The 57,671-nt window shown below is 60.3% G+C and carries 40 protein-coding genes, 3 tRNA genes, 3 rRNA genes, 5 pseudogenes and 1 CRISPR repeat array (2 of these 52 cut by a window edge); of the genes and pseudogenes, 17 read left to right on the plus strand and 34 right to left on the minus strand.

From position 1 onward, the window contains the following. Together WDB86_RS15050 and WDB86_RS15055 are read right to left on the minus strand one after the other, a co-directional pair. Positions 1 to 1,131 carry the 5' portion of a PhnD/SsuA/transferrin family substrate-binding protein gene (locus WDB86_RS15050; protein WP_341485868.1) on the minus strand. Its footprint begins 687 nt before the window's first position, so 1,131 of the gene's 1,818 nt are visible here — the first part of the coding sequence; the start codon lies at positions 1,129 to 1,131; its stop codon lies off the left edge, out of view. Between the two features lie 157 nt (positions 1,132 to 1,288). Next, on the minus strand, positions 1,289 to 3,376 hold the full coding sequence (locus tag WDB86_RS15055) for a c-type cytochrome (RefSeq protein WP_341485869.1): 2,088 nt from the start codon (positions 3,374 to 3,376) through the stop codon (positions 1,289 to 1,291). A 269-nt stretch (positions 3,377 to 3,645) separates the two neighbouring features. On the opposite strand from WDB86_RS15055, the gene WDB86_RS15060 reads away from it, so the two are divergent. Continuing rightward, complete coding sequence (locus WDB86_RS15060; RefSeq protein ID WP_341485870.1) at positions 3,646 to 5,100, plus strand: alpha/beta hydrolase-fold protein; 1,455 nt, start codon at positions 3,646 to 3,648, stop codon at positions 5,098 to 5,100. 273 nt (positions 5,101 to 5,373) lie between these two features. On the opposite strand, the gene WDB86_RS15065 is transcribed toward WDB86_RS15060, so the two are convergent. Continuing rightward, positions 5,374 to 6,720 (minus strand): dicarboxylate/amino acid:cation symporter, encoded by a 1,347-nt coding sequence (locus WDB86_RS15065; RefSeq protein WP_330647273.1) that lies wholly within the window; start codon positions 6,718 to 6,720, stop codon positions 5,374 to 5,376. A gap of 198 nt (positions 6,721 to 6,918) precedes the next feature. Between WDB86_RS15065 and WDB86_RS15070 the strand changes: the two genes are divergently transcribed. The 3 genes from WDB86_RS15070 (at position 6,919) to WDB86_RS15080 (ending at position 10,332) form a co-directional block, all read left to right on the plus strand. Then, entirely contained in the window at positions 6,919 to 8,565 is a 1,647-nt protein-coding gene (locus tag WDB86_RS15070) for an ATP-binding protein (RefSeq protein WP_330646868.1), read from the plus strand. Further along, positions 8,562 to 9,881, plus strand: coding sequence for a sigma-54 dependent transcriptional regulator (locus WDB86_RS15075; RefSeq protein ID WP_330646867.1), 1,320 nt, complete (start codon positions 8,562 to 8,564; stop codon positions 9,879 to 9,881). Before WDB86_RS15070 ends, WDB86_RS15075 begins: the two co-directional genes overlap by 4 nt. A 139-nt stretch (positions 9,882 to 10,020) precedes the next feature. Further along, positions 10,021 to 10,332: an ETC complex I subunit gene (locus WDB86_RS15080; RefSeq protein ID WP_330646866.1), complete on the plus strand. Its 312-nt coding sequence runs from the start codon at positions 10,021 to 10,023 to the stop codon at positions 10,330 to 10,332. Between the two features lie 157 nt (positions 10,333 to 10,489). Here WDB86_RS15080 and WDB86_RS15085 read toward each other — a convergent pair whose 3' ends face one another. The 9 genes and pseudogenes from WDB86_RS15085 to WDB86_RS15125 form a co-directional block, all read right to left on the minus strand. Continuing rightward, entirely contained in the window at positions 10,490 to 11,443 is a 954-nt protein-coding gene (locus WDB86_RS15085) for a GIY-YIG nuclease family protein (RefSeq protein WP_341485871.1), read from the minus strand. Between the two features lie 60 nt (positions 11,444 to 11,503). Then, positions 11,504 to 11,860 (minus strand): M48 family metallopeptidase, encoded by a 357-nt coding sequence (locus WDB86_RS15090; RefSeq protein ID WP_341485872.1) that lies wholly within the window; start codon positions 11,858 to 11,860, stop codon positions 11,504 to 11,506. Positions 11,861 to 11,879: 19 nt separating this feature from the next. Beyond that, positions 11,880 to 12,266: pseudogene (locus WDB86_RS15095) on the minus strand (type I restriction endonuclease); the annotation flags it as partial. Positions 12,267 to 12,281: 15 nt separating this feature from the next. Continuing rightward, positions 12,282 to 13,571, minus strand: a complete 1,290-nt coding sequence (locus tag WDB86_RS15100) for a restriction endonuclease subunit S (protein WP_341485873.1) — start codon at positions 13,569 to 13,571, stop codon at positions 12,282 to 12,284. Between the two features lie 82 nt (positions 13,572 to 13,653). Then, positions 13,654 to 15,438 (minus strand): annotated as a pseudogene (locus WDB86_RS15105) (class I SAM-dependent DNA methyltransferase); the annotation flags it as partial. Between the two features lie 443 nt (positions 15,439 to 15,881). Then, the gene (locus WDB86_RS15110; protein WP_341485874.1) at positions 15,882 to 16,220 is read right to left on the minus strand and encodes a transposase; all 339 of its coding nucleotides are present in this window, start codon (positions 16,218 to 16,220) and stop codon (positions 15,882 to 15,884) included. A 174-nt stretch (positions 16,221 to 16,394) separates the two neighbouring features. After that, positions 16,395 to 16,661 carry a hypothetical protein gene (locus tag WDB86_RS15115; protein WP_341485875.1) on the minus strand — a complete coding sequence of 89 codons (267 nt, stop codon included), beginning with the start codon at positions 16,659 to 16,661 and terminating at the stop codon, positions 16,395 to 16,397. Continuing rightward, positions 16,658 to 17,803 carry a metallophosphoesterase gene (locus tag WDB86_RS15120; RefSeq protein ID WP_341485876.1) on the minus strand — a complete coding sequence of 382 codons (1,146 nt, stop codon included), beginning with the start codon at positions 17,801 to 17,803 and terminating at the stop codon, positions 16,658 to 16,660. Before WDB86_RS15120 ends, WDB86_RS15115 begins: the two co-directional genes overlap by 4 nt. A 520-nt stretch (positions 17,804 to 18,323) precedes the next feature. Continuing rightward, positions 18,324 to 18,926: a plasmid pRiA4b ORF-3 family protein gene (locus tag WDB86_RS15125; RefSeq protein ID WP_341485877.1), complete on the minus strand. Its 603-nt coding sequence runs from the start codon at positions 18,924 to 18,926 to the stop codon at positions 18,324 to 18,326. 728 nt (positions 18,927 to 19,654) lie between these two features. On the opposite strand from WDB86_RS15125, the gene WDB86_RS15130 reads away from it, so the two are divergent. Continuing rightward, positions 19,655 to 19,837: a hypothetical protein gene (locus WDB86_RS15130; protein ID WP_341485878.1), complete on the plus strand. Its 183-nt coding sequence runs from the start codon at positions 19,655 to 19,657 to the stop codon at positions 19,835 to 19,837. Between the two features lie 201 nt (positions 19,838 to 20,038). On the opposite strand, the gene WDB86_RS15135 is transcribed toward WDB86_RS15130, so the two are convergent. Both WDB86_RS15135 and WDB86_RS15140 read right to left on the minus strand, forming a co-directional pair. Further along, positions 20,039 to 20,389, minus strand: a complete 351-nt coding sequence (locus tag WDB86_RS15135) for an EthD domain-containing protein (RefSeq protein WP_339108567.1) — start codon at positions 20,387 to 20,389, stop codon at positions 20,039 to 20,041. 12 nt (positions 20,390 to 20,401) lie between these two features. Further along, entirely contained in the window at positions 20,402 to 21,223 is an 822-nt protein-coding gene (locus tag WDB86_RS15140; protein ID WP_341485879.1) for an antibiotic biosynthesis monooxygenase, read from the minus strand. Between the two features lie 88 nt (positions 21,224 to 21,311). Between WDB86_RS15140 and WDB86_RS15145 the strand changes: the two genes are divergently transcribed. Further along, on the plus strand, positions 21,312 to 22,082 hold the full coding sequence (locus tag WDB86_RS15145) for an IclR family transcriptional regulator (RefSeq protein WP_339108565.1): 771 nt from the start codon (positions 21,312 to 21,314) through the stop codon (positions 22,080 to 22,082). A 94-nt stretch (positions 22,083 to 22,176) separates the two neighbouring features. On the opposite strand, the pseudogene WDB86_RS15150 reads toward WDB86_RS15145, so the two are convergent. Then, a pseudogene (locus WDB86_RS15150) lies at positions 22,177 to 23,121 on the minus strand (type I restriction endonuclease); the annotation flags it as partial. Between the two features lie 20 nt (positions 23,122 to 23,141). Here WDB86_RS15150 and WDB86_RS15155 point away from each other — a divergent pair. After that, on the plus strand, positions 23,142 to 24,404 hold the full coding sequence (locus WDB86_RS15155; RefSeq protein WP_341485880.1) for a hypothetical protein: 1,263 nt from the start codon (positions 23,142 to 23,144) through the stop codon (positions 24,402 to 24,404). Between the two features lie 2 nt (positions 24,405 to 24,406). Beyond that, positions 24,407 to 25,534 (plus strand): TniQ family protein, encoded by a 1,128-nt coding sequence (locus tag WDB86_RS15160; protein ID WP_341485881.1) that lies wholly within the window; start codon positions 24,407 to 24,409, stop codon positions 25,532 to 25,534. On the opposite strand, the pseudogene WDB86_RS15165 reads toward WDB86_RS15160, so the two are convergent. The 9 genes and pseudogenes from WDB86_RS15165 to cas3 all read right to left on the minus strand — a co-directional run. Beyond that, positions 25,489 to 25,671 (minus strand): annotated as a pseudogene (locus WDB86_RS15165) (hypothetical protein); the annotation flags it as partial. The gene WDB86_RS15160 and the pseudogene WDB86_RS15165 sit on opposite strands and share 46 nt — an antisense overlap. Positions 25,672 to 26,173: 502 nt before the next feature. Further along, a CRISPR array of direct repeats spans positions 26,174 to 28,278; the repeat unit is 29 nt; unit sequence CGGGTGATCCCCGCGTGGGCGGGGAACGG. Positions 28,279 to 28,376: 98 nt separating this feature from the next. Further along, positions 28,377 to 28,658 carry a type I-E CRISPR-associated endoribonuclease Cas2e gene (gene cas2e, locus WDB86_RS15170; RefSeq protein WP_341485882.1) on the minus strand — a complete coding sequence of 94 codons (282 nt, stop codon included), beginning with the start codon at positions 28,656 to 28,658 and terminating at the stop codon, positions 28,377 to 28,379. After that, positions 28,639 to 29,577, minus strand: a complete 939-nt coding sequence (gene cas1e / locus WDB86_RS15175) for a type I-E CRISPR-associated endonuclease Cas1e (protein WP_341485883.1) — start codon at positions 29,575 to 29,577, stop codon at positions 28,639 to 28,641. The genes cas2e and cas1e overlap by 20 nt, the downstream gene beginning before the upstream one ends. Next, the gene (gene cas6e / locus WDB86_RS15180) at positions 29,577 to 30,254 is read right to left on the minus strand and encodes a type I-E CRISPR-associated protein Cas6/Cse3/CasE (protein ID WP_341485884.1); all 678 of its coding nucleotides are present in this window, start codon (positions 30,252 to 30,254) and stop codon (positions 29,577 to 29,579) included. Before cas6e ends, cas1e begins: the two co-directional genes overlap by 1 nt. Further along, positions 30,251 to 30,949 (minus strand): type I-E CRISPR-associated protein Cas5/CasD, encoded by a 699-nt coding sequence (gene cas5e, locus WDB86_RS15185; protein WP_341485885.1) that lies wholly within the window; start codon positions 30,947 to 30,949, stop codon positions 30,251 to 30,253. The genes cas6e and cas5e overlap by 4 nt, the downstream gene beginning before the upstream one ends. Further along, complete coding sequence (gene cas7e / locus WDB86_RS15190; protein ID WP_341485886.1) at positions 30,942 to 32,000, minus strand: type I-E CRISPR-associated protein Cas7/Cse4/CasC; 1,059 nt, start codon at positions 31,998 to 32,000, stop codon at positions 30,942 to 30,944. The genes cas5e and cas7e overlap by 8 nt, the downstream gene beginning before the upstream one ends. Continuing rightward, entirely contained in the window at positions 31,997 to 32,515 is a 519-nt protein-coding gene (gene casB, locus WDB86_RS15195) for a type I-E CRISPR-associated protein Cse2/CasB (RefSeq protein ID WP_341485887.1), read from the minus strand. Before casB ends, cas7e begins: the two co-directional genes overlap by 4 nt. Then, positions 32,512 to 34,101, minus strand: coding sequence for a type I-E CRISPR-associated protein Cse1/CasA (casA, locus tag WDB86_RS15200; protein WP_406737080.1), 1,590 nt, complete (start codon positions 34,099 to 34,101; stop codon positions 32,512 to 32,514). Before casA ends, casB begins: the two co-directional genes overlap by 4 nt. Before the next feature lie 168 nt (positions 34,102 to 34,269). Then, entirely contained in the window at positions 34,270 to 36,771 is a 2,502-nt protein-coding gene (gene cas3, locus WDB86_RS15205; protein ID WP_341485889.1) for a CRISPR-associated helicase Cas3', read from the minus strand. Between the two features lie 1,073 nt (positions 36,772 to 37,844). Here cas3 and WDB86_RS15210 point away from each other — a divergent pair. Beyond that, positions 37,845 to 38,039, plus strand: a pseudogene (locus WDB86_RS15210) (recombinase family protein); the annotation flags it as partial. A gap of 781 nt (positions 38,040 to 38,820) precedes the next feature. On the opposite strand, the gene WDB86_RS15215 reads toward WDB86_RS15210, so the two are convergent. The 7 genes from WDB86_RS15215 to WDB86_RS15245 all read right to left on the minus strand — a co-directional run bounded on the left by WDB86_RS15215 (position 38,821) and on the right by WDB86_RS15245 (position 46,075). Continuing rightward, positions 38,821 to 40,290 (minus strand): hypothetical protein, encoded by a 1,470-nt coding sequence (locus tag WDB86_RS15215; protein ID WP_341485890.1) that lies wholly within the window; start codon positions 40,288 to 40,290, stop codon positions 38,821 to 38,823. Between the two features lie 559 nt (positions 40,291 to 40,849). Beyond that, positions 40,850 to 40,926: transfer RNA gene (locus WDB86_RS15220), tRNA-Met, on the minus strand. A gap of 60 nt (positions 40,927 to 40,986) precedes the next feature. Next, positions 40,987 to 41,101: ribosomal RNA gene (gene rrf / locus WDB86_RS15225) — 5S ribosomal RNA — on the minus strand. A gap of 77 nt (positions 41,102 to 41,178) precedes the next feature. Beyond that, positions 41,179 to 44,009, minus strand: a 23S ribosomal RNA gene (locus WDB86_RS15230). Between the two features lie 286 nt (positions 44,010 to 44,295). Next, positions 44,296 to 44,371: transfer RNA gene (locus tag WDB86_RS15235), tRNA-Ala, on the minus strand. A gap of 15 nt (positions 44,372 to 44,386) precedes the next feature. Then, positions 44,387 to 44,463: transfer RNA gene (locus WDB86_RS15240), tRNA-Ile, on the minus strand. Positions 44,464 to 44,607: 144 nt separating this feature from the next. Beyond that, positions 44,608 to 46,075 (minus strand): 16S ribosomal RNA (locus tag WDB86_RS15245). The 16S, 23S and 5S rRNA genes sit together here with 3 tRNA genes alongside, the layout of an rRNA operon. Positions 46,076 to 46,183: 108 nt before the next feature. Here WDB86_RS15245 and WDB86_RS15250 point away from each other — a divergent pair. The 7 genes from WDB86_RS15250 to WDB86_RS15280 all read left to right on the plus strand — a co-directional run bounded on the left by WDB86_RS15250 (position 46,184) and on the right by WDB86_RS15280 (position 52,329). After that, positions 46,184 to 46,549 (plus strand): hypothetical protein, encoded by a 366-nt coding sequence (locus tag WDB86_RS15250; RefSeq protein ID WP_341485891.1) that lies wholly within the window; start codon positions 46,184 to 46,186, stop codon positions 46,547 to 46,549. A 1,040-nt stretch (positions 46,550 to 47,589) separates the two neighbouring features. Next, positions 47,590 to 48,177: a HupE/UreJ family protein gene (locus tag WDB86_RS15255; protein WP_339109761.1), complete on the plus strand. Its 588-nt coding sequence runs from the start codon at positions 47,590 to 47,592 to the stop codon at positions 48,175 to 48,177. Continuing rightward, complete coding sequence (locus tag WDB86_RS15260) at positions 48,167 to 48,988, plus strand: hypothetical protein (protein ID WP_341485892.1); 822 nt, start codon at positions 48,167 to 48,169, stop codon at positions 48,986 to 48,988. Before WDB86_RS15255 ends, WDB86_RS15260 begins: the two co-directional genes overlap by 11 nt. Further along, positions 48,985 to 49,578: a DUF1007 family protein gene (locus WDB86_RS15265; protein ID WP_339109763.1), complete on the plus strand. Its 594-nt coding sequence runs from the start codon at positions 48,985 to 48,987 to the stop codon at positions 49,576 to 49,578. The genes WDB86_RS15260 and WDB86_RS15265 overlap by 4 nt, the downstream gene beginning before the upstream one ends. A gap of 217 nt (positions 49,579 to 49,795) precedes the next feature. Further along, complete coding sequence (locus WDB86_RS15270; RefSeq protein WP_339109764.1) at positions 49,796 to 50,548, plus strand: metal ABC transporter ATP-binding protein; 753 nt, start codon at positions 49,796 to 49,798, stop codon at positions 50,546 to 50,548. Further along, positions 50,545 to 51,417 (plus strand): metal ABC transporter permease, encoded by an 873-nt coding sequence (locus WDB86_RS15275; protein WP_330647265.1) that lies wholly within the window; start codon positions 50,545 to 50,547, stop codon positions 51,415 to 51,417. Before WDB86_RS15270 ends, WDB86_RS15275 begins: the two co-directional genes overlap by 4 nt. Before the next feature lie 15 nt (positions 51,418 to 51,432). Then, a complete protein-coding gene (locus tag WDB86_RS15280; RefSeq protein WP_341485893.1) occupies positions 51,433 to 52,329 on the plus strand; it encodes a metal ABC transporter substrate-binding protein in 897 nt (298 codons plus the stop codon). Positions 52,330 to 52,422: 93 nt separating this feature from the next. Here WDB86_RS15280 and WDB86_RS15285 read toward each other — a convergent pair whose 3' ends face one another. Then, entirely contained in the window at positions 52,423 to 52,911 is a 489-nt protein-coding gene (locus WDB86_RS15285; RefSeq protein WP_339109766.1) for an Lrp/AsnC ligand binding domain-containing protein, read from the minus strand. Positions 52,912 to 53,036: 125 nt separating this feature from the next. Between WDB86_RS15285 and WDB86_RS15290 the strand changes: the two genes are divergently transcribed. Beyond that, positions 53,037 to 54,056 carry a 1-aminocyclopropane-1-carboxylate deaminase gene (locus WDB86_RS15290; protein WP_330647262.1) on the plus strand — a complete coding sequence of 340 codons (1,020 nt, stop codon included), beginning with the start codon at positions 53,037 to 53,039 and terminating at the stop codon, positions 54,054 to 54,056. A 10-nt stretch (positions 54,057 to 54,066) separates the two neighbouring features. Here WDB86_RS15290 and WDB86_RS15295 read toward each other — a convergent pair whose 3' ends face one another. Both WDB86_RS15295 and hpxO read right to left on the minus strand, forming a co-directional pair. Next, positions 54,067 to 56,598: a glycosyltransferase gene (locus WDB86_RS15295; protein WP_341485894.1), complete on the minus strand. Its 2,532-nt coding sequence runs from the start codon at positions 56,596 to 56,598 to the stop codon at positions 54,067 to 54,069. A gap of 194 nt (positions 56,599 to 56,792) precedes the next feature. Further along, a protein-coding gene (hpxO, locus tag WDB86_RS15300) for an FAD-dependent urate hydroxylase HpxO (protein WP_341485895.1) crosses the window boundary here: on the minus strand, positions 56,793 to 57,671 show its 3' portion. Its footprint extends 315 nt past the window's final position; 879 of the gene's 1,194 nt are visible here — the last part of the coding sequence; its start codon lies off the right edge, out of view — the gene reads right to left on this strand; it ends in the stop codon at positions 56,793 to 56,795.

A 57,671-nucleotide genomic window follows, 5' to 3' on the forward strand; every position in this document is an offset into this window, starting at 1 on the left:
CTCATGCGCGATAGACGAGGCCATTTCGCCCACGATCCCCAGCCGCGCATACTGGTTGCGTTCCTCAAGGTGCTTTTGCGCGCTCCGCTCGGCCTTCTCCCGCTCGGCGCTTTCACGCCGGAGCTCCGCCGTGCGGCGACGCACCAGAATCTCGACCCGTGCCCCGTGTATCGCCCACAGCGCCAGCGCCAGACTAGCCGCAAGCACCCATTGCCAATGGGCCAGAAGATACTGCCGCACCCCCGGCGGATCGAGCGAGGCATAGGGGCCGATATGCAGCGCCCGCAACAGGGTATGGACAGGCGTATAATCCTCCGGTGCCGTCCATGCCTGCCCGGCGGTTTCGGGCATAGCCAGCAAGGCGGTGGCCACGGTCTTGGCAAGACGTTCATCGCTGCCCGCCAGCCGTGCAAAGGGCCAGTCGGGATAAAGGCGCGAGGAAAGCTGACAGGGAAAACCGGCACTCTGGCGCGCGCCCACAACCGCAAACTCCGCCCGACCGATATGCCCCCGCGCGATTTCATCCTCGAGCATACAGGCCCGCAGCACCGCAGCATCTGCGCGCCCCTCGCGCAGGGCCGTGATCACATGGTCCATCGGAAAGCCTGTCTCGACCAACGCGGCAAGACGGTCAGAGGGGACGCCTGCGCGGCGCAGTTCCTGCGCGGCAACCTGCCAGCCGCCAAACGCCTCCGTACTGACCACGGCAAGCCGCGCCGAGGCAAGATCGGACAGACGGGTGGCATGTCCGGGACGGTTTCGCACAATCACCGCAGACCCGACCGTATCGGTAGGATAAGCCCGGTCGAAGCTTTGCAAGGTCGCGATACGGGTGACCCCGAACCGCGCTTCCAGCGTGAGATAATGGCCGGGATTGGTGATGACGAAATCAAGCTGGCCCGCTGCAACCGCCTTGGTCAGCCCCCCCAGATCAAGCGGCACAAGCACGACATCCGCCTGCGGCAAAGCCTTTGCCAGTCTCGCCACGGTCGGCGCGAAATCCTGCCGCGCCCGCGCAGCCCCCTGAAAGGCCAGCACCCCCACACGAATATCCTGCGCCGCCGCAGGCAAAGCCACGACAAGAAAAAGCGCCGCCAGAAGGCCGCGCAGGGCGGAATGCACAGTAAGCATGCCCACAGAATGCCGCAATCGGGCAGATCGCACTTTGCTCTGTGTCAATATCCGGTCGGCAAACCTCTTGCCGTAACGGGGGTGTTACAGCGGTCGTGACCGGAGGCCTGCCGCTCCAAAGCCGCCCCTGCGGACGGCTTTGGACCCGGACATAGCGTCAGTACCGCGCATCGAAGGGCTTGGGATCTTTGAGCCAGTCATTGACCTTACCGGCAAAATCGGGCCGCGGCATGTGGGTGAAATACTCCGCCACATCGACCGCGTCCTGATCGCTCAGCCCCCCTTGCCCCAGCGGGAAACCGTCATGCATCGCAATCGGCATATTATGTTTGACGAAAGCTGCCGCTTTGAAGGTCCGTGCCATGCCCGCCCCGATATTGAAGGATTCCGCCCCCCAGAGCGGCGGATAGACCACCCGCCCCTCGGCATCCTTCACGCCCTCGCCCTGCGCGCCGTGGCAGGCGGCACATTGCGCGGTATAGATCTGCGCGCCGCGTTCGGGATCAGGGGTCAGCGAGGTGTCGATCTTGCCGATCCCGCGCCCCTCGACCTTGTCCTCGGGGCGGGTTTTGCCGCGCATCCAGTCGTAATAGGCAAGGAAGGCCGCCATTTCGGCACTGTCTCTGGCCAGAGGCTTGCCATTCATCGACCGCTGGAAACAGCCATTGATACGCTCCTGCATATCGATCACCTTGCCGGGCCGCGTCATATAGGTGGGAAAGAAGGCGGTGACACCGACATAGGGCGAGCCATCGGCCACGGTCCCCGCATTGAGGTGGCACGATGTACAGTTCAGCTTGTCACCCACATGGTCGGGAAGCAGGTCGCGGGTTTCGGCATTGAGCCGCATCCCATAGACCAGTTCTTCGGCATTGGGCGCATCCAGCAGCCCCCGCAGGCGCGGCGTGACAAAGCTTGACGCATCCACCGACGGGTCCAGCGCCTTGCGGGCTTGCGCCACCTGCGCCGTTGTGACCGGCGGAGCGCCCGCCCCCCAGTTCTCGCGCAGGAAGCTGAGGATCTCGGCAATCTCGTCATCCCCCAGCCGTGCGAAGGACGGCATATGAAAGGCGCGCGGATGGGTCTGGGTCTGTGCGCTGGCTCCGCCGGTCAGGGTGATGTGCAAAAGCGTGGCAGGATCGCGCGCGGCAATGGTGTGATTGCCGGCAAAGGGCGGGAACACGCCGGGCACGCCGGCCCCGTTCGGTCTGTGGCAATCCGAGCAGAACTGCATATAGCCCAACCCCCCCGCCGTGGTATAGGTCGTCAGCGGCACGGGCGCGCCAGTGGGCACCTCATCGGCCTGCCGCACAGCAGCGCCAGAGGGAAGGCTGTCCATATAGACGGCCATCGCTGTCAGATCGGCGTCGCTGATATGCTGGGTCGAATGCGAGATCACATCGACCATGCTGCCCGACACCGTGCCGAAACGGTTCTGCCCCGTTTTCAGTAACTCGACCATATCGGGCACGCTCCACAGGTTGCGCAGCGAGACCGCGTTCCAGTGTTCCACCTCGGCACCGGCCAGAAACCTGTCCCCCTTGGGCCCCGTGCCATCCATAGTGACTTCCTGAAAACCTATGCCACGCGGCGTGTGACAGGCTCCGCAATGCCCCAGCCCCTGCACGAGATAGGCCCCGCGGTTCCATTGCGCACTCTGCGCCGGATCGGCGGCAAAGGGGGTCTTTTGCAGGAAAGCCGTATTCCATAACCCCAAGCCCCAGCGCTGGTTGAACGGAAAGCCGAGCGCGGTGCGCGGCGGAGTGTCCTTCACCGGTTCCAGCCCTTGCCGGAGATAGGCCCACAGCGCCCCCATATCCGCCGCGCTCATTTTCGCATAGGACGGATAAGGCATGGCCGGATAGAGATTATGCCCGTCCTTTGCCACCCCCTTACGCATCGCACGATCGAATTCGGCAAAACTCCATGCCCCGATACCGGCCTCCGGATCGGGGGTGATATTGGTCGAATAGATTGTCCCCATCGGGCTTTCCAAAGCCAGCCCGCCCGCCATTTCGGCCCCGCCTCTGGCCGTGTGACAGGCCACACAATCGCCCAACTCGGCAATGTAGCGCCCCTGCGCGACCAGCGCCGTAGGCGCCTCGCCCGCAAAGCCCGGCGAAAGTTCCGGATCCAGCGCGGGGGGCTGGAGCGCCCAAAGCACCCCTCCCCCGATCACAAGCGCCACTGCACCGGCCCCATATGCGAGCCGTTTCCTGACTGATACCGCTGCCTGCCGTGCCATATGTGTGTCCTCGCGGATATGCTGCTGGGTCCCCAGAGCCTACCGCCCGTCAACCGCTCCGGCAATTTGGGGGTAACCCGCAGGCGGTTAGGGTTTACCCTAAGCCGCACGGGGCCGCAGCACCCCGGCCAGAGCGCCCCACCATTCAAGACCCCTCTTCAAGAATTGGACAGAAACACAGGTCGCGCTGGACCTTTCCAATATAGGAACCATATTGGTTCCAGTAATGGCGGCCAACCGGCACGCGCAATCACAGCACAGGTATCCTCATGGTCTTTCTTTCCAGACGGTCTTTTCTTCTTTCCGGCGTGGCAACGGGTGTTTGCATGACCAGCGGGACACCGCTTCTGGCACAGGATGCCAACGGATTTCAGGCGGCGGCTTCTGCCATGTCGCAAAACACCGCCCCGATGACCCCCGGCCTACAGGGCATCACCGCGATATGCGAGGTGACGGGGGGCGGCGAGAAAGTCTATGCCATCGCCGTCGAATATGACACCGAGATCGACCCCGAAAGCCTGTCGACCAGCAGCTATAGCGCCGCTGTGGTGCCCACAGCCGATGGCTATTACCCCGGCATGCCCGCAGGCCCCAGCAATAACGACACCGAGAAAACGCCTGTCGCCCGCGAGATTATCGCGATCTATACGAACGACACCGCGATGCGGCGGCTGGACCAGAGCTCGGTCAAGGGCCGCTATGTGATTGCCGAATTCGCCCATGCGGACGATCTCAGCCAGCCCACCACCGATAGCGAGAAGGTCCGCCTGACCCAGACGGCAGAGATCCGCACTCTCGCAGGGGCCAGCTATCCGGCAGCGGACAAACAGTGGAGCAATGTCTCCGGTCACGGAACCTCAGTGGCCATTCGTGGCGTGGATGCATGGGAGCAGAACCATTGGTGGTGGGATGACAGCCGCTCGGCGTGGCTGGAATATAGTATCTACCTGCCCAAATCCTTCCTTGCCGAGGGCGGGGAAGAAAAATCCTATCCCCTGATCCTTGCGATCACCCATTCCGGCACAAGCTATGATGGCACCTGCAAGGAGACGCTGACCGAAACCTGCATCGCCAGCATCTGGGGGATGCCGGAACAGCAGGCCAAGGAGGAATGCGTCGTCATCACCCCCCGCTACGAACGGACCACAATGAACGATTACTGGGAGCATACCGCCGATGTGGAAAACACCTATCGGCTGGTGCAGTCGCTTTTGTCCAACACCTGGAATTACGGCAATCCCAACCTGTCCGACCGGCGCGACAAGGTGCTGAAAATCGACCCCGCCCGCGTCTATTGCACGGGCTGGTCAATGGGGGCGATGACCTCGCTCTGGCTGATGGCGCACCATCCCGAAACCTTCGCGGCGGGTCTGATCATTGCCGGTCAGCAACGGCCGCAGGATGTCGTGGGGCTGGCCGATCAGAACCTGCTGATCATCACCGGCACGGAAGACCAGAAATCCACCCCCTGGACCGAAGCCTGCCTGCCGGTCTGGCGTGATGCGGGGGCCAAGATCACCCGCCCCGATACCACGCTCGATCCCGATCTGATCTTCCCTGTCACCGATCAGAAGGCGCTGGACGATCAGGTGAACGGCTATCTGGATGAGGGCGGCAATATCACCTTCCTGACCTTCGAGGGTGTCGATCACATGGCCTCGGCCCGCAAGTTCTTCTATATCTCCGCCGCGCGGGACTGGCTGCTGTCGAAGACCAAAGCCTGAAGAAGACCAAAGCCTGAGCGGGCCAAGGCACGGCCCGAGGCGGCATCATTGCCCGTTCCAGACCCTGCAACCCTTCTGGCGGGAGCGCGGCGCCTCTGGTTGCCCGCCCTGCCAAGTCCTATGGAGCCAGACCAATAGGGCCAGACGGAGGCCGGTCGGGCGCGTCTTCTGCACATGCCAGCAAATGCCGGACCACGAAAAAACCGGAGCGTCAGGGACGCTCCGGTTTTCGTGCTTTGCCGGTTTATGGGAGGACCGGACTTAGGGAAAGGCTCAGGCCTGACTGGGCTCGGCGGCCTCGCTGGAATGGATCGTGCTTTGCGGCAACGGCGGCAACTCTCCATTAAGCGCGCGGTGTAGCTGCTCTTTATCCAGCTTGCCTTCCCAGCGGCTGACCACGATGGTTGCCACGGCATTGCCGATAAAGTTGGTCAGCGAACGGCATTCGGACATGAAACGGTCGACCCCCAGAATCAGCGCCATCCCTGCCACAGGCACAGTCGGCACAACCGAAAGCGTTGCCGCCAGTGTGATGAAGCCCGCCCCCGTCACACCTGCCGCACCTTTCGAGGACAGCATCGCCACGAGCAAGAGCAGGATCTGGTCGCCCAAGGAAATATCGATATTCATCGACTGGGCAATGAACAGCGCCGCCAAGGTCATGTAGATATTGGTGCCATCCAGATTGAAGGAATAGCCGGTCGGGATCACCAGACCCACAACAGGACGGGCACAGCCTGCGCGCTCCATCTTTTCCATCAGGGCCGGCAGGGCCGATTCCGATGAGGACGTGCCCAGCACCAGCAGCAGCTCGGCCTTGAGATAGGCGACCAGCTTGAAGATCGAGAAGCCGCAGAGCCAGCCCACCACTCCCAGCACGCCGAAGATGAAGATCGCGGCGGTCAGATAGAACGTGCCGACCAGCATCGCGAGATTGGCGATGGAGCCGATGCCATATTTGCCGATGGTAAAGGCGAAGGCCCCGAACGCGCCCAAGGGGGCCGCTTTCATTAGGATTGCCACCAGACGGAACACGACAAGCGACAGTTTCTCGCAGAATTTCACAACCGGCTGGGCGGGTTCGCCGACCAGAATGCAGCTTACCCCGAACAGGATCGCAACCAGAAGAACCTGCAGGATATTGCCATCCACAAAGGCCGAAACCAGCGTTGTGGGGATAATGCCCATAAGGAAGCCCTGCAGCGAGGTCTCATGTGCCTTTTCGGCATAGCTGCTGACCTTGCTGGTATCGAGGGTGGCAGGGTCGATATTCATCCCCGCCCCCGGATGCACCACATTGGCCACGATCAGGCCAACGATCAGCGCCAGCGTCGAGAAGAACAGGAAATAGCCAAGCGCCTTGGCGGCAACCGACCCCACATGCTTGAGCGACCCCATGCCGGAGAGACCGGTCACGATGGTCAGGAAGATCACCGGAGCGATGATCATTTTCACCAGTTTGATAAAGGCGTCCCCGATCGGCTTCATCGCCTCGCCGACGCTGGGATAGAAATGGCCAAGAACGGCACCACACGCGATGGCGACCAGAACCTGAAAATAGAGATGACGATAGAACGGAATATGCCGATGGGCGGTCGTGCCGCTGCTCTCGAACTGCATCTGCTCCTCCACATGCTTTGAGATTGCAGCGAGCATATGAAAACCCAGCGGGGAGTCCCATTTTCACGGAAATTTTGTTAACTCTTTATAAATCATAAAAATTCACATTTTTCGGCGCGCAAAACTGTTTCGCTTTCCACACAGTTGAAAATCACATAATGTGGAAAGTGAAACATTCATGACGGATATACGCGCCACATGACACAGACAGACTCGGCTTCATGGTGGCGCTGGGGGCCTGCCCTGCTTGGGGCGGGCTGCACGCTCTGTCTGCTGGCCCTATATCTGGTGGCCGACCACCAGCTTTCCAAGAGGCTTGCCGCAGACGCCGCCACAGATGCCCATATGCGGGTTCTGGCGATTGCCTCGGAACTGGCACGCCAAAAATCTGTCGGCGCGGTGCTGGCAACCGATCAGGGCATTATCGGCACACAGCAGGATGCCACCCCCGCGCAATGGCAACGCCTTTCGGAACGTCTCGAGGAGCTGAATGCCGATATCAACGCCTCCGTCATCTATGTCACCAATGTCCAAGGGGTGGCGGTGGCGGCCTCGAACTGGCGCGACGAGGCGTCTTTTGTGGGCACCTCCTACGGGTATCGCAGCTATATCCGCGACGCCTTGCAGACCGGAGAGGGCCGCGAATATGCGCTTGGCTCGGTCAGTCACCAGCCGGGTCTGTATCTGTCGCGCCGGATCGGCGGGGCACAGGCCCCTTTGGGCGTGGTGGTGGTCAAGCTGACCTTCGATGTGCTCGAAAATGGCTGGCGCGGGTCCGATCATCTGGCGTGGATCACGGACCGCGACGGGCGGGTGACGCTGACCTCCGACCCCGCCCTGCGCTTCGGCCCCTCGCCCGTAAGGGGGCCGGTCACTGTCTCCGAGGCAGTACCCGGCTCGGGGTGGCAGCTGCATCTGCATGTCGCGCCTTGGCCCGCGCATCTGCTGGCAGGCGCGATCACTGCGGGGGGCGCCCTTGTGATGGCCGCGCTGTGGCTCGCGCACCGGACGTTCCGCCGCAGGCAGCGGGTCGCCGCGCAATATCGCGACCGGCTCGAACGCGATGTCGAGACCCGCACGCTGGCGCTGACCCGCCAGATCCGCGAGCGCGAAGAGGCCGAAGCGCAGCTGGCGGGCATGCAGGCGGCGCTGGTACAGGCCAACAAGCTGGCCTCGCTGGGGCAGATCTCGGCCGGGGTGGCACATGAGATCAACCAGCCGCTTTCGACAATCCGGCTGCTGGCGGAATACGGGCAGGATGCGGTTCCCGCAGGCCAGCAGCATGACCCGCTGCGCGACAATCTGCGCCAGATCGTGGAGATGTCGCACCGGATCGGTACCATCACTTCCGACCTGCGGGGCTTTGCGCGCAAATCGCGCGGCAATCGCGAGCCGGTTTCGCTGCGCGCGGCATGGCAGGCCTCGCTCAGGCTGGCGGCCAGCCGCCGCGCCACCGAAGCCGTCGGGATCAGCGCGCCCGAAATCCCGGAAGACCTGCTTATCGATGCGGAATCCGTGCGTCTGGAACAGGTTCTGGTCAACCTTATCCAAAATGCCCAAGAGGCACTTTCGGGGCGGTCGGATGGGCGGATCTGGCTGGAGATCGTCCGCCACGAGACACAGATCTCGCTCTATATCTGCGATAACGGGCCGGGGTTGGCGCCTATGGTGGCACGCGCGCCCTTCACGCCATTCCAGACCACCAAGGCCACAGGACTGGGGCTGGGTCTGGTCATCTGTCAATCCATCCTGCGCGATTTCGGTGGCGATCTCAGCTATGATCCGGCGGCAGACCGGACGGGGGCGCGCTGGCGCATGGATCTTACCCTCTGGGAGGCCCGATGACCCACGGCCTGATACGCCTGATTGAGGATGACGCCCCCCTGCTGGCCGCCCAGCGGCAAGGGCTGCAAATGGCGGGGTTCGAGGTCGAGGGGTTTGCCGACCCCTTCGAGGGGCTGGCGGGCCTGACCGAGGACTGGCCCGGTGTCATCCTGTCGGATGTGCGCATGCCCGGCATGGACGGGATCACACTGGCCCGCAGGCTGCGCGAGATCGACCCCGATCTGCCCGTCATCCTGATCACCGGACATGGCGATGTGGAAATGGCGGTCGGGGCCTTGCGCGACGGGGTCTATGATTTCCTGACCAAGCCGGTCAGCCGCGCGACACTGGAAGCGACGCTGCATCGTGCGCTTGCCGCAAGACGGCTGGTACTGGAAAACCGCGAATTACGCGCCGCCCGCGATGAAAGCGGCCAAGCCCCCGATCTGATTGGCGAAAGTGCCGCCATGCGGCATCTGCGCGATGCCGCCCGACATGTGGCGGCCTCCGGCGTCAACGCCCTGTTTCTGGGGGAGGCCGGTGTGGGCAAAGAGCGACTTGCCCGCCATATCCATGCCCTCAGTACAAGACGGACCCGCCCCTTCGTCTCGGTAAATTGCGCCGCGATCTCGCCCGAACGTTTCGATGCCGAATTTCTGGGGCGCGTGGGTGGCTCCGGCCCCCATATGCGCAGCTTCGGGCGGATCGAAAGCGCCTCGCGCGGGTTGCTCTATCTCAACGGGATCGAGGCGCTCGGCCCCGAGATGCAGGCCCGCATTCTGGAGGTCATCGAAACCGGCCAGCTCTGGCCGGTCGGTGCCACCTCGGCGCGTGCGGTCGATCTTTGGGTCATCGCGGGCACCCGTATCGATCTTGGAGCCGAGGTTGCGGCAGGCCGGTTCCGCGACGACCTCTATTACCGGCTGAGCGGCCTCAGCCTGACGCTCCCCCCTTTGCGGGCGCGCCGCGAGGATATCGGGCCGCTGTTTCGCCATTTCGCCACCAGTGCCGCGGCACGTCGCGGGAAAACGGTGCCCCCCCTGACCGAAGTCGATCAGGCGCATCTGGACGTGCATGACTGGCCCGGCAACCTGCGCGAACTGGAACAGTTTGCCGAAACCTTTTGCCTCGGGCTGGAAAATGGCCCCGCCCCCGAAACCGGCGGCGACATGTCCCTTTCCGAGATGGTCACGCGATACGAGGCCGCTCTTTTGCGCAATGCGCTGCGCGCCGAACGCGGAAATGCCACCGCCGCGATGGCCCGTTTGCAACTTCCCCGTAAGACTTTTTACGATAAACTGGCCAAACACGGCATCCGTAGCAGCGATTTCCGATAGCCCCCGCCCGCCTTTGCGCAAGGCCCCGAAGAACCGGCCTATAGAAATCCTGTGACGGAATGTCGCGATTTATGGCCGGAATCTCTTGCGATTTCGCTGTGATGGGCTAAGACAGGGCAGAGTATTTCGGAGGACGTTCATGCGCGCACGTATCTACCAACCCGCGAAAACCGCGATGCAATCCGGCGTAGCGAAAACCAAGCAATGGGTTTTGGACTTCACGCATGAAGGCGCGCGCGACCTCGATCCGCTGATGGGCTGGACCAGCTCCTCGGACACCCAGTCGCAGGTCCGCCTGCGCTTCGAGACCCGTGCCGAGGCCGAAGCCTATGCCAAGGACAAAGGTCTGGAATACACCGTCACCGAGCCCCACAAACGCGCCGCCAACATCCGCAATCGCGGCTATGGCGAAAACTTCTCCTCCGACCGCCGCGGCAACTGGACACATTGAGGGTGTAAATCGGAGCAAAGTTGTCTCGAAATGGGGGCAAGGATCCCGCGAAGCCAAGCTCCGATCAAGATATAGGGCGCCCATTGGGCGCCTTTTCTATATCTTGGTTCTGAAGATCCTCGTCGACGAAGAGCTTCAGAACTTGCCGACAATGTCGCTATTTGCTCCTGAAACGGGCCATACCGGGAAGTGAGCAGAACATGAGTTCTGCATCCTCGACACGTCCCCAGAAGAATTCTCCTCCCAAGCTCTCCAGTTTTCCACTGGACTTGTTCTTGAACTGCTGCTCGACTTCTTCGGCGCTTTTGATGTCGGGGAATGCTTGCGAGGTCATCTGAATTTCCCACTTCCCCGGAGAAGCCGGAGGAATGCCAGCATTCAACTCTCCGCAACGACGACTGGGAGCATTGGAAATTCCGATTTTGAGAACCCCAGACTTATCCCCTATCGACTTTTTCCTGCCGATAAATGCGTGTCCGTCTCCTTTGTAAACGGCGAGATAAAGGAAGGTCTCACCGTCTTCATAGACTGAGGTCCGCGTTCCGGCGCTACCAGGAAAGGCTCGCGACGGTCGAAAAACTTCAGCAAACGGCAATATCTGCGCATCAGACTCTTCAAGTGGTTCCTCACCGAATACGTTGACTTCGCGGACCCTGATCTTCAACGCTTCGGAAATCTCATCGTCATCAAGCTCAGCACCATGCACGGCCAGTGCCTGACCTGCCTTCGGATCGTATGATTTGAAAGCAATTCGTCCGATCATCATTTTTTCTTCGGCCCGCCATGCGCGACGAATGGGAATGCCATAGCTCCATCGATCAGCCCAGCCATTATCGCGTTTGCGCTGCATACCCACTTCTGAAGACTTATCGCTGTCATGGATTGGCGTCTTTTCAATTTCGACAAACCCCGAAACGTATGAGCGTAACGCCTTTTCCGTTTCGGCCGTGCTTGCACCATATATCATAAGCAAATCGCCGTCGTTTAACTTGCGCAGATAAGCATCTCTGGCTTGTTCTTGAGACCAGCCGACATAGCCATCATCTTCCGGTGAGAAGCCATAAAAAGAACGAATACGGATGCGTTTGCCTGCCGGCAGTTCATTAGTCATTCAACGGTTCCTCAAATGAAATCGAACTTGGCGATTCCGACGTGAAAAGCAAGACGCCCCTTACAACCCTTCAACTTGAATGCCGTTTTCTGCCAACCAAGTCTTCCGCCAGCGCCAATCTGGAAGATGTTGCTCTACCTTGATCCAGAAGTTGGCTGAATGGTCCGGGTAATGCGCATGTGCCAGTTCATGCACCACTACGTACTGGGCAATACGAGGCGGCAAGAGAATAGCTTTCCAATGGAATGAAACGCGTCCATCGGAACCGAAGGACCCCCACCTGAAGCCCAAGTCTTGAACTTTGACCTCTTGCACGGAGACCCCCATGCGATTGGACAGTTCCGCGACCTGCTTTTCGAACCATTGCTGGGCGCGTCTGGAATACCATGAGACGAAGATATCTCGCCCGCGATGCATCGAGCTACGCCGCAAGCAGAAAGCTGTTGGCCCCCACATCGTCCCAGGCGATGTAGCGGATGGTCTGGCCGCGCCCGCCGTCCCATCCTGCCAGTCCTTCAACCGTCAGACCTTTAAGGAGGAGTTCCGTGACCGCCTGATTGGCCTCCATCAACCCGCGATGGCCGTGGCGGGTGAGCGCGCTGACCGCCTCGGACAGCCGCGCCTCATCAAGCCAAGGCTGGCCATCGGGGCCGAGATTGATCGCGCGCAGGCGCTCGCGCAATGTGGCCTCGGCGATGACTTCCTTGAAGCTGGTGCGGCCCGTCAGGGTGGGGTCATCCTTGCTTCCGGTCTGCGCGGTCCAGCCCATGGCGACGCATTGGTCGATGAAGGGCTTTTCGACGTCGTCGTATTCATGTCCCATGGGCAGACCCTTCGGTTACAGCAGCGCGGTGACGGGCGTTCTGCCGGTGAGCAGGTCATCCATCAGGCCGGATTTCTGGGAGATCAACTTCGCCAGCGTTTGGCGTTCCGCTTCTTCCTTTTCATCAGCGGCCGTGAGGCGCTCGGCAATAGCAAGCTGCTCATCGTGAGTAGGCCAATAGCACCAAAACTCCCCCAATTCAGAGCGATTTATTTTGGGGAAACCGCTTCTCATCGAAACCGCCTCAGCGAAGCGCGAAAAGCTTTCACCCAAAATCAGACCAAGAAGAAAACGCGCATCCACCCCCGCTTTTGGCCGAAGCGGATACATGTCGGCGCTACAGAGAGCCTCTTGGTCAGACACAATCGCTTTGCGAAGATAAGGACGAATTTTGCTGTAAACGATATCACCAGGTTCGAGTTTGTACTTGCCAGAAATTGCGGCCTGTTCAGCTGCGGTATGTCTGGCAAGCAGACGTCCAGTTTCGCTTTCGATGTGATCAGGGGCAATCAGAACCCAGTCTCGATACGGAAGCTGCAATGGACTCACCTGCCCCTGAGGGAAGTCAACTTTGCTTACGAACCTCTCGTGCGTCCACTCCTTCGGCAGCCAACCGAGCGGGGTTTGCTTGTAGAGGTGGGGGGCCTCGGGCTGTGGGGGGCGGAGGTCTCCGTTGGCGTCGATGCCGCGGGTCAGCAGGTCATGCAGCAGCCCCTGCTTCATCGCCTTCAACTTGGCCACCACCGCCTCGGTCCCCCGTATCGCCGCATCCAACGTATCGAGGATCTCGGCAATCTTGACGGCTTCCTCTGTTGGCGGCAACGAAAGATCGATATCGCCGAATTCTGATCCGGAAATTTCTAAGAAGGTGGTGCCAGAGGCTCGCCGGACCATCTCAGGTTTGATCTTGTCGACCAGATGATAGAGGAAATCGGTCATTTGCTCATTGAATGGCACCAGCGACTTGAAGCCTTGGTTTGTCGCCATTGGTACGGAGTTTACCGCTCGCGCGCCGAGTGTCGCGCGCGATGTAATGAGCAAGGACTGAGCCGGAAGCAGGTTTGCGCCGCTCCCAGACAGGCCCGCAGCCGAGATTGTCTCTGCCGTCTCGTGAATTTCCTTTGTCGGCAGGGACGTCAGTTCCCCCGGGGTGACCCAAGGAATACCTCCATCCCAGAGTGACGGGACATCGCGAGAGGGAGTGCCCCCGCTCACGATCCTGCCAACTTCCTGCATCTTGACCCTGTTCCAGTGAGCAGGGGTGCTTTCGAGGAATTCCGAATATTCGGTGATGACCTCAGACATACCCCAGCCCCTTCAGGAATCCGGCGAGCTTGTCGGTAGCCTGCGCTCGTGCGCCTTCGATCTCGGTAAGGGTGACGCGATACTTGTCCTCGAGCGCGGTCACGATGGAGGTGCGCCATGCATCGGCCACGCCCTTGGTCCCGCGCGCCATGAGGGTGAGGAAGTCGAAGCGCGACTGGTTCCAGAACTGCGCGATGATCCCGCGTACGGTGAACGGGTCCAGCATGGCGAGGCTTTCGAGCGTGGTCGAGAAGCTGGACAGAAGCTCGTCGCGCAGGGCGATCAGCGCGGTGGCGCTGTCATCCCCTGCCAGCGCGGTGATTTCATCGATGTGGGCGTCCCACCAGGTGTTGAAATTGTCCCAGATCTCGGCCTCGCGCGCCATGAGGCCCGCATTGGTCTCGATGGTCGGTTTGATGTCGGCCTTGGCGGTGATCGTGGCGGCGAAATCGAGATAACGTTCATCGCGCGGGGTCAACAGGTCCATCGGGTTCAAGCCGTGGGACTTGAACAGTTCGGCCTTGGCCTCGACTTCGGGCTTCGGGATGCCGCCGACAAGGTGGGCGCGCACGTCATGCGGTTCGGGCGGCGGCGCGTTGTCGGCGTAGCGACGGATATTGAGGTTCCAGTCGTTCGCTTCCAGCGTGTCGATGTCGACGATGGTCGAGAAGCCGGGGATCTCGCGGTATTCCTCGAAGGTAGTGACGATCTTCTCGATATGCTCGGGCATCAGGTGGTTCTGTGCGCGGCCCTCGAAATACTCGCGGTCGGCATTGATGAAGAGCACTTTGCCCTGACGGTCGGCGGGCTTGCCGGAGACAAGGTTTGCGCCGTCGTGTTTCTGCTGGCGCAGGACGATAACGCAGGCGGGGATGCCGGTGCCGTAGAAGAGCTGCGGGCCGAGGCCGATGACCGCCTCGATCTGGTCGCGTTCGATGATCTTCTGGCGGATCTTCGCCTCGTCGCCGCCGCGGAAAAGGACGCCGTGGGGCATGACGGTCGCGATCATGCCGCCGTCACGGGTGACGTGCAGCATGTGCTGGAGGAACATGAGGTCGGCCTTTTTCGAGCCGCGGGGAACTTCGTGGAAGAAGCGTTCGGGGAACTTGGGCTCCCAGAGGTAGTTGCCGTCCTTGTCTTTGTCCTTCGAGCCCCAGTTGATCGAAAAAGGCGGGTTGGTCAGAATCCGGTCAAAGCGCAAGAGTGAGCCGGTGTTCTCTTCATCAAAATGCTTCGGGTCCCCAAGAGTATCCTCATTTTGGAGGTTCGGGCTCTCCATGCCATGAAGAAGCATGTTCATTTTGGCGATGGACCAGACGGTCCCCGCATATTCCTGACCAAATAATTCGGCCTTTCGGCCATCTTCACCGTTTTCGTCAATGAATTCTTTGGCGGCGATCAACATACCGCCTGAGCCACAGCAGGGATCGTAGATGCGATGTTTGAGGGATGGTTTCAACAGCCGCACCATCATTCGGACGACAGAACGTGGCGTATAGAACTCGCCGCCTTTCTTACCCGCAGAGTCCGCGAATTCCCCGATCAGATATTCATATGCTGCGCCGAGAAGATCAGGAAATTCAAAGTCCTCATTTCGAAGTTGGTGTTTCTGGAAGTGCAGGATGAGCTGCCGCAGCTTAACATCGCTTATCTTGCTCTGGCCGATTGTTCTCGTAAAGCTGATATGATTGACAACGCCTTCAAGCGCGGTGTTCTCGGATTCAAGGCCGCCGAGTGCCTTGTTCAGAAAATCGCCGACATTCACGTGAGCATTATCTACGAGATAGTCAAACCGCGAATGGGGCGGGACCCAGAATTCGCCGGTCTTGCCATACCATGCCTTATTTTCCGCATCTTTAGCCGCCTTCCGTAATGGGGCGTACTCTGTCAAGCGCTTTTCCCACTTATAAATCAGCCCCCTACGCCCTTGGCGTGGTGGTGAGGCGAGGTGTGTTCGGCGCGGAGACCTCGCACATCGGAGCGCCGGACGCACCGGATCTCTGGCCAGCCCACCGCTTGTTCGGTGTTGTCCGCTCAAGGCCGTGCTTTTGCGAGTGTGCCGAGGGGTTTCCCGTACCGGGATGATGCTTCCGTCCGTAGTCAGCGCGGTGGCTGCCACATCATGCCTGGTCCAAATGCGGTGCCCGAGTGCCTATCTGATCAGCGCGCTCAGACAGCAAGTGTCTGGCAACAAGGCGGCTGTCGGCATCATCGGGGACCGCGTCCCGGCAGGGACCTCGGTGAGCATCGCGTATCGGCGCGGCCCTATCCTCCTTTTGCAGGTTGCGCGTATTCGGTGGCCGTCGACGCTTACGCCGACGCGGCCATCGCCTTTTCACGTGTGAATTGGAACTCGGTGCCATCACGCCACATGCGGTGCAGCACGACCCCGATGCGCCGCGCAAGAGCGACCGTCGCACGTTTCTTCCCGCGCCGCCCGGCAACACGCAACGCCCAAGCTGTCAGCCAGTTGGGTCGCGCTCGGTTCAACATCACCGTCGCGGCCAGATAGAGCGCCGTGCGCAAGGAGGCATCTCCTGCCCGGGTGATCTGGCCGACGACGTCGCGCTCCCCGGATTGGTCCCGTCGGGGCGTCAAGCCGACCCATGGGCCGACATCCTTCGATGAGTGAAATCGCTCCGGATCCATGCGTCAGGATGTTCACTCATGATAGGACTCCATTTACCTTGTTAAGATCAGAAACTTCATTGCGCTAGCGTCTCGTCCGGATTTCAAACCCGCCATCATGGCTCCGCGAAGCGACCCCCATGTTTTTCGGGGACCCAGCCGTGGAAATCAGGAAATCCGCGATGAGTGCGGCGGTCAACGCGGTGCCTCATAGGCTTTTGCGGTGTCCGCTCCAGCCTCGCCTTCCTCCACGCGATAGCTGTGCCTCTCGTTGCTGGGATCGCTTGGGGTGCGAGGCAAATGGTTGGGGAGCGGGGGCGCGCTTTCGACAAATCTTCTCACCCGCTCCAGATCCGGTTCAGCCGATCGCGTTGTCTCCCGATAGGCGATGATCACATGGACAAGACCGATCAGGCAGACCAACATTCCCGAGATCGAGAAGAACGCCTCAACCGGCATCATCGTGATCCTGCCAGTCTTCGACCGAGCGCGAGGATGACATCGACTGCATAAAACGCGTCACCCTCCGGCACGATAGGACTGGCGCGTCCCGTCAGATCATGGCGCAGGATGGCGCATATTTCGGGTGACAGCTTATCCAGCAGAACGGGCATGCCGGTTTCGTAGCACCGCAGCGCGTATGCGTAATCCCCTTCAAGCGCCGGGCGGATGTCGTGCTGCTTCCACGGCTCATTTAGGCGCTGCAAGGCCGGTGCTTCGCTGACGATGCAAACCGCCGCCAGATCATCTTCGTTCTGGCCATGATCCTCGTCGGGGTATCCGATCGAAACATTCTGAATGCGTGTACCCGCAACCGTTGAGGACAGCCGCCGATGCGAATGTCCGAAGAACCATGTGTCGATATCTGCCTGTTCTATCACATCGGTCAGATCCGAGTGAAAAGCTGGTGTCAGGCGCTCCAATTGGCCTGCGGCAGACGGGTGCGGGCCGTGATGGGTGACAACGAAGGTCCGCCCTTCGCCTTCGAAATGTGGGGTCGCCAAGCGCTCCTCCAGCCAAGCGCGATGCTCGCCATGCAGCCTGATGGTATCCTCGGGCGTGATCGTGACAAGATGAAGCGGCCGTACCACATCCGGATCGTACTTCTCATGATCTGGGGCTTTGATGGAAATCATATCAAAGTCGCGCATGAACCGGCGCGCGAATTGCATGGCCGCGTTTCTGTCGCCCATGAGGTCGAAGTCGGTCCAGAGAGTGGCACAGAAGTAGCGGTCGCGGCGATGGCGGAGTTCGGTCTTCTGAGCAAACCAGCTCCCGCAGTCACGGACCATGTCGCGCAGCCGTCTATCATCGTCGAGCCTGCTCCTGTAATAGTCGTGGTTCCCCGGAAGGATGCAGATACGATCCGCGGGTACGTAACGGGCCAGATAGGCAAGCGCGTCCTGCAGGGACGGACCGAGAGTATCTGACAGATCTCCGGCAATGATCAGGGCATCGAGGTCATGCTGAAACAGGCGATCCTCCAGCCCGTGGAATTTGAGCGGATTGCCTCCAAGCCAAAAGTAGGACTTGAGATGAAGGTCGGCCAGTACCGCAACGGGCCCGCCGTTATCCGGGATTTCAAGCACAGAGGGGCCTGGCAACTTCGCCTCCTTGACGACCTACGCGCGGGCAGCGAAAGTGCTGGCGCGGTTATGTCCGACGGGTCAATTAAGGGATTGATCCACGCGGAATTTCTATAGGTCTGTGTCAGTCTTTTCGGCGGTGCAACCCCCTCGCGAAGCGCCCCATTTTTTCGCAAAGACCGCAATGCGGCCGATCTCCAGAACCCGCTGGCGGCAACCGACTTGAAAAGATATTTTTCGCAAACTCTCCTGAGGTGGCTTCTCGAAGTTTTTCGCAATTTTTTGGCCGGCAGAACTACGGATCGGCACATTTCACCGGTTTTCGACCGGACCAAGGGGGCCATTCTTCGAATCAATCGAAGTGGTAGGCAGCCGTATCGAGCAAGGTCTTACGCATAATATCTGCACCAACGACCACCACAGAGTGCCCCACGCGCCGCTTACAGACAAATATTGTTTTTTGTCTATAATGCCCGATGCGTTCGGCCTTGGTTCACTTTTAAGCAATGTACTGACCTGAACGCAGGGATGGCTTTAACTATCGCGCTTGGCGGCTCCGCTCGAACGCTAACATCGCCACTTTCCTCTTGGCCGCGATATCGCGAACGGTCGCGGCAACCACTGGCTCGCCGAAATCAACCGGATTGAAGGGTCCCCCGTACCAGCGGCTCAGGTCTTTGTGCGCTGGGTGCCGATTATCAGCCATGGCTTCCACGAAATCCAGGAAACCGGGCGAGCCACCGACGTCTTCTGGGGGCGCAGTGCGCTCGCCATCCAGATATAGAGGGTAATCGACGTCTGCCGCCGCGACCCCGATATGTTCGATGGAGATGCAATGTTGCCAGTTGTCACCGAAATCATAGGTGTATTTAAACTCTGTAAGACCGCGCCCGACGAGGGTTTCCAAGCGCATGCTCTTGGCCTGATAATTTTTTTGGCCCCGTGCCGCGTCCTCGGGATCCCCGTAGACGCGCTCTCCAATGGTGAATTGATAGAGATGAGCGTTTTCCCAAGGCATTATGGCTTGGATGAGTTCGTGGAGGGCACGTAGGTTTGTGGTCAGGTTGACTTCCACCTGACGCCATATTGTCGGCTTGATATGCAAAAGCTCCACGCGCAGCCGAGCGATTTGGTGTTTCATCTGAACTCCTTGCGGCAGGAAGGACGGCCAAGCTACTATCAATTGCGCGCTATGACACCATCGCCCAACTCCACATCATCGAGGAAGGTGGCTATTGAAGATGAAGGTTTAAAACCTTTGAAATTTGTGTCCCTGCGAGATACAAAAAAGCCGTTAGTCAAACCGCTGACAAGCTCGGCTTGACTATCTTGCTCGCGATACGGTCGGGTCGCGTAACCCCATCTTCGTCATAGCCGGCGGCTCCAAGAACCTGAGCAACAAATCTTTCGGGGCAAACAGGAATTTCCAATAGTAAACGCGGCATGTCATCGGCCCTTACGCGACGAAAAGCTCGCCGGTTGGATATAATGAAGCTTCTTGTGTGCTTGCCGGCAGGGGGGGCTCTACGGCATGGTCGACCAGGCATTAGGCATGAAACAGCTGTAGAAGCGCCGCAGTGTGCCCCGCCAGACCATTACAGCGGGCCACATAACGCAACCGGCCCTATCCGGACATTCATCGGGCCGATCTACGCGGTGGTGTCGTTCACTGAACCAGCCATTCGTGGCACTGTGCAGCACGACCCGGTTGCTCGACGTCAGCAATGCGGACAAAGCGGCCTTTCGTCTGACCTAAGCTTTAGGTTTAGTGGCGGGGGGCGCCATGATCGCGCTGACCGCATCCCGGTTCGCTGTGCCCCAATCGCACAGGGGGACCAGCGCCTTGACGAGCGTCTCGCCGATACGGTTGTGGTCGAACTGGCCATCCGCGGCACCCATCGCGGGGCGCTGATGACGCCAACGGGTCCGCTTGCCGCAACTGGAAAGGTCATCGACGTCCCCTGTTGCGACGTCTTCAGGATGAAGGACGGGAAGGTCGCGGCGTTCCACTGCTACAACGCGTTCTCGATCATGCAGCAGCAGCTGTACTGACACTTCCGACCGAGGCTGCCCAAGAGGCAGCTTTGGCTCCGCACCTTCATTCGCCGCGGCTCGCGTATCCGACGGCACAGCGGACAATGCCGCCGTTCGCCGGTCGCCGCTCCAGCTTAGGTCATCCTACCTCCGAGCAGCCATAGGGAAGAAGCGGGCGCTTTCATAACCTCACTCACCACGGCGCTACCACTTTTCCGACTATGCCTTCTCCTCGATGATCTCGGTTTGCTCACCCACGAGGATGAGCGTGTTCTCATGGTCGAGAAAGGTTTGCTCGTCTGGAAAAACCGCTTGTTCGTAGGTTTCTGACCCGAGCACGGCTTTCATCCCTTCAGGGCTATCGAACCAGATTTCGGCGGTGCCATCGAAGTCGGCCTGCGGGACGGGAAACTCGCCTTCCGTCGGGTGGGTCTGGATGTAGCGAAGCACATGGGTCTTTGCCTCCGGGATCGAACGGAACAAGGGCCCGTGTGTCTCACGGTGGTGCCGCACGAAGGCCGCGTGGTCGATATCCGGATTGCGCTTCAGAAGCATTGTCATCTTGATCATGGTCTTGGTCCTTCAGGGATGGGGGGTCCAGCGGGGCGCCGGGGAGTCCGTGGGCAGGTCGATGCCGCCGGGATAGGTCAGCAGCTCAAACAGCGTGCCCCAAGGCGCGCGCCCATAAATGCCTGCATTGCCGTCATTGTCTTCGTTGTTGGCCAGCGGATGTGGCCCCTTCAGCAGCGTGCCTCCGGCGGCCGTGAAAGCAGCGCATGCCGCATCGATGTCGTCGACGTAGAGGCCAAGGTGCGTGAGCCCGAGATCCTGAAGGCGCGCAGGATCGGACTGTGTCCCGTCTTCCATTCGGAAAAGCTCGAGGCTTGGCCCGTTGCCAATCCGCACGAGGCGCATGTGTTCGATCCGTGTTCCTGGCACAAGACCCAGTTCCGCCTCTGGCCCTTCGCCTTCCATGTCGGGCCCTTCCTCTGGCAACACGTCGTAAAGCGTGACGGCTCCGAAAGCGTCGGACAGGAAGCGGGTCGCGGCCTCAATGTCAGGCACGGTGAGGCCCGCATGGTCCACAGCCCGAATTCCCGGAGCCGAGGCTCGTGCGCCAGCAAAGCCGGCGAGGTCGGTCACGGACGATGCGCCTCCGGTGGCAACCTCCTCAAGCGCTGCGTTGAACTCTTGGGTATGGGGTTGGGCAAGATGTGCTTCAAAGGCCGCGTCGTCGCGGTATTCCTCGAGCATCACCACCGCACCGCTGTCTTCGCTGAAGGCCTCGAAGCGGATGTTGCCCGCTTCGCGGCGCACCTGCTGCGCCAGCGTTTCCACTAGTGATGCCAGCCTTTCGGTCTGACCAACCTTGGGCGTTACCCTTGCGATCATCGTGCGTGTCATGGTCGTCTCCGTCTTGGGATACTGCGCTGCGGCAGTCACCAGGCCAACACGTCCCTGAGGACGCCCGTTCCGTTACAAACTGGAATGAGTGAGTGCTTCGGCTATATTTTTTCAAAACTTCATTCATGTGGAAATTTTACCGATGATCCAGTCCGTCACCCGCGCCCTCGAGATGCTCGATACGATCGCCCACGCAGGCGGTGCCGCCTCTCTGGGAGAGATTGCAGAGGGGGCTGGCCTGAAGACGACGACCGCGCACAATATCCTCAGAACCCTTCAGGATGCCGGCTACATCCGACGTCGCCCCGGCGACATGCGCTATCATCTCGGGGATCGCATCCTGAACCTTGCCCGTGTAGTGGGCGATGACGAGGTTCTCCGGCGCCGGTTGCGCCCCGCTCTGGAGGAGATGGCAGCCCAAACCAGTGAAACGGTGTTCCTCGCTGTCCCCTCCGGAGACGAGGTCTACTTTCTTGACGCAATCGAAAGCCCGCGCACTCTACGCGCCTCGAGCCAACGTGGAGAGCGTCAGCCGATGGCAGGCTCAGCTATCGGTCTTCTCTTCCTGGCATTTCTTCCCGCTCTACGCCACCGGATGTTCGAGGTCCACGCGCCCCGCATCGGTCCGGGGATCGCGGCCGAAATCGACGCGATAGCTGAACGCGGCCATGCTCTTGACCAAGAGAACTGGTGCCCAGGCCTCAACTGCGTTGCCGTCCCTTGGCACGACGATGGGGAAGTCCGCGCCGGCTTCGGCCTCGCCGGACCAAGCAGCCGCCTGACTGCGACGCGGCTGGACGAAATGGCGCACATCATGAGCGAACTTGTATCAGACGCGTCCGCTCCGGGTAGGGGCTGATACCTGTCACAAAGGGCTCGGAGCGGACTTGCGGCAATGCGGCAGGTCATTTTCGAGGGCCGCACAACGATATCGACGTGTCCGGCCCTTAGCTGATCACCTTGAACTTCCGCAGCGCCAGATCCGTCCGCATCTTGCGGATCATGAACACCATGGTCAGGCTCTTGCCCGAGCCCTGCGTGTGCCAGACGATGCCGCCACGGCGGTCATATTCACCATCCTGTAGTCGCGTCTTTCCGCTGCGCAGCCGTTCCAGGGCAAGGTTCACGGTACGGTATTGCTGGTATCGGCAGACGGTCTTGATGGTCTGGCCGCCCACATTCATGAACAACAGGTAATGCCGCAGGATATCGAGCAGATGCGCAGGCCGCAGCATCCCCGCGACAAGGCGTTCCTGCTCCGACAGGCTCTTCTTTCCCAGGGCCTTGATCACGTCGTCTTCCGACCCCGTACCATCCGGCCCGACCACCGTCTTCCACTGGCCGTAATGCTCCAGCCCCGCGCCGATGCAGCCCACACGCGCCTGGTCGAAGCTGGTGGCGATCAACAGCTGGACACTGGCAAAAAGCGCGGGCGTGCCCTCGACCTCCTGCGCGGCCTTGCGGGCGTTGTGATAGCGGCGCAGCTGCTTGACCGCCTCGGCCAGCGGTTCGGGGATGGCGGGGCTTTTCGCCTCGACCACCACCAAGGGGATGCCGTTCACCAGCAGCACCACATCGGGAATGATGAAGCCCTTGCCCACGTCATGGCCGGGCGGGCAGTCGACGCGGAACTGGTTCGCGACGGTAAAGCTGTTGGCCGCCACATCGTCCCACGCGATATACCGGATGGTCTGGCCGCGCCCGCCGTCCCAGCCGGGCAGGCCCTCGACCGTCAGGCCCTTGAGCAGCAGTTCCGTCACCGCCTGATTGGCCTCCATCAGCCCGCGATGACCGTGGCGGGTGAGCGCGCTGACCGCCTCGGACAGGCGGGCTTCGTCGAGCCAGGGCTGGCCGTCCGGGCCGGGGTTGATGGCGCGCAAGCGTTCGCGCAGGGTTTCGTAAGCAATTTGTTCTCGCTATGCAGGACATGCTGGACCAGGGTGAGCTTTCCCCTGTTCGTGATGATTTCTGCGCAAAGATCATCAGCATCTGCGCGAATGGCTCCAAACGTCACCGTGAGTACCTCGCAGCGATTTCGATGCGGGAAGCGAAGCGCGGGGGCGCAAAAGTCCGGAAAACCAAAGAAGAACAGGAGCGCGCCCAGGAATTCCATCAGGGTTTCAAAAGCGGCCATACCATGTGGAAGTGGTATTGGGCGTGGAAAGCTGGCGGCGATGACGCGCTCTTTGACGACTACCGGCATTGCGGTCGGTATAAGCGTTATGATGATGCAACTGACAGCTTCATCGAGCGCCAGCTCGATATGCTTTGGGATGCAGAGCGCCCCACGGTCAAATCGTTCATCGAAAGCGTACAGTCCGCAATTGATGCCGAAAATGATCGCCGCGAACGACTTCCGGTTCCGGCCGCGAAATTGAAGCGCCCCGGATACGATTACATCAGGGAAAAGATCCAGGACCTGGCACCAATCGATCACGCGCTGCGCCGGAACAGCCGCGACGCGGCATACAAGGACCTCCATACCTTGGGCATGGGGATCATGACGTCCCGCGTTCTGGAGCGGGTCGAGGTCGACGAGTACACAGTAGACCTGTTCGTTCTTATGCAAGACACGGGGCTCTTCGATCATCTTCCAGCATCGGTCAAGAACCTGATCGGCTTGGACGGAAAGCCCTGTCGCGTTACGCTGTCCGGGGCTGTCGATGTTCATTCGCGCTGCTTTGTGGCTCTGCAAATCGTCCCTCAAGGCGTTGAGAGCCCGCTCGCGCGGACTCTTGAGATGATCTACCTGGACAAATCGCCCATTGCCGATGCGGCTGGTGCCACATTCGGCTGGCCGATGGGTGGTGCGCCTGAAGCCATCGTTTTCGACCGTGGTGACAAGTATATCACCGATGATGCCTATGATATCCTTGCCGATCTCGGGATCACCAATCTCGGTTGTCCCGCGGGTAAGCCTTGGCTAAAGCCGTTCATCGAACGGGTGTTCCGTACCGTTCATAACGACTTGTTGCTGCGCTTTTCCGGTCGAGCCTTCAGCAATGTTGTCGAGCGTGGCGAGAATGATGGCGCGGCCCGCGCTAAGCGTACGGAGCTGTCCCTGTCCCGGGCAGAGGCGGTGTACCGCAAAAGCGCCAAATGCATCGGTATGACGCCGTTTCATTCGGGAAACTGGCAGGACGTTCGGCGCGAGCTTGAGGCCATCGGGTGGGGGCAGTGACTATGCTTTGGCCGACTTTTCCCTTCGATCCGCAGGAAACACTGACCTCCTATGCTGACCGTCTGTCCATGTTCCATACCGGTCGCGGTATGGAGCGGATCTTGCGTGACAACCGGATCCACCACGAACATTTCGTCTCTGGGCGCGAGGAAGCTGTGATGGGGTTCGCGGAGGCCATCGGTCACCCTGTTGAGGAAATCCGGCGCAATGCCATCCGCGTGTTCCAGCGTAGCGGTGAATTCCGTGGCGAAGCGACCTCGAAATCCTTCCTGCTGCCGCAGGCCAAACGCTATTGCCCCGCCTGCCTTGCCGACGATGGCGGGCCGACGGATTGGAGGTTCCGCCTGCTCTGGGGCTTTCGTCACGTTCAGCGCTGCGATCGGCATGGGTTGTGGCTGAGTGCCACGGGCAATGCCGCCGCAAGCTGCCTTCGTGTCGCCATGAATGACACATTTCTCGCCGAACCTGAAGATGCCGCCGCAGAGCAGCCGGCTTACCTCGACTGGCTGCGGCAAAGCGTGGAGAATACCCGCAGCGAAGAGACACCCTGGCTCGCGGACCAGACGCTCGAGCAAATCCTGGCCGCGTCAGAGATGATTGGCGCGGTTTTGCAGCATGGCCACAAGGTCAAGCTGAGCAAACTGTCTCCTGCAGAAACAGAAGAGGCGACCGATATCGGCTTTTCCATCTATAGTGAAGGCTCGGATGCTGTGGTGGAGGCGCTGGACACCATTCGTCAAGCCTCGCCCGCTAGCGCCGTCCAGGCGGGCCCACTGGCGCATTACGGTGCTCTTTTCGACTGGCTTGATCGCCGCAGCAATTCTATTGATCCCGGTCCAATCCGCGACCTCCTGCGCGATCATATCGTCAAGCACTCAGCAGTTGAACCCGGCAGTAAGGTTCTCGGGATCGAAATCAATGAACGCCGGTATCACACGCTTTACAGTCTGTCGGCCGAGGTCGGGGTCGAACGCCCGCGCCTGTCCCGCCTCCTGAGAAAGCTTGGCGAGATCCCTGCTGGCACGACAGAGGTCGCAGGCGCAAACATGGTGTTCGAAGCAGCGAGCACGGTCCCCCTGATCGAAGCGTTCCAGTTGTACTCGACAGGAACGCCGATATCGCGCTTGTAAGGCGGCTTCGAATATTCGTCCGCCATCTTTAGGAAGATCAGGTAGGTGAGCTGTTCAAGGTACGGATGGCTCTGTCCGCCGATGACGGGCCCGAGACGGTCGCGGCCGATATGCGCTGATCGCCGCCTTCGTGCCATGCGAAGATGTATAAATCGGCGAGCCTGCTGCCCGAAGAATTGAGGGTGTAAGTCTTGCCGTCGGGATAGTGGGCTTTGGCGGCGGCGCGCGAGCGCGAGTGTAGTGGGCAAATGCCAACATCCGCGCAGTCATGTGACGCGCGGTTGGAAGGGATTGGATATGTTGGAGAATTAGTGTTGGTTGCGGGAGCAGGCAACCGCCGTTATCTGCCCGACCTTGTTTGCGCCGTATGAATGTTCTTTTGGCAGTCAGCGGCGAATGCCCGCTGTTAAATGATTTGGAACACGTGGCCCAATTCTGAAGCGAAAAGCTCAGGCTCACCGAGTTCATGTTACATTACTTGACGTTTATTGTTCCAGCGGCGGTTTTGGATGGTTTCCACTTTGATAGGTGTCTTTTCAGCGAGAATGGTTGCGCCGCGCTCGAAGTAGACGTCTGCTGGATTCCCTACGAGGACGGGGAACGGACTCCACCGATAGCGACTGCTGCCTGCTGCTGCGCCGGGTGATCCCCGCGTGGGCGGGGAACGGTCCGGAGATTTGACGAATACGCTTCACCATTTCGGGTGATCCCCGCGTGGGCGGGGAACGGTTTCACGATATCACCGCAACCCAGCGACTGAGCGGGTGATCCCCGCGTGGGCGGGGAACGGGTCGTTCACTGGCAGCACAGGTCAGGAAATCAGCGGGTGATCCCCGCGTGGGCGGGGAACGGCATGGATACGCTACAACGGGCACGACAGCCTGCGGGTGATCCCCGCGTGGGCGGGGAACGGGAGTAATCGGTCGATGTGTTCACCCCACCCTTCGGGTGATCCCCGCGTGGGCGGGGAACGGGCCGAGTTCACGCTGGACATTCCAGTGGATAGCGGGTGATCCCCGCGTGGGCGGGGAACGGCTCGAACCGAAATCGACAGAGGCGACGACGCTCGGGTGATCCCCGCGTGGGCGGGGAACGGTCCTCGCTCATGTGAGCTGCGCCGGAGTTGATCGGGTGATCCCCGCGTGGGCGGGGAACGGGTCTGTGTCCTATTCGGAAAATTATGAGGTCACGGGTGATCCCCGCGTGGGCGGGGAACGGGAAGGCCCGCGCGATCAGATCCGCTGCCGTGTCGGGTGATCCCCGCGTGGGCGGGGAACGGCGTCGGTAACGAGATTTACACAATTAGTTTATCGGGTGATCCCCGCGTGGGCGGGGAACGGACACGGATATCGTCGGGATCGAGCACCCATTGCGGGTGATCCCCGCGTGGGCGGGGAACGGTACACCTTGTGCAGCGCATCGCCTTTCAGCCGCGGGTGATCCCCGCGTGGGCGGGGAACGGAGCGCGCCATTTCCGCGCATTTCCTCGCGCATCGGGTGATCCCCGCGTGGGCGGGGAACGGGATCAGATCAGCGTTAAGGAATTAGGTGAGGCCGGGTGATCCCCGCGTGGGCGGGGAACGGCAGCGTCGGTTTCGAGTTCATCGATCAGCCTCCGGGTGATCCCCGCGTGGGCGGGGAACGGGGGGCCTTTGCCCTTCCATATGCATCATGTAACGGGTGATCCCCGCGTGGGCGGGGAACGGATGTCGCCGCCCTGTTAGCTATGGCCTGTCGCCGGGTGATCCCCGCGTGGGCGGGGAACGGTTCGTGACCAGCGACCGCGAATATTCGTCGGTCGGGTGATCCCCGCGTGGGCGGGGAACGGGACAGCGAGCCGCCGCCTCCGAGCGTCTGCCCCGGGTGATCCCCGCGTGGGCGGGGAACGGGAGGGCGCCGATCACTTTAAGCATCTCGTCGGCGGGTGATCCCCGCGTGGGCGGGGAACGGGATGCCGATCCGCTGATGATCAATACCGAGAACGGGTGATCCCCGCGTGGGCGGGGAACGGGTTGGACAAGACCACTCCGACCAACTTGCAGACGGGTGATCCCCGCGTGGGCGGGGAACGGCGAGGTTGCCTTCGAATGGTCCAGCACGGGCGCGGGTGATCCCCGCGTGGGCGGGGAACGGGCGATGGCGATGGCTGGACGGTGCCGATGCCACGGGTGATCCCCGCGTGGGCGGGGAACGGGAGACAAGGCGCACCGATTTCCATCCGCCTGCCGGGTGATCCCCGCGTGGGCGGGGAACGGGATCCAGAGTTGGTCGTTATAACTGATCGTGGCGGGTGATCCCCGCGTGGGCGGGGAACGGTGACGCTTGCATATCCATATACGCTTCCGGCGCGGGTGATCCCCGCGTGGGCGGGGAACGGTCTCGGTTATCTGTTTCTGGCGACGGTGCCACCGGGTGATCCCCGCGTGGGCGGGGAACGGGCCGCCGAGCTGCTGGAGTGCCGCCATGATGGCGGGTGATCCCCGCGTGGGCGGGGAACGGCGGTGTCAGCCGGAAAGGGATTTCGCATAGGTCGGGTGATCCCCGCGTGGGCGGGGAACGGGGGGTGCAATGCGGTGATACAGGCGGAAATCGCGGGTGATCCCCGCGTGGGCGGGGAACGGCGCTGCGCTTTCCACGATAGCGTCAGCAATCCCGGGTGATCCCCGCGTGGGCGGGGAACGGGATATCTCTATGAGTTTTTCCGTGCCCTCATTCCGGGTGATCCCCGCGTGGGCGGGGAACGGTCTTCCTAGAGACCATTGATTACACAGGATTATTCTAATGTCAAAGAGCGCACCGATTTTTTCGGCTTTGAAATGAGGAGATCCGCAGCGTGATCTGGCTACGATCTCGGCAGGAATTTCACAAGCTTCAAGCCGTCGAAATCCTCGGGCATCCGGCGGTTTTTACCTGCTGTCAGGAAGTCGAAACCCTGATCGGTTGGGGCACGCCAGACCATCACGGCATCGCCATCCTCAAGGCCACCCAGCACCTGATCCCAGATCCTCTCGCGGGTGCGCGCCGAATAGTCACCCACATAGACCCCTGCCCTGATTTCGAGAAGCCAAGCTGCCAGCCGTCCGCGCAGCCGCGGTGGCGCGCGGCTAACCACGATGACCATCATCGCCGCCCCCTTCCTCATCCTCGAAAGCAGGGCCAATGGTATCGGGCGGCGGCACGGGACGCGGCAAATCCCCCGCCGCGAGGACCGCCTCGATCTGCGGAATGATCTTTGCCAAGAGGCCCGACCGCCGAAAGGCATCGCGGCAAGCCAGACGGACGGCGCGGTCGGGGGACATATCCAGACGCCCCTGTGCCGCCTGTCCGGCGATCCGGAACGCCTCGGGGACGACGGTTTCCAGTTTCCACAGATCGGCGATGTCGTAGACGAAACTCAGGGGCTTGCCGGTGTGCAGAAAGCCGATTGCTGGTGCGTATCCCGCCGCCAGAACCGCAGCTTCGGTCAGACCGTGCAGACAAGCAGTCGCGGCCGACAGGCAGCGGTTAGGAACATCGCCCGCAGCCCAATCCTTTGGATCGTAGCTGCGCCGTGTCCAGTCGACCCCGAACTTTCGCGCTAAAAGTGCGTAGGACTCACGCACACGGACGCCCTCGATCCCTCGGAGTTGATCGATTGACCGGCGCTCGGGGGCGGGTTCACCAAACCGACGGGCAAACATCGCCCGTACGACGCGGAGGCGGGCAGCGTCATCCAGCGCGAGCTTGGCCTGCCACAAGAGCTTATCCGCCCGCGCACCGCCCGGCTGGCCTGCGGAGTAAAGGCGAACGCCACCTTCGCCCACCCAGGTGATCAACGTGCCAGTGCGCGCGGCGAGCACCACGGCCGCGTGGCTAATGCGAGCACCGGGCTCCAGCATCAGCCCAGCTAGGCCGCCGACCGGGATCTGGGTCACCGTGCCATCGGAATTGACCGCACAAAAGGCACCATCGCGCACGTCCAGCTGCGCGCGCTCGACAAACACCAGCTGCGCCCGATCCTTGAGCGGGATCGGACGGGGCGGCGGCAGGCCAGGCATCTCCATCAGGCGCGCCGGATCAGCATCAAACCACAGCCAAAGCTTTTGGCGCGACCAAACCCCTGCTTGAGCCGCGGCAGGAATAGCGCGGGATCGGTCACGGTGATCTGACCGCCAAGATCAAGGATGCCGAACCGCGGCTCGCCTTTGCGCCGACCACGATAGCCCGGCAGAGTCTGGGTGGAGTAATCACGAACCTCGACCCGATCGACGGTGAAACCCGCCTTTTCGCCCTGCCCTGCCAGCCATTCAGCACCCGCCACCTGCGCCAGATCCATCCGACGTGCATTACGTTCGTGCTTGGGCAAACCATGCAGAAGGTTCATCACCACATCGACCCGCGTGCCGCGCTCGCCCGGACGGCGCAGCGTCTTGGTTGCGTTGACCCGCAGCGAGAATTCCAGCTGATCGCTTGGGCGCAGATCGGGCGCATGGGTGCGGATCTCGGGCGGATCAAACAACGGGCTGGCTTGCGGCGGGCGCGCAGATTGCACCAAGAAACCGCGCGGACCATCCTCGCACCAGAGAAAATCACGCGTGGCCTGCGGATCATCGGCAAACAGCGTCCAGATCAAGCGGTGATGCGCATCGAGCCTTTCGCCCCCCTCGCCGGGGGTCAGTAAGGCATCAAGCGCCAGCGTCTGCGGATCGCGCGACAGGCGCAGCCGAGAAAGATACATCATCTTGGCGCCCCCTGTGTCATGATCGCCGGATGGGCCACCGCGTAACGGCCTTGGGTGAAATGCCACAGCTGTCGATCCAGTGGCCGGTCGTGCCGCGTCTCGATCCGGGCAGTTGCACCCAGGTCCGTGCCTTCGTCGGCAACGATCACCGTCATAGCGCGTGGCCCGATCCATGGCGGCAAACGCAGATGCGCCATCGCCTGCGCGGGCCCGTCGGCGGTCACGATCTGCGGATCGGGGGGCGCGGCAAGCGGACAGGCCTTACGGCCCAGCCATAGAGCAAAGACCGGCCGACGCAACGCCGCGGCCAGAACCGGTAGATCGCCAGCCCAGACCGCCACGCCGAAGACGCAATCGGCGCGGTAATCGCGGCTGGTCAGCGTGGTGTTCACCCGATTGCCCGCCGCCCGCAGGGCCTGCGGACGGGATTGCGGTGCCTTAACGGCGGCTGATGGCACGGTTTGCACCGTATGATAATCGCGCAGATATTGGGTTGGACCAAAGCCCGCAACTGCAACCGAAAGCGCATCCAAATCGCTGAAATCCCCATCACGCCGCCGCCCTAGCGCCGCGCCCAGTAGTCCAAGCAGGGCGCCACGTCCCGGCAGATCCAGCGTGCCACGTCGTTCATGGCCGCCAAATTCGCCCATCGCGCCCAAGGACGCGACCAGCTGAAAGATCAGAAACTCAGGCATCCACACCCGCCTTTGCCGCAGCTGCCGCAAAGGCCGCGATCTCGGCCAACGTGCCCTGCCCCGCCTGAACATCCATCACGGCCATCTCGTCAAAGCCCGCGCCATAAGCGGCATCGATTCTTGTAGCCATATCGGTCAGGGCGGCGATCCCGGCGTTCAGGTCTGCGGCCACCGGACTGAAGAAAGCGCCCGACAAGTCACGGGGTGTCTGCGTGCCACGCTCGGCGCGGATAAACCCTGCGCGCGGATGGTGGGCGTGGCTGTTTTGCTTGCCCTTTGGGGTGGCCGTGGCCAGCGCCCGAGTCAGGCTTTCTAGCCCCTTGGCCGCCAGCGCGCAATCACCGCCTAGATTTGCGATCAGCAAATCAACATTAACGCTGACATAGAGGTAATAAACCCCCGACCCGAACCCATGTTCGCCCAGATGGCTTGCGCCTGCATCCTCCTCGCGGGTCTTGAGGTCATCGACGGCGGTAAAATAGTCATCTTGCACCTGCGCGCGATGGGTGGTGAAGGCATGCGCCACCTGCACCGCTGCATCGCGGTTATATTCAGGGCTATCGGCCAACATCCGGCCAAACATGGCGATATCGACCGCGCCATCCGCCTGCCGCAACACGGCTTTCTTGAGATCTTTATCTTTGGGCAAGGCCTCGCCCGCCATGGCTTTGGCCGCCAGATCCCGCGCAAGCGCCCATTCTTCGGGGGAGATGAAGGCGAGCGTCGTCGCCTCTGTCGATTTCGGTTCGAGCTTGGAAAAGGCTGTGCCGATGGCCGCCGCGATCTCCTGCGCCTGTTTGTCAGACGCGCCCTGGGTGATCAGCTCTTTAGCCAGTTCGGTGGCCAGACGCTTGGTCCGGGTTCCGGTATTGCCGGCCAGATCCTGCGCAAAGTAGCTGCTCTCGCGGATCGCTCGCTTAAGCGATTGCGAGGACATCCGCAGCCGCGGCGCACCGCCGATCAGCGCTTGTTTCGGACGACCCTGATCATCGCGGTTCGGGTTCGAGATCGGGTATGTAGTCAGCAGGTGAAATTGCACAAAGGTCGTCATTGCGAAATATCCTCAGAGATCAGGGTGTCCGGCGCAGGTGCGCCGTAATAATCAAAGCACCAGGTGGTGCGGGTGCGGTCGGACCACATCAGGACAGACTCCCCCAAATGGGCAACATTACAGCTCTGCCCCGCCATGGGTAGCGCACGCCGCAAGGCTGTCTCGAGATCTTCGTCCGAAGACTGAATGAGCCGCTCGAAACGAAGCCGGGACAGTGGCGGTTGCGCATCCTTGCCCGGTTTCTGGCCAAGAATCTGCGGCAGACGACGCGGCACATGTGTGCGCACATGCGCCAGAAGCCGCGCCAATCGTGCCAGCCGGGCGCCATCACGCAAGCCTAGCTCCTGTGCCAGAAGATGTACCTCAGGTTGGCACAGCACGGTGACATCATCGCCGCGCCGCAGCCGTGCCGACAGCGTCTTTTGAGCCGAATTTTCGCGCGCGCCCAGATAGGTGGACCACCAGCCTAGGAGGATCTGTCCCGGGCGCCGTTCGGTCATTGGATCGTCGCTCATACGGTTTCTTTCCTTTTGGTCTCGGGTGGTGTTAATCCAAGCTTAAGCCACAGCTTGGCACCAGGTTTGGACCGCCCATGAATAAGGGCCGACAACAAGCCGCGTTGCCGGATCAGGGCCGCTGCGCGTTCGGCGCGCCCCTCGGACAGGCCCGGCAATGCCAAGGCATCAAATTGCGCCAACGCCTGCCTGCCAAGTGCCACAACGAAGGGCCCTGCAATCGCGGCACGATCCAAGGCTATTTTCGGATCGCGCCCTGCCAGCTTCGCCAAGGCTGCGGTAAAATCATCCGTGGTCGCGGCCCAGAACTGATCGGCTTGCGCCTCGCGCGCCGAGCCTTCCGACAGGATCAGCCCCAGCGCTTTGCCTAGCTCTAACCGGATATCATTGGCAGAAACGATGAGATCTTGAGCCAGTTCCTGCGCCTCCGGGTCAATCGCCAGTAGCGGCAGTTCTGCCCAAAGGAAATCGATTGGCGTGGCTTTGCTCATCGCCCAGCCCGCCACGATCATCCGACGCGGCTGCACGCCATGACGATCGCTATAGCCCTCAATGCAGCGGGCGCGCAGGCGCAAGCTACCTTCGCGTGGGGGCTCTGACAGGACAATCCCTGCCCAGTTGCGCCAAGGTAAGCGCCCGCTTTTAGGATGCTGCGGAAGGGGATCGTCACCGGGTTTCAACCGCGAATATGGCGATAAAGGATGTCGCCATATACCGTAATTTGTGCCGTTAGGTCGCTGGACAACGCCTGTTACTGTATTTTGTCCGACAAGTTTGAGGCGGCGGGGCATACCAAAAAATGCTTCCACAGGAGTGGAATCTGTATGGTGAATCAATAAATTTGTTTCGGAAGTAATGGTTGGACGCATCCAAGGCAAATCCTGCAGTCCAGCTGCCTGCCCGAAAGGAACATTAGCCCAGACCAGCGCCCAGAGCCCTTGCCCAGGATCAGCTAGGGTCACCATCGGCCCACCGCCACGCAACGAAGTTCTGTTGCCTCGGCCTCCAGCTGGCGCAAATTGTTGAAACGCGTAAAGCGCCATCGCTGCCGAGGGCAGATCCAGTATTGCGTAACGATCACGATGGACCATCAGATCGGCATTTTTCCTTTCAGTACTTTCTCCTGCGGAATCGATGAACAGAAGATCCGGACTGGAGGGCTCGCCCGACAATTCCTCCAGATCCTGCAGAAACCGTGGCCCCTCTCCCAGCAGGTTGAAGGCAGAGGCGAAAGGCGCAAAGGCGCGGCGCAGTTGGTCTGCATCGGGCCGCGCATCGACCCAATCATCCAAATCTTCCGGCGGGCAGGCCATGAAGACCAGCCCGATCAGGAATTCGTAGCAGGCAAGGTTCAGATCGGCCCGCGGCCAATCAGGCGCGGCGATATGAGGATCGGCCATCTGCCAAGGCGCGATGACCCGGCGTGTCCCATCCACCATTCGGACAGGGATCCAAGCTTCCTCGATGAGATTCAATGACATTTGGTCTCCGAAACGAAGATTAAAACTTTGATAACAATCACAAGCATCAAACCGCAGAAAATTGCTGACGAAGACACATCTCATGTCGGCCGTACGGAAAATCATTTACGAATACCAGGAGGCCCCTTCACCCTCCTCAATTTAAGCTAAGCATATCTTATCGTTTATACACAAGAATTATTCCAATTCACACTCTATGTACTTCAAATCCCCGCCTAAGCATGGAACAATCTTAATAATACCCTTTACGCGGGCCATCCCTACGGGCAGGGATCACGCAAAGATTAAGCCCACCTCGGGATCATAAGACAAGCCTTGGCCGTTGGTGCCTGCACAAATCCTACCATCCTCGTCCACAGGACAGACGAAAACCCGCGATTTCTGCCAGTCCGGCCAATCCGCCTTCAGCGCGGAAATATCGGGGGCGGACTGATCGGGCAGATCGTAGCGCGCTAGCCTAGAAACCGAGGCGCTGACCTCTGATTGTTGACGATGATCAATGGTCCAGCCTTCGCCCGCCCAAGGCTGGAGCCCTGACGATGTATCACGCGCCAAAACCAGCGTGCGGACCTCTTGCCCCAGCCGTGTCGGAAAGTCGGCATCATCGGAAAATCCGGTAATCTGGCGATAGCAAGCGTCGATCGGGATCAAATTCATCGCAGCAAGTCCACGTTCTGCCGCGCCCTTGCCCATTCGCTCCCGCGCGCTGGCCTGCAGCGGGGGCGGCAACTCATCATCCTCGGCCATCCCTGCTTCAATCAACGCGCGCAATCCGGCGGGCGCATCGATCTGGCCCGCCGTAAACAGCGCCTTCGCTGCGCGCCATTGGAGGTCGACGGGATAGGTAAATGCGCCGCTGCCGAGAACACGCGCCAGCCATTGTACATCCGACACATCCGCTGGGTCAGGAGCCACCACATACAAAATGGGTGACTTCACTGGCCGCTGCGCTGCGGGCCGAAGGTCCAAGTGCCGCCACAAGCGCCCTGCACGTTGCACCAGCGCTGGGATCGGCGCCAAATCTGCAACCATGACATCGAAGTCCAGATCAAGCGAGCTTTCCACGACCTGAGTGGCAACCAGAACCCTGCCCGGGCGCGCCTCGCGCCCCTTACCATAGGTCCGTAGAGCCGCCGCCTCATGACGCAATCGATCCGACAGCGCGAACCTGGCATGCAGCAGATCGGCGCGGACGCCTCGCGCACGCAACGCCGCGCAGGCAGAAATCGCGTCATCGACCGCGTTGCGCACGTAAAGACAGGCAGCGCCATCGTCCGCGGATTTCGTCAGCAAATCTAATGCCTGATCGACATCGCCAAGGCGGTTCACCTGGACTGGTCCGCGCAGGCTCTGGGAGCACAGATCGACCATCTGCCCGTAACCGGCAATGGTCAGCGCCGGATAGGCGGGGCTATCGGGCGGGGCCTCGCCAAACGCGCGGCACAGGCGATCACGCAGGGCAATCGGCATCGTCGCGGTCATCAGGATCGCCGAGCCTCCCATCCGCCGATGCAACTCTAGCAAGCGGCACAGGCTTTCCGCCATGTAGGGATCGCCCATCTCGTGGACCTCATCCACGATCAGGATTTTCTGCGCAATTGCATAATGGCGCAGCATCGCGTGGCGTACCGGCAGGGCCGACAAAAGCGCTTGGTCGATAGTGCCGACGCCGACATTCGCCAATAGCGCGCGCCGCCGATCATCGGCAAGCCAAGCGCTGCATTGCGGCTGCCCCGATCCCGCTGGCGCACGTAGCAGGGCGCGGAACCGATCCGATTGCGCGGCCCGCCCATGGGCCAGCGCTAGGCTTGGAGCCCCGTCGTAAAGCCGAGCTATCAAATCCGCCGCCCGGTTGAACATTGCATTGGCCGTGGCCATCGTTGGCAGTGCGAAATAAAGCCCCGCCCCCTTGCCCGCCTGCATCATGCGTTGTGCGAGGATAAGCGCGGCTTCGGTCTTGCCCGAACCTGTTTCATCCTCGATCAGCGCCAGAACGGGGCCATCCGGCAGAACAATCCTCGCAGCGGCCGATTGCATCGGGCGCAACGCCCAATCCGCCGGGATAATCGGCTTCTGGCCCAAAGGAGGCGCGAGAAGCCCTGCCGCCGCCACGGCATTCTGTGCTTTGTGTCGGGCCTGAGTAAGGTAGCTTGCCAGATCGGGCCCTGCCGGAACTGCAGGAAAAAACGCGGTATTCGAACCGAGCCAATCCGCCACTGTTATGAAGCCGGGCAGCCACCAACTTTGCGCCGCAAGCTGATCCTTGGGCAGATCATAACGCGCCTCGGGCCATAGCTGCAGAAACTCTTGCAAGACTTGCCGCGCATCTACGGCAGCTTTGTGCCCCGCGGCGCGGGATAGTTTCGCGAAATCCTCGAGGACAGGAGGCCGTCCATGATGGCCAGCAATTGCGGCCCGCAGCGCCTTGCGAGCAGACAAGGCAGGAATGATCGGCTTCAGCAGATCATCGCTCTCTTCTAACCAATGCTCGGTGACTTCCCAATGCCTACCGAAATGCTGTCCTGTGCCCTCGCGGAGCATGGCTCGAAAGCTCTCGGAAATCTTACCCAGATCATGCAGACCCGCAGCCAAGGCCAGAAAGGACTTCTGTGCCTGCGGCAGGTTCATCGGCTCCAAAAGGCTCTCGGCAACCGCAGCGACATCCAGCATATGATACACTGCGGGATGTTCAATCCCGTCCTCATCCGGTGATTTACCAGGCCAATCTAAAACGCAGTGGCTCACCAAAATCTCTTCTCCACGCAATAGCCGCATATAAATTCCGAATGCCCCGCAGCAACTATACTTCGGGACAGCAAGACCTGAAGGGAGGCCCTGCAAAAGTCATGTGGTCAGCGTTGACCGAGAGCCTATAGAATACCTTTATACACTATACATCCCAATCTCTGCCGACCTCAACGGCCTGCATCGATCGCCTTCGGAATGTCCAGATACCCTCGGAGCAGCCTCACCCCCAGCAACATCTAATCGATCCACGATGCCCAACTTGATCTAGTCAATCTCCCGGTTGAACGCGCGGATAACCGTAGCGGCTTGGGAGCTGCAATGACGGGCTCAGGATTCCTGAAGTACAGCTTGCCGTCGTCCGAGGCCGTGACATCACCCGCCATAACCTCCGCGACCACGTGATCAATTGCCGCGAGGCTCGCCTCCAGCTCCTCTCGCTGCCCCCTCACCTCTCTTGCCTCCTTCACCAGTTCGGCACGCGCCCCCTCAACCTCCCCTTCTCTGAGAGAAATTTCGCCCGCACGGGCATCCAATGCAGCTTCGCGCGCTTGCGCGGCTTCTGCCTCTTGATGCTGACGCTGCTCCCGCAGCGCCACTTCAGCCTGACGCGCCTCGATGAGGCGCCCTCTTTCTCCGTTTGCGGTCGCGGCCGCCGCAACCTACTGCGCCTTCTGCGCAAGCTCTTCCTCCTGTGCCGCGATTGCGGCTTCTTTTTCTTCGAGACGGCGCATATCGGCGCGTCGACGTTCTTCCTCCGCCTTGGCCGCGACCGCTCGGGCGTCGAGCTCGGCAAGGTGGCACCGGGTCTTCTCCGCCGAGGCGTTCAGCGCATCCAGCTCGGCCTGATGCGCTTTTTCGTCCTCCTTCAGCCGCAAAATCTGATGCTGCCGCGACTGGAATTCTTCCCATGCGGCATCGAGATCGCCATCCGTGCGATCACGTTCAACGGTCAGACCCTCAAGCTGCATCTGCTGCCTGGCCCGCTCTTCGACGAGTTCATCCAAGGCGCGCTTCGCCTCTGCGGCCTCTTGCGTTGCCTGCCGCCTATGCTCCTCGAAGTTATGCTGTTTCATCTGGGCGACGTCATCACGGATGCCCTGATCCCAAGCCGCAGCGGTCGATGGAGTTTTTCGACCATCTCCGGCAACCCCAAGCGTGGCACCGGCATCTTGAACAACGAACTCTATATCGGCCTTCGCATCTGGAACCGCCAGCGCTTTGTCAAGGATCCCGAGACCGGCAAACGCCAAGCGCGCCTCAACGCGCCCGAAGCATGGGTCATCGCGGAGTGCCCTGGATAAGAATGACCAGATCTTTTAGAGGGTAGTTAGCGGGAAGCGTCAAATTTACGACCTCTCCGCTAAGCGTAATGACGCTTGCGGATGCAGCATCCCCTGTCGGTAGAGGTTCGTCATTCTGGACCAAAATCTCCGAGAATAGCGGCTCGGCAGAGTTGTCTTCAGGCGCGGAAGCGGCAACCCGACCCTTCGCGACATCATCGCGCCATTTGTACACGAGGGATTTGGAAACCCGGCATTCCTCTCGCACTTCCTCGACGCTCAGTTGACCCGCTTCGATTTTCTCGCGTATAAATCTTTTGAAGCTCGGCGGCCAAACGCGACGGCCTCCTGGATGCAACTCGATCGCAAAGCCATAGTGGTTCCGAATCTTTGGAAAGTCATTCATGCATGATACCTCGTGTTTTGAGGATCCTAGCAGAGTGGCAAGGGGAGAAATCTCCCCCCTCGAAGGGTTCAAATGCAACGCTTACAGAAGATCGCCAGTTTCCTCGCGGCGATCGAAGATGGCATGTACCACCCGTCAATGAAGGAGAAGATGGCGGCGCTCGAAGGTCAAAAGCGCATTCTGTCAGCCCAGTGTAGCGCGACACGGACTTTTTCAGTCTGGGACACGGATAATTGCAGCAAACGATTTTCTGAAATGACGTGCTTAACGCCCCCGATTATAGCCTTGAATAGGACGTGAAAGCGGGCATTTGGCGACTGTCGCTGTTTAAGGCTTCGGGACTTCGCGATCATCGTAAGGAACGCCGCTCCGTATTGCACTAAACATCAGTTAAGTCCCGACGGACGGATACCGAGCCTGACTATAGCTCTCGACTAGATCCCGCAGGTCTGTCCTGAGATGCAGTACCACCGACCAGACCATCACGTCAGCAATATCACCGCCATTGATCCGTCCAGTAAGGGTGCCCTCTGGCTGGCCCGCAGCGCCGACTACCAGCGTGCTATCGAACGTATTCCGCGTGGCACTGCCAGCGGTGCCGACCCACCACCCATCTACGACGTAAAGGGCAGTCCAGTAGGGCCCCCACAGATCGGCCAGCAGCGCATCGCCGATCATCTGCCCCATCTGGCGGTAGGTGCGCGGTGCGGGGTGGCTATTATCACCAGACTGATCCCCGAAATAGATCGGTCCGACCATGCGCAGGCCAGGCGTGAGCGCCTGAGCATCCAGCTGGGCATTTGCAATGCGGGAGACTACGCCTTGCGTTTCGGCATCATCATCCCAGCGGCTTACCTGCGTGAGATACCCCTTGGCCCTGTCCGGCTGGCCGGTGATCAGCCGGATATCGTCAGACAGGTCACCGATCCAATTGGCGAGCGCCCGCGCGTAATTCTCTCGCGTCGTGTCCTCATTGTGATCCTGTTCACCGTGTATGATTACAACGGCTACGACCTCCAGCTGCCTGCCCTCCGCCGTGCTGACGGCTTTTGACTGCCGTAGCACCCGCAGGACTTCTGAATAGCCTTCCGAGCCCCGCTTCAGCCCGCCCGTTGCGTTGGTCTGCGAGCCGTAATAAGCCTGCCCGCCACGCGCGACCGTTTTGAAGATCAAGCGCGGCTTATACCCGAACTGGCTTTCGAATTCGCGCATCATCCGGTCAGCCATCCCGCTGCACACCGTCTCTTTTGCTGCCCCGTCGCCTTGGCGCACCTCGCGCAGGTCCTGAAACTCGGTGACCGCATCAGAGCTATTCCACGGCTGGGCACCTGCCATAAGGGCATATCCGGGATGCTCTGCTACCGTTGTGATGGGCTGATCCGAGGCGACCGACGTCGAGCCGTTCGCAAGGCTCTGGCCGACGACGAGGATCATTCTGTCAGTCGCAGACCCATCCGCGGGAGAATGCAGACCCGTCACCGGATTATAGGATAGATCACGATCCCAGTCGGATGGAGCGCCGCCCGCATCCGACACGCGAACGATCTGACCATTGAGCGCCATGTACTGTTCGCCAGAAAAGGTGCGCCCGAACACAAAGCGACCCTCGGCATCATGATCGACAGTTTGGAAATCGCCGATATCCGGCACCGGATATGGCACACCATCCAGCGCAACTTCACCCGAAAGAGGATCGCGATAGACCTCGACCAATTCCGTGACAGTACCATTCAAGGCCCGCCACCGCTTCCCGTCATTACCAATCCCTTCAACGAAGCAATCACCTGCATCGACGCTGTAATCAATCCAGTAATCGTCGTCAGCTGTCACCTGCTGGATATCTGTGATCGAACCTTCCAAGCCGGCTAGTGCGCCCTCCAGACCGGAGATGGTACTGATCGCCTGGGGATCCTTATCCTCTAAGATTTACGGCGCACCGCGACTGAAAAACTCTGTGTCGCACTCGCGCGTTAAACGGCCATTTTCGGTCTTACTGAAAGACACCCTGTCGCACGGCCATTACAGAGCATCTACGCCTTTAAACGCCTTATTTTACTGGCCCTTCCGGCTTCTTCCGGGTTGTTCTGGCCTCTTCCGGTATCACTGAAGATATCTGTGTCCCTCTACACCCAGCTTGCAGAGGCCCCGGAACCAGCGGTCTTGCGGATGCACCCAAGCCTTGGCGATCTCTACCGCCAGAAGATCGGTGATCTGGTCACTGCCCTTTCAGATCCCGCAGTTCGGGTCCAGGCCGCAGAGGCAATGCGCAGCCTGATCTCCGAGATCCGGATGGTTCCAACAGCGGACGCGCGCGATGGTCACAGGATCGGGCTTTGCGGCGATCTTGCGGGTATTCTTGCCTTGGTGGATGCTGACATGACAGAACCCCCGCGGATTGCGAGGGTTGGGTCGGAAACGTTGGTTGCGGGAGTAGGATTTGAACCTACGACCTTCAGGTTATGAGCCTGACGAGCTACCGGGCTGCTCCATCCCGCGTTATTTGTGTCTGATTTGGGGGGTGTTATCGTTATAGAGATGAATGACGCTCTTTATTAGGTTTGGCGGTGACCTACTCTCCCACGTCTTGAGACGCAGTACCATTGGCGTGTTGGCCCTTAACGGCCGGGTTCGGAATGGGACCGGGTGTATAGCCAGCGCTATGACCACCAAACCGAATAAAGAGCGTCCAAGTCAAGTTGTGTTGTATGCATGATTTTGATCTGCAGGAGTGTCTGTCTACTACTGGATCAAATCAAGCCAATCGGGCAATTAGTACTGGTCAACTGAATGCATTGCTGCACTTACATCTCCAGCCTATCGACGTGGTGGTCTTCCACGGCCCTCAAGGGATACCTAGTTTTGAAGGGGGCTTCCCGCTTAGATGCTTTCAGCGGTTATCCTGTCCGGACATAGCTACCCAGCACTACCGTTGGCACGATAACTGGTCCACCAGTGGTCCGTTCACCCCGGTCCTCTCGTACTAGGGGCAACTCTTCTCAAGTATCCTACACCCACGGCAGATAGGGACCGAACTGTCTCACGACGTTCTAAACCCAGCTCACGTACCTCTTTAAACGGCGAACAGCCGTACCCTTGGGACCTGCTCCAGCCCCAGGATGAGATGAGCCGACATCGAGGTGCCAAACGGTGCCGTCGATATGGACTCTTGGGCACCATCAGCCTGTTATCCCCAGAGTACCTTTTATCCGTTGAGCGATGGCCCTCCCACTTGGGACCACCGGATCACTATGGCCGACTTTCGTCTCTGCTCGACTTGTCAGTCTCGCAGTCAGGCAGGCTTTTGCCATTGCACTCAACGACCGATTTCCGACCGGTCTGAGCCCACCTTCGCGCGCCTCCGTTACTCTTTGGGAGGCGACCGCCCCAGTCAAACTACCCGCCACACAGGGTCCCGGATCCGGATAACGGACCGCGGTTAGACATCAAGAGTGCGAAGGGTGGTATCTCAAGGATGCCTCCACCGGAACTGGCGTTCTGGTTTCAAAGGCTACCACCTATCCTGCACATCACAATCCTGATGCCAGTGTGAAGCTGTAGTAAAGGTTCATGGGGTCTTTCCGTCTAACCGCGGGTAGTGTGCATCTTGACACACAGTTCAATTTCGCTGAGTCCACGTTTGAGACAGCGGGGAGATCGTTACGCCATTCGTGCAGGTCGGAACTTACCCGACAAGGAATTTCGCTACCTTAGGACCGTTATAGTTACGGCCGCCGTTTACCGGGGCTTCAATTCAGAGCTTGCACCCCTCCTTTTAACCTTCCGGCACCGGGCAGGCGTCAGACTGTATACGTCGCCTTACGGCTTCGCACAGCCCTGTGTTTTAAGTAAACAGTCGCCACCCCCTAGTTTGTGCCCCCCACCACTAGTTGCCTAGCGATGGGGCCTCCTTCTCGCGAACTTACGGAGGCATTTTGCCGAGTTCCTTAAACGTGGTTCTCTCAAGCGCCTTGGTATTCTCTACCAGTCCACCTGTGTCGGTTTCGGGTACGGTCTTATAGAGAGGCTATTTCCAGGGACCTGTAGGCTGCCCACACAATCCGATAAGTGTGAACAACGGTTCAGATCCGTCACCATCTCACGGCCCAGGAATATTAACCTGGTTCCCATCGACTACGCCTTTCGGCCTCGCCTTAGGGGCCGGCTTACCCTGCTCAGATTAGCTTTAAGCAGGAACCCTTGGACTTTCGGCGACAGGGTCTCTCACCCTGTTTGTCGCTACTCATGTCAACATTCTCACTTCTGATCACTCCACCGGATGCCTTACAGCCCGGCTTCACAGTCAGAACATTGCCTCCAATCTTCCCTAAGGAAGTAAGGAGGCAGCGTTCTATATCACAGAACGCTCCGCTACCACGCACTTCACAGTGCATCCAAAGCTTCGGCTCGTGGCTTGAGCCCCGTTACATCTTCGCCGCAGGACCTCTTGACTAGACCAGTGAGCTGTTACGCTATCTTTAAAGGATGGCTGCTTCTAAGCCAACCTCCTGGTTGTTTTGGAAGTCCCACATGCTTTCCCACTTAGCCACGAATTGGGGGCCTTAGCTGTTGGTCAGGGTTGTTTCCCTCTCCACGACGGACGTTAGCACCCGCCGTGTGTCTGCCGATCAGTTCTTCCCGGTATTCGGAGTTTGCTTAGACTCAGTAAGGCTGTGGGCCCCCATCATCCATGCAGTGCTCTACCCCCGGGAGAATACAATCGACGCGCTACCTAAATAGCTTTCGCGGAGAACCAGCTATCTCCGAGTTTGATTGGCCTTTCACCCCTAGCCACACGTCATCCGGACCCTTTTCAACGGGTGTCGGTTCGGACCTCCAGTTGGTGTTACCCAACCTTCATCCTGCACATGGCTAGATCACTCGGTTTCGGGTCTGATCCCACGAACTCGTCGCCCTTTTAAGACTCGCTTTCGCTGCGCCTACACCTATCGGCTTAAGCTTGCTCGTAAGACCAAGTCGTTGACCCATTATACAAAAGGTACGCCGTCAGAGCTCGAGGCTCCTCCGACTGCTTGTAGGCGTCCGGTTTCAGAAACTGTTTCACTCCCCTCGTCGGGGTGCTTTTCACCTTTCCCTCACGGTACTGGTTCGCTATCGGTCAGTAAGGAGTACTTAGCCTTCGAAGGTGGTCCTCCGATCTTCAGACAGGATTTCACGTGTCCCGCCCTACTTAATACGTCCCGTTGAGCTTCGTATACGGGGCTATCACCCATATTGCTGGACATTCCAGACCATTCTACTCACTCTCAAGGCTCGGCTGGTCCGCGTTCGCTCGCCACTACTAGCGGAGTATCATATTGATTTCCTTTCCTCCGGGTACTTAGATGTTTCAGTTCCCCGGGTTCGCTCTTAAAACCCTATGTATTCAGGTAATAAGTCCCTGGTTATGTCGGTTGTAAATTACCAAGGTAATTACAACAAACATTCAGGTGGGTTTCCCCATTCGGAGATCCATGGATCAAAGCTTATTCTCAGCTCCCCATAGCTTATCGCAGAGTATCACGTCCTTCATCGCCTCTTACTGCCAAGGCATCCACCAAACGCCCTTCTCGCGCTTGATTTGATCCAGAAGAAGATAGACTTCTTCCTGTATCAAAAGCATGCATACTATTCCCGCTGATGATCTATGATCATCAACATTGGTTAGTGTACTTGACTTGAACAACATCGCTGCTTGCAGATCGAACTGCTGTCACCCGTACTTGGGCAACCCGCGATGCTGATGTTTAATTTCATCTCTATATACGATATCAAACCGTCCAATCGGACGAGCAAACCGTTCATCACTTGAACGCCTTGCTGATCTGATTGGATCAATTTCATCTTTGGTTTTGTCATCGGAAGTTATGGTGGAGCCTAGGAGGATCGAACTCCTGACCTCCTGAATGCAAATCAGGCGCTCTCCCAGCTGAGCTAAGGCCCCATAAACTGTGGAAAGTGGTGGGTCGAGGAGGACTTGAACCTCCGACCTCACGCTTATCAGGCGTGCGCTCTAACCACCTGAGCTACCGACCCATTCCTGGACCGAAGCCCTTGGCATTTTTCCGATTACTGAAGAGATATGAGGACGGCCTGGCCGTATATGTTTGAGGCTCTGACTGAGCCTCATGCTAAGTGTTTCACGAGCAAGGCAAGCCAAGCTACTAGAAACATCCTTAGAAAGGAGGTGATCCAGCCGCAGGTTCCCCTACGGCTACCTTGTTACGACTTCACCCCAGTCGCTGAGCCTACCGTGGTCCGCTGCCTCCATTGCTGGTTGGCGCACGGCCGTCGGGTAGACCCAACTCCCATGGTGTGACGGGCGGTGTGTACAAGGCCCGGGAACGTATTCACCGCGTCATGCTGTTACGCGATTACTAGCGATTCCGACTTCATGGGGTCGAGTTGCAGACCCCAATCCGAACTGAGACGACTTTTTGGGATTAGCCCATTGTCATCGCCATTGTAGCACGTGTGTAGCCCAACCCGTAAGGGCCATGAGGACTTGACGTCATCCACACCTTCCTCCGACTTATCATCGGCAGTTTCCCTAGAGTGCCCAGCCGAACTGCTGGCAACTAAGGACGTGGGTTGCGCTCGTTGCCGGACTTAACCGAACATCTCACGACACGAGCTGACGACAGCCATGCAGCACCTGTCACTGATCCAGCCGAACTGAAGGAAAGTGTCTCCACTAACCGCGATCAGGATGTCAAGGGTTGGTAAGGTTCTGCGCGTTGCTTCGAATTAAACCACATGCTCCACCGCTTGTGCGGGCCCCCGTCAATTCCTTTGAGTTTTAATCTTGCGACCGTACTCCCCAGGCGGAATGCTTAATCCGTTAGGTGTGTCACCGACAAGCATGCTTGCCGACGACTGGCATTCATCGTTTACAGTGTGGACTACCAGGGTATCTAATCCTGTTTGCTCCCCACACTTTCGCACCTCAGCGTCAGTATCGAGCCAGTGAGCCGCCTTCGCCACTGGTGTTCCTCCGAATATCTACGAATTTCACCTCTACACTCGGAATTCCACTCACCTCTCTCGAACTCAAGACTAGCAGTATTAAAGGCAGTTCCAAGGTTGAGCCCTGGGATTTCACCTCTAACTTACTAATCCGCCTACGTGCGCTTTACGCCCAGTAATTCCGAACAACGCTAGCCCCCTCCGTATTACCGCGGCTGCTGGCACGGAGTTAGCCGGGGCTTCTTCTGCTGGTACCGTCATTATCTTCCCAGCTGAAAGAGCTTTACAACCCTAAGGCCTTCATCGCTCACGCGGCATGGCTAGATCAGGCTTGCGCCCATTGTCTAAGATTCCCCACTGCTGCCTCCCGTAGGAGTCTGGGCCGTGTCTCAGTCCCAGTGTTGCTGATCATCCTCTCAAACCAGCTATGGATCGTAGGCTTGGTAGGCCATTACCCCACCAACTACCTAATCCAACGCGGGCCGATCCTTTGCCGATAAATCTTTCCCCCGAAGGGCACATACGGTATTAAACCCAGTTTCCCGGGACTATTCCGTAGCAAAGGGTACGTTCCCACGCGTTACTAACCCGTCCGCCGCTAGATCCGAAGATCTCGCTCGACTTGCATGTGTTAGGCCTGCCGCCAGCGTTCGTTCTGAGCCAGGATCAAACTCTCAAGTTGAAAGCGATTTACATCGCTAACCTTGACGCATGAACCTTCGCACATCGTCTATCCAATTGGATAAACGCTTTCTGCTTACCGTTCTCACTTGCGTGAAACCGACAAACAGTGAAGCTGACACTCACATCATCGAGCCGAAACCCTAGTGAGCCGATATGCAAACGATCATTTAGTCGATCATCGACCAAACCGCCCGCATATCTCTTCAGTAAAACCATCAATGTCAAAGAGCCGAAGACAAAAATTACCAGCAGCACCCAATCCTCAGGTGCTAACCGCCAACCTAATCTTCCGAATTTCTATCGCTTCAACCGCTTCAAACCGTCTCTTTCGATCCCGTCTGCCGCGGCTTCCGCGCCCCGCTGCGTCGTCTGCCGCTGCGGTGAAGCGGTATTTACGGAGAACACCCACAACCCGCAACCCCTTTTTTCACAAAAACATGCCAAAAACCAAAAAAATCAACTAACCAACTGAAATTAAAGTATATATTTCGAACAGTTTTATGACGCCAATCCCCAACACACCCAAAACCACAGGAATCACCCACCCCAAACGCGAGAACAAACCCACCTCAAAAAGCGTCGTAACCAGCCAAAACAGAAACGGGCGGCCTCATCGCCGCCCGCCCTCACAAGATCAGACACGCTCAAGCGCGATGGCAATGCCCTGCCCGACGCCGATACACATGCAAGACAGCGACGCGGTCCCCGCGCTGCCGCCAGCAAGACCAGCGCCTGCCCAACATCCGCCGGACACCCGCGCGCGATCTGGGCCTCGGGGGACCGCTCCGCAGATCATTGGCCCCTTGCGCCCGTCCCTCTCGATCAGCGGCCCCTGCAACCGGCGGGAACACGGTCCGCAAAGCGAGGCCGGTGCAAAGACCCGAAAGGACGGGTGGCCCTGTCGCATGTGATATCCGTGTCCAATCGCCCTCGGCTGGCAAGGCAGGACCGATTCCGATTGATCGGCGGGTGTGGAGGCGGGTGTGGCACGGATACTAAAAGACGACGGTCCCGTATCCATACGAAACCGTCGTCTTCTATTGTAGCACGGCAGAGATGTCCGCCCCCCTGACCCCGCTCGACCCCGAGACATCGGGACCTGCGGCGCTGAAGGTCTTTCTACAGCAGATCTTCCATACGCTCGAAGAAATGGGCAGCGCCCTGACCGCGCCGATCGCCGCCCTGACAGCCCTCCCAGTTCCGCGCATATTTCCGGCGAAGCTTCGTCACACAGCCCGAGGCGCTGAGGGTCGAAATCCTGCACCCATGCACGCCATCGCGGCGAGATCGCAGCGGAATGCGACCTGCAAATCCTATTCTATATGATCCACGACCCCTTCTGGTGCCGCGTTCTCAATGGTGACGCGCTGGATAGGACGGTGACGGAGCGGCTGATCGCCACGCTGTTCTCGCTCGGCACAATCGCCGCGAAGTGAAGCCCTCACCGACAGGCGCGCTTGTTCCGTGGCGTCCTTGCCCGTAAGACATCCAAAACCACACGGGACTTGCACCATGACCTTCCGATCTCTCCCCGTTCCCTTATTGAGTGCGTGCCTGCTTTGTGCGCCGACATTGGCCTCGGCCCATATCACGGCGGCGGGGTCCGGTGGCTTCACCGCAGGCTTCGAGCACCCGCTGACAGGATATGACCACTTTCTGGCGATGTTCTCGGTCGGGCTATGGGGCGCACAGATGGGTGGCAAACGGGTCTGGACCCTGCCAGTCACCTTTCCGCTGGTCATGGTGTTGGGCGGCATCGCCGGTATTTCCGGCCTGACCATTTCCGGCATCGAAACCGGTATCGCACTGTCGATCATCGTGCTGGGTGGGGCCATTGCGGCGGCGTGGCGCCCGTGGGAATGGGTCGCGCTCGCGGTGATTGCGGTATTTGCGCTTTGTCACGGCTATGCGCATGGGGCCGAACTGCCGCTGGCAGCCGATCCGGCAGATTATGCCATCGGTTTCGTGCTGGCCACGGGACTGATCCATGTGATCGGTGTGGGGGTCGGGCTGGTGCTCAACCCGCTCTGGAAGGGGCGGATTTCGCGTCTCCTTGGCGCGGTGATCGCGCTGGCGGGGGTCGGCTTCCTTGTCGGATAAGCCCTCCCCCGCCTTGCGAGCCCGCATCAACGCCTTTGTCCTGTGCTTCACGCTCGGGGGGGCGGCACTGCTGGCGGCGATGCAGCTTTCCGAGGCGATCTCGCTCTGGGTCAGCCAATCGGCGCTGAGCGCCCCGATGCTGCTGACGCTTGCGGCGCTGGGATTTGCCGCCGTACCGCTTGCACGCCAAGGCAAGGCCGCCTCTTTCGTTGGATGGGCGCTCGGGTTCGGGCTTGGTCTTTGGGCACATGTCGGGCTGATGGCGATGATCGAACCTCTGCCCGGTGCGGTCAGCCACAAATTCTACACCCTGCCCATCGGTGCGCTGGCTCTGGGGCTGGTGCTGGCGCCGGGCCAATGGCTGACACAGCGCCTGCTCCCTGTGGCGGCCCTGATCAGCGGGGGCAGCTATGCCGTGGCGCTGAAACTGTCGGACCCCAGCTCTGGCGGCGATGCGACGATCGCGCTCTCGGGTCTGGGTCTTGGAGTCTGGATCCTGCTTTGCGCCGCCTGTCTGGGCCGGATCATCCCGACGCGCGGCACCGTGATCGGCACGCGGATCATTGGCAGCTGGCTGATTGCAATCGCGGTGCTCTATGGCAGTCTCGGCCTGATCGGCAACCGTCTGGCCTCGCCAGTGCCCGCCGACACGCGCCCCATCTGGAAGATGCCCGCCAGCCCCGCCTCCCCCGCCCAACCCCTGATCCAGCAGGCGATCCCCGAAACCCTGCTGCCCCAGCGACAGATCCCCACGGGCCAGATCCCCGCCCCCGACGCCCATAGCCGCCCCGAACTGGGGGTTCAGCCATGAGACGCGCGGCACTGATTGCGCTTGTGCTCGGGGGGCTTGGCCTGTCCCCGCCAGAGGCGTCGGCGCATCCCGAAGACGAGATCGTGGCGCAGCTTGCCCTCGTCATGAACGGCCCAAACGTCACCGAGATTGACGAGACATGGCTGTTCAGCGCGCAGACCTCGCAATGGCTCGTCCAGTCCCTGAACCAGCCGCAACAAGGCCCGTTAGGCCCCGATGCTCTGAACCAGCTGGTGGCCATCGTGCGCGAAAATACGGCCCCCTCGTTATTTTACACAAGGCTGCTGGACGGCGCGCAAGAGCCGCCGCCTCCGGCCGTCTCGGACTTTGCGGCAGAGCTGACCGCCAGCGGCAGCCTGCGGTTTTCCTTCGTGCTCAGGCCGGTGCAACCGCTCGACGCCCGCACCCTGCGCCTTGTGCTGAGCGATCCCGACGCGCTGATGGATCTGCGCCCCGCGCCCGATACGCCGCTTCGCCTGACCGGAGACGGGGCCTCGGCCTGCGTGCCGATCCTTGATCGCAACGCCCCCTCGCCGTTTGACACGCCCGACCCTGCCTCACTCATCGCCCGCCTGCTGTGTCGGGAATAAAGCTGATCAAGCGTATGTGACTTCCCTTTTCTGTCATCTTGACGGAGATAGGGAACGCCAGAATATGTAATATTATTACATTACATATCAGAAAGGTCACAGATATGCCCAGCTTCCCTCTTTCCACCTTCTCGGCCAGCGCCCTGCGGCGGGGACTGTTTGCCTGCCTCATCCTGATGGGGATGTGGGGGCTGATCGGCTGGGCGGTGGCACTGCCATGAACAACCGGATCACCTTCGAGAATGTCACGCTGAGCTATGACAGGCGTCCGGCTATCCATCACCTGTCAGGGGTTTTCCAGCCAGCCAGCAAGACAGCCATTGTCGGCCCGAATGGCGCAGGCAAATCCACCCTTCTGAAGGCCCTGATGCGCCAGCGGCTCGGGGTCGAGGGCAAGATCGATTTCGGCGGCCTGAGACCGCAGGATTTCGGCTATCTCCCCCAGCTTGCCGAGATCGAGCGCAGCTTTCCCGTCACCGTAGCGGATGTCGTGGCGATGGGGGCATGGCGCAAGACCGGCGCGTTCCGTAGCCTCGGGGCGGATCTTTCCGCCAAGGCCGCCGCAGCCATCGACGCGGTGGGCCTGACGGGGTTCGAGGCCCGCCAGATCGCCTCGCTTTCGGGCGGGCAGATGCAGCGCACGCTTTTTGCACGGCTGATCTTGCAGGATGCGCCGGTGATTTTGCTTGATGAACCCTTCACCGCCATCGACGAGGCCACCACAGCCGACCTTCTGGCCATCATCGAAGGCTGGCACAGGGAGGGACGCATGGTGATGGCGGTCCTGCATGACATTGATCAGGTGCGCGCCGCCTTCCCCGAAACCCTGCTCGTCGCGCGCAGGATGATCGGCTGGGGGCCGACGGCAGAGGTTCTGACCGAGGCGAATTTGCGTCTGGCACGCAGCACGACCACCGCGTGGATGGCCAATGCAGGCCCCTGCGAGCCCGCAAAGGGGCGTGCCGCATGAGCCTGTATTCAACCGTTTTGCAGCCTTTCGTCGATTACGGCTTCATGCGACGCGCGCTCGTGGCCTCGGTGGCGCTCGGGCTCGGGGCGGGGCCGGTGGGGGTGTTGCTGATGTTGCGCCGCATGAGCCTTGTCGGCGACGCCATGAGCCATGCGGTTTTGCCCGGTGCCGCCATCGGATTTCTGTTGGCCGGTGGCCTGTCGCAGCTGGCGATGGGGATCGGCGGGGCCGTCGCAGGCCTTGGTGTGGCGTTACTGGCAGGGCTGGTCACGCGCGGCACAGGGCTGAAGGAAGATGCAAGTTTTGCCACATTCTACCTGACCTCTCTGGCGCTCGGCGTGCTGATCGTGTCGCTGAAAGGGTCGAATATCGACCTTCTGCATGTGTTGTTCGGCACCATCCTGTCCATTGACGCCGGCGCCCTTTACATGGTGGGGGCAATCACCAGTTTCACTCTGATCGTGCTGACTCTGGTCTACCGCCCCCTTGTGATGGAATGTTTCGACCCGAATTTCCTGCGCTCGGTCGGCGGGCGGGGCGGGCTGTATCACCTGCTGTTTCTGTTTTTGCTGGTCATCAATCTGGTGGCGGGGTTTCAGGCGCTTGGCACCCTGATGGCGGTGGGGCTGATGATGCTGCCCGCCGCCACCGCCCAGCTCTGGGCGCGCAGCCTGCCCGCGATGGCCGCGCTCTCGGCGATGATCGCCATGATCTCGGGCTTTATCGGCCTGCTGCTGTCTTACCATCTGGGCTTTGCCTCCGGCCCGACCATCATCCTGACCGCCAGCGCCTTCTATGCCGTTTCGCTTCTGGTCGCCCCTCAGGGCTTTCTGGCCAGAACTCTCAATCGCCCCCATCTCGAGGGCTAAGCAAAGGATATTTCCATGACGACACCCCGCTTCCTGAAACCCGCGCTTTCGGCGCTGGCCCTTTCGATGGCCATGATGGGCGCGGCCCATGCCGAAACCCTTGATGTCGTCACCAGCTTCACGGTGCTGGGCGATGTGGTGAAAAACGTGGGCGGCACACATGTGACGGTCCGCAACCTCGTTCCCGTCAATGGCGACCCCCATGATTACGAACCCAGCCCCGAAGACGCCAAGGCCCTCAAAGCCGCGCCGGTGACCTTCCTCAGCGGCGAAGGGCTTGAGAACTGGTTCGACCGTCTGGCCAAGGCCTCGGGAAGCACGGTCCCTCCGGTCATCGTCTCGGAGGGGATCAAAACCCACGAGTTCGAGGAGGATGGCCAGAATGTCACCGATCCCCATGTCTGGAATTCCATCCCCAATGTGCTGATCTGGGTCGATAATATCGAAGCCGCCCTAAGCAAGGCCGATCCTGCGGATGCCGCCGATTTCAAGGCCAACGCCGCCAGCTACAAGGCCAGGCTCACCGCACTGGACGCCGAGATCCGCGCCGAAATCGAGGCCGTACCCGAAGCCAAGCGCAAGGTGCTGACCAGCCATGACGCGTTCGGCTATTTCGGACAGGCCTATGGCATCACCTTCCTTGCGCCGCAGGGGGTCTCGACCGAGACCGAGGCCTCGGCGGCGGATGTGGCCAAGATGATCGACCAGATCAAGGCCGACGGGGTGAAAACCTATTTTGTGGAAAACTCGAACGACCCGCGTCTGGTCAAACAGATCGCGGCCGCCACCGGCGCGGAACCGGGGGGCGAGCTGTATCCCGAAGCGCTTTCGGATGCCTCCGGTCCGGCCCCCAGCTATGAAGCCCTGATGCGCTATAATGCGGCGCAGATCACCAAGGCGATTTCGCAATAACCCGTCGCGGGCAGGGATCCCCCGGACCTTGCCCGCCACCTCCGTCTCCGCGCTCGACCTCCTGCGGTGCCGGAGCATGTTCCAGAGCCTCCCCTAGAACCTTAGCGGAGCGTCGTCCTTGACCTCTTTGATGGCGAAAAACGTGCGGATCTGACGCACCCCCGGCAGGGTAATCAATTCGCGCCCGTGCAGTTTGTTGAAATCCTGCATATTCCCGACACGGATCTTCATCAGATAGTCGAAATCCCCCGCCACCAGAATGCAATCCAGCACCGAAGGCATCTTCTGCACCGCAGCCTCGAATGCGGCAAAGCTTTCAGGGGTCGAACGGTCCAGCACCGCGCCCACCATCACCAAAGCCCCCAACCCGACATGATCGGGCGAAATCCGTGCCCGCACATCCGACATCACGCCGGTCTCGAAAAGCCGCTGCGTCCGGCGGTGGCAGGTCGCGGGCGAGATATTGCACCGGCTGGCCAGCTCCGCATTGGTCAGCCGCCCGTCCTGCTGCAAGAGCCGCAAGATCGCCATGTCGATTCGGTCCAGATCCTGGATGGAAGACTCTTCCGCTTTTGACGCCATATTTTCAGCTTTCCTTTCACAAGACTCGGATTCGAACAGAATTCCCTAAAATCGCAAGCCAAATTAGAAAGCACCTTTCTGCAATGCCTTGCTAGCCTGTGGACATCGTCCAAAGGAGATCCTGCATGAGCCTGCTCGAAAAATTCGAACGCTACCCCCTGACCTATGGCACAACCCCCATCGAATATCTGCCCCGCCTGTCTGCCGCATTGGGTGGCGAGGTCGAGATCTATGCCAAGCGCGATGACTGCAATTCGGGGCTGGCAATGGGCGGGAACAAGCTGCGCAAGCTGGAATATATCGTGCCCGATGCGCTTGCGTCGGGGGCGGATACGCTGGTCTCGATTGGTGGCGTGCAATCCAACCATACCCGCATGGTCGCCGCGACGGCGGCAAAGCTCGGGATGAAATGCGTTGTGGTGCAAGAGAAATGGGTGCCCCATTACGATGCGGTCTATGACCGTGTCGGCAATATCATGATGACCCGCCTGATGGGGGCGGAATCGCGACTGGTGGAGGACGGGTTCGATATCGGCATCCGGCAAAGCTGGGAGGATGCGATCCAGTCGGTCAAGGATCGCGGCGGCAAACCCTATGCCATTCCCGCCGGAGCCTCGGTGCATAAATATGGCGCGCTCGGCTATATCGGCTTTGCCGAAGAGGTGGCCGAGCAGGAGAAAGAGCTGGGCTTCCAGTTCGACTATATCATCGTCTGTGTGGTCACCGGATCGACGCAGGCGGGCATGATCGTGGGGTTTGCCGCCCAGAACCGCGCCGAACGGGTGATCGGCATCGACGCCTCCGCCACCCCCCAACAAACCCGCGCGCAGGTGCGCGAGATTGCCGATAATGCCGCGACACTGGTCGGTCTGGGCCGGAAAATCCGCGAGGACGAGATCGTCATCCACGAGGAATACGCCTATCCGGCCTATGGGGTGCCCTCGGAAGAGACCAATGCCGCCATCCGCCTTGCGGCCCGCACCGAAGCCATGATCACCGATCCGGTCTATGAAGGCAAATCCATGCAGGGGCTGATCGACCTGACCCGCAAGGGCGCCTTCCCCAAAGGCTCCAAGGTGCTTTACGCCCATCTGGGCGGCGCGCCTGCGCTGAACGGCTACAGCTATTACTACCGCGAAGGATGACGCGCTAGGCTCAGCTCTGGCAGATCCGCCGGAGAACCTGCGCCACATCCTCATCATTTTGCGGCAGCGGCAGAAGGTGCGCCTCCTGCCCTGCCGCGCGCAAGGCATCCGCCTGCGCGCCAAGATCAAAACACCAGACCGGAAGGCCAGTGGCCAGAGTCTCGCGGGTGGTAAAGGAAAAGGTCTCCGGCCAGATCGAGGGGATCAGCCAGCAATCGATCTTGTAACGTTCGGCCAGCAGGGCAATGTCCTGCCGCGCATAGCTGCCGTGGATCGTGCAGGCCCTGCCAAGCGGATAATTCGGATCGATATTGCCCAACAGAACCAGACGCGCCGCACCGCTCTTGCCCAGTTGGCGGGCCATGATCTGCAAGATCTCCGCCCCCTTCTGGTAGCCGATATTGCCCAAAATCCCGATTGTACGCGGTGCCTCCAGCGGCACGCGCGCGACAGAGGGCACATCCTCCAGCACATCATGCGGCCGCAGCCTGATCTGCGGGGCCAGATCCGGCCAGCAGCCTTGCACGATCTCGCGGCTATTTTCGGAAAACACCACGATCCGCGCCTGGGTAAGCGCGCGATGCCAGAGGTCCTGCCACGCTTGCAACCCGATCTCGCGGCCCTGCGCATCACGCACCTGATGGCAGGCCTGTCCGCCATGCGTCTCAGGGCGTGGCACGCCTTCGAAACGGCCCGTATCGCCCAGCAGCGTATAAGACGGGCTAAGCGGGAAAAAGTCATGGAATTCCACAACAAGCTCGGACCCTTCCGCCGCGCCACGCCATGCCAGCAGCCTGTCGGGAAGCGTTTCGGGACGGGCATCCCCCACGCCGCAGATATAGACAATCCGACGCCGCGGAACCGCCGCCAGAAGATGCGCCAGCACCGCATCGCTTTCCAGATTGGCGACGGTCTCGCCCAAGGGGGTCATAAGCGTCATCCGGTAAGGTGTCGCCCCGCCCAGTTGCAAAACCACCGCCGACTGGCCTTCGGCACAGAGGCGACTGATATCGCGCCGCATCGCGTCTTCGGCACCGCCCCCCAGAGAATGCACGACAAACACCGATAGCGGGGCCTGCTGCATCGCCCCCGCCCATGCCAGCCCGAGCCCCAAACGCGGGCCAATCATCGGATCACGCGCGATGAACCCCTGCACATCCGCATCGAAATGCGGATAGCGGGCGGTAATCCGGCGCCCGTTTTCCTCGATCAGGCGGCGCTTCTCTTCCGACCCGAACGAGGTGCCGCCCCGATGTTCGACAAAAAGGCCCGGCACGCCCAGATGCCGCGCGCCCTCGGCCTGCGTTTTGCGACACCAGTCAACCTCCTCGCCATATCCGCGCCCGAACACAGGATCGAATTCGGGAAAACGACGCAGCCAGTCCAGACCGATGCCCATGCAGAACCCTACGCCCGTCGGCAGCTCTGCCAAGGGGGCTTGCGCGAAATACATGCGCGCGCAGGCATCGAGCCCCTCCGCCACGCCGTCGGGCAAATCCCCGCGCTGGCAGATGACCGGCGCATTCATGATTTCCGCATCATTGCTCATCGGGGTCACGCTCGCCACCCGCGGGTCCGCCAAGGGGGCCACCAAGCGGCTGGCCCAGCCCTCGGGCACCAGAGCATCGGAATTCAACAGCACAACCGGCGCATCCCGCCGCAGGGCTTCGGCAAATCCGCGATTGACCGAACCGATAAAGCCCAGATTGCGCGCGTTTTCCAGCAAGCTCACCTGACCGGCAGGGCGGCTTTCACACCATTTGCGCAAAAAGGGCCGGATCTGCGGATCGGGCGAACCATCCTCGATCAGCACCAGATGCCAGTCCAGATCGGTATGGGCGACAAGCCGCGACAGGCAGAGTTGCAGCAGGTCGAAGGCGTTATAGACGGGCAGGATGATCGTGATCCGCTGGGCCGCCGCGCCCCGCTCGGCAGTCCCTGCGCGGGACAAAAGCGGCGAGTCTTCCGCCAAGCCCAGCTGCCCCGCCCCGATCCGCAGAGGCTGGACCATATCTGTCCGGCCCAGAAACAGCGCTTTCAGCCGCGCTTTGGCACGATCCTTGCGCGCACGGTCTGTGCTGCGCAGATAGATCAGCGCCGCAGGCAAGCCCTGTATCCCCGCCCAAGCGAAGGCCGCCGCCAGACGCAGGGTTTCGACCCCGCGACGCAAAGCCGCCGGATCGCGCAGCGCGATCTCGACCGTCTCGGTCCCCTTGCGGATCACAAGCCGCCCCGTTCCCGCAATATAGGGCAATGTCAGCGAAAACCCGACCTTGCCCGTCCCGCCATAGGCGGCCTGCACATCGGCGCGAAACTGCACCGGCTCCACGGCCAGACGATGCCCTTCGCCGCAGATCAGCCCCACCTCATCAGCCTCGACCCAACCGGAAACGCATCGGTGATTGCCACGGATCTCCTGCGATTCCAGCCAGCCTATCCCCTTGCCGCCTGCCGCCCTGATCGCGCGCGGGCGAAAACCGTATTGCCGATGGATCGAACTATACCGGATGAAAAGGGCCTGAAGGCTCCGCAGAGTAATCACAAAATCCGTCCTTGTCCGTCAAACCCTGTCGCGCCGCGAGTCTGCGCCCCTGCGTCCGCAATCGCAACCGGACAGGGACCCATATAGGGCATTCCAAAGCAAACCTAATCCAAAAAGCATCTGGAGAACAAAGAGAATTCTGCGAGCGCCGGACATTCCGCCCGATCGCCACCCGCCCCGAGGCCAGCAAGGGCTCAGCCGGCAGCAAACTCGGCATAGACAGGGCTGCCTTCCACCGTCTTGGCGATCCCCGCCAGAATCGCCGCGCCGGTTTCGTGCCGCAATTCGTCATACCAGCGCTCGGTCACGACAGGATCAACCCCATGCGTCACATCGCAACGCGCGCGCGCGCGCAAAACCAGATCAGCGCAGCGCGCGGCCCGCGCCTGCTGATAGGCCTGAAGCGCCGCAGGAATATCGTCGGTCCCGCGCAGCTTTTCTTCCAGCACCACCGCATCCTCAATCGCCATGCAGGCCCCCTGCCCCAGATCCGGCGTCGTGTTATGCGCGCTATCCCCCAACAGGCAGATCCGGCCTTTGGCCCAAGTGGAGAACGGATCGATATCATGGATTTCCACACGGTTGATTGCCCCCGCATCCGCTGCGGCAATCAACCTTTGCACAGGCTCGGCCCAGCCGGAAAAACAACCCTGTAACAAGGATTTATAGTCTTCACGCGCGGGGGTGTCTCCGGCAGGCATCGGTTGATCGAAGAAGAAATAGAAACGCCCCTGCCCGTTTTCCCCCGCCCCGATCGGCATGATCGAGGCCCGCTTGCCCTGCGCGACAAACGTCGTCCAGCAATCGGCGGGGGCAATCGCGGCATCCATATCCACGATCCCGTTCCAGTTGACATAGCCGGCATAGCGCCGCTCGAGCGGGCCAAGCAGATGGTCGCGCACCAGACTATGCGCCCCGTCTGCCCCGATCACAAAATCCGCGCGGCTCTCGGTGCCATCCGCAAAACGGGCAAGCACCTGCGCCCCCTCCTCCTGCAGCGCGACCAGACGCATTCCCAGCGCGATATGCTCGCGCCCGAACACGTCCATCAGCATTTCCTGCGTTGCCGCACG

It is taken from the genome of Thioclava sp. GXIMD4215 (assembly GCF_045291555.1).
GTDB classification, from domain to species: Bacteria; Pseudomonadota; Alphaproteobacteria; order Rhodobacterales; family Rhodobacteraceae; genus Thioclava; species Thioclava litoralis.

Bases quoted from the DNA above. Each gene is read 5' to 3' on its own strand.
- WDB86_RS15290 (WP_330647262.1), top strand. From the start codon at position 53,037: ATGAGCCTGCTCGAAAAATTCGAACGCTACCCCCTGACCTATGGCACA.
- WDB86_RS15075 (WP_330646867.1), top strand. From the start codon at position 8,562: ATGACCCACGGCCTGATACGCCTGATTGAGGATGACGCCCCCCTGCTG.
- WDB86_RS15270 (WP_339109764.1), top strand. From the start codon at position 49,796: ATGAACAACCGGATCACCTTCGAGAATGTCACGCTGAGCTATGACAGG.
- WDB86_RS15255 (WP_339109761.1), top strand. From the start codon at position 47,590: ATGACCTTCCGATCTCTCCCCGTTCCCTTATTGAGTGCGTGCCTGCTT.
- WDB86_RS15115 (WP_341485875.1), bottom strand. From the start codon at position 16,661: ATGATGCCGGTTGAGGCGTTCTTCTCGATCTCGGGAATGTTGGTCTGC.
- WDB86_RS15280 (WP_341485893.1), top strand. From the start codon at position 51,433: ATGACGACACCCCGCTTCCTGAAACCCGCGCTTTCGGCGCTGGCCCTT.
- WDB86_RS15160 (WP_341485881.1), top strand. From the start codon at position 24,407: ATGCTTTGGCCGACTTTTCCCTTCGATCCGCAGGAAACACTGACCTCC.
- WDB86_RS15070 (WP_330646868.1), top strand. From the start codon at position 6,919: ATGACACAGACAGACTCGGCTTCATGGTGGCGCTGGGGGCCTGCCCTG.
- WDB86_RS15140 (WP_341485879.1), bottom strand. From the start codon at position 21,223: ATGACACGCACGATGATCGCAAGGGTAACGCCCAAGGTTGGTCAGACC.
- WDB86_RS15125 (WP_341485877.1), bottom strand. From the start codon at position 18,926: ATGAAACACCAAATCGCTCGGCTGCGCGTGGAGCTTTTGCATATCAAG.
- WDB86_RS15060 (WP_341485870.1), top strand. From the start codon at position 3,646: ATGGTCTTTCTTTCCAGACGGTCTTTTCTTCTTTCCGGCGTGGCAACG.
- WDB86_RS15275 (WP_330647265.1), top strand. From the start codon at position 50,545: ATGAGCCTGTATTCAACCGTTTTGCAGCCTTTCGTCGATTACGGCTTC.
- WDB86_RS15065 (WP_330647273.1), bottom strand. From the start codon at position 6,720: ATGCAGTTCGAGAGCAGCGGCACGACCGCCCATCGGCATATTCCGTTC.
- WDB86_RS15265 (WP_339109763.1), top strand. From the start codon at position 48,985: ATGAGACGCGCGGCACTGATTGCGCTTGTGCTCGGGGGGCTTGGCCTG.
- WDB86_RS15135 (WP_339108567.1), bottom strand. From the start codon at position 20,389: ATGATCAAGATGACAATGCTTCTGAAGCGCAATCCGGATATCGACCAC.
- WDB86_RS15085 (WP_341485871.1), bottom strand. From the start codon at position 11,443: ATGACTAATGAACTGCCGGCAGGCAAACGCATCCGTATTCGTTCTTTT.
- WDB86_RS15285 (WP_339109766.1), bottom strand. From the start codon at position 52,911: ATGGCGTCAAAAGCGGAAGAGTCTTCCATCCAGGATCTGGACCGAATC.
- cas5e (WP_341485885.1), bottom strand. From the start codon at position 30,949: ATGCCTGAGTTTCTGATCTTTCAGCTGGTCGCGTCCTTGGGCGCGATG.
- cas2e (WP_341485882.1), bottom strand. From the start codon at position 28,658: ATGATGGTCATCGTGGTTAGCCGCGCGCCACCGCGGCTGCGCGGACGG.
- casA (WP_406737080.1), bottom strand. From the start codon at position 34,101: ATGATTTTCCGTACGGCCGACATGAGATGTGTCTTCGTCAGCAATTTT.
- WDB86_RS15055 (WP_341485869.1), bottom strand. From the start codon at position 3,376: ATGGCACGGCAGGCAGCGGTATCAGTCAGGAAACGGCTCGCATATGGG.
- cas6e (WP_341485884.1), bottom strand. From the start codon at position 30,254: ATGATGTATCTTTCTCGGCTGCGCCTGTCGCGCGATCCGCAGACGCTG.
- cas3 (WP_341485889.1), bottom strand. From the start codon at position 36,771: ATGCGGCTATTGCGTGGAGAAGAGATTTTGGTGAGCCACTGCGTTTTA.
- WDB86_RS15155 (WP_341485880.1), top strand. From the start codon at position 23,142: ATGCAGGACATGCTGGACCAGGGTGAGCTTTCCCCTGTTCGTGATGAT.
- WDB86_RS15090 (WP_341485872.1), bottom strand. From the start codon at position 11,860: ATGCATCGCGGGCGAGATATCTTCGTCTCATGGTATTCCAGACGCGCC.
- WDB86_RS15080 (WP_330646866.1), top strand. From the start codon at position 10,021: ATGCGCGCACGTATCTACCAACCCGCGAAAACCGCGATGCAATCCGGC.
- cas7e (WP_341485886.1), bottom strand. From the start codon at position 32,000: ATGACGACCTTTGTGCAATTTCACCTGCTGACTACATACCCGATCTCG.
- WDB86_RS15110 (WP_341485874.1), bottom strand. From the start codon at position 16,220: ATGGATCCGGAGCGATTTCACTCATCGAAGGATGTCGGCCCATGGGTC.
- casB (WP_341485887.1), bottom strand. From the start codon at position 32,515: ATGAGCGACGATCCAATGACCGAACGGCGCCCGGGACAGATCCTCCTA.
- WDB86_RS15100 (WP_341485873.1), bottom strand. From the start codon at position 13,571: ATGTCTGAGGTCATCACCGAATATTCGGAATTCCTCGAAAGCACCCCT.
- cas1e (WP_341485883.1), bottom strand. From the start codon at position 29,577: ATGGAGATGCCTGGCCTGCCGCCGCCCCGTCCGATCCCGCTCAAGGAT.